The sequence below is a fragment of the Streptomyces sp. NPDC102441 genome (assembly GCF_044765585.1).
Lineage (GTDB): Bacteria > Actinomycetota > Actinomycetes > Streptomycetales > Streptomycetaceae > Streptomyces.
Genome location: NZ_JBIWKH010000008.1, coordinates 404335 through 462005, shown reverse-complemented (window position 1 = coordinate 462005; position 57671 = coordinate 404335). Strand labels below are relative to the sequence as shown.

Here is a 57671-nt window from a genome sequence, read left to right as displayed (position 1 = left end):
GCCATGGAACACCTCATCGGCGTCCGCTGACACCACCCCCGGGGCGCCCCACGGTGACACACCACCACCGGGCACCCCGGGCACATCCCCTCCGTGACACCGCCGGATCCGCGCAGGGACTTGACTAAGAGGCCGTGGGAGCGTTCCCATGGGCCCCGGCCCCCCTCTCACCGCAAGGGCACCACCGTGACAGAACCTTCCCCCGACGGGCGGACCGGACGCCGCAGCCGTCGCAGCAGGCGGATCGTCGTCCCTCTCACCGTCGTCTCCGCGATCGTCGCCGGCACCGTTCTGTCGGGGTGCGGCCAGCAGCGGGACGAGGACGTCTACACCGTCATGAACTCCTCGACCGACGAGTCGTACCACCGCTGGGACGGTGACACCCTCAAGCGATGCAGCAAGGAGCTCGGGGTCACCATCGAGCAGCAGAGCGTGCCGGCCGCGCAGCTGATGACCAAGGCGCTGCGCATGGCGTCCTCGAAGTCCCTGCCGGACGTCCTCCAGCTGGACGCCTCCGAGATGCCGACCTTCGCCGAGGCCGGCGGGCTGATCCCGCTGAAGGACCTCGGGCTGACCACGACGGACATCCCCGAGGGGATCGTCGACTTCGGCTCGTTCGACGGGGAGTACTACGGGGCCGCCCGCACGGTGAACACCCTGGCGCTGTTCTACAACAAGGACACCCTCGACAAGGCCGGCCTGAAGGTGCCCACCACCTGGGCCGAGATGCAGTCGACCGCCAAGAAGCTGACCCAGGGCAAGCGGTACGGCCTGGCGCTGAGCGCGGGGGGTGCGGAGGACGGTGTCTTCCAGTTCACCCCGTTCATGTGGTCCAACGGCGGCGACGAGTCACAGCTCGACACCCCTGAGGTCGCCGGGGCCCTGGACTACTGGAAGGCGCTCCTGAAGGACGGCTCGCTCTCCAAGTCCACGGTCAACTGGACCCAGGCGGACGTGAACGACCAGTTCATGGCCGGCAACGCGGCCATGATGATCAACGGCCCGTGGCAGGTCGAGACCCTGAACTCCAAGAAGGGGCTCAACTGGGGCATCGCCGAGATCCCGGTCCCCGAGGCCGGCGACGACTCGGTCGGACCGCTGGGCGGCGGTGTGCTCACCGTGCCCAACACCGGTGACACCGAGCGCGAGAAGATGTCCGCCAAGATCATCGGCTGCATGTCGGGTGAGCAGGAGGAAGTCTCCTACGCCATCAACAGCTGGATGGTCCCGGCCAACACCAAGGCAGCGGACATCTGGCGGAAGAAGACCCCCGAGCTGGCGGCGCTGGCCGACCAGGTCGCCACGGCCCGGTCCCGTACCGCGAAGGTCGGTGCGCAGTGGTCGTCGGTGTCTCTCGCCCTGCAGAGCGCCTTCCAGTCGGCGCTCACCGGCGAGTCCAGCGAGGCCGCGCTGAAGCGTGCCCAGCAGCAGGTCAAGAGCGGGAACTGAGGTAACGAACCATGTCATCCACCACAGCCTCAGCCGCCGCGCTGCCGGCCGACCCGAAGGCCCCCGCGGCCGGCGCGGCCGCCGAGCCGGTGAACCCGCGGAACGCCAAGCGGCGCAGGACACTCGCCCAGTGGGGGTTCATCGCCCCCGCCGTGATCTTCATGGCGCTTTTCTTCGGCTACCCGCTCGTCCGCAACATCGTGATGAGCTTCCAGGACTACTCGCCGTCCACGTTCTTCACCGGTGAGGCGCCGTTCAACGGCTTCGACAACTGGAGCAACGTCTTCAACGACGGGCTGTTCGGCAAGGCCCTGTGGCAGACGATCCTCTTCACCGTCGGATCGCTCGTCGGCCAGTTCTGCATCGGTCTGGCCCTCGCCGTCTTCTTCACCCGCCGCTTCCCACTGAACGGGATCCTGCGTTCGCTGATCCTGCTGCCGTGGCTGGTCCCGATGGTCGTCTCCGGCATCGTGTGGCGGCGCATCTTCGACCAGGACACCGGTGTCCTCAACTCCTTCCTGGGCACCGTCGGACTCCCGGGCGACACCCCCTGGCTGACCAGCACCAGCATGGCGCTCGTCTCGGTGATCCTGGTGAACATCTGGATCGGCATCCCGTTCAACATGGTGATCCTCTACGGCGGCCTCCAGGAGGTCCCCAAGGAGCTGAACGAGGCCGCCGCGCTCGACGGCGCGTCCGCCTGGCGCACGTTCCGCTCGGTCACCCTGCCCATGCTCAAGCCCGTCATCACCGTGGTGCTGGTGCTCGGCTTCATGTCGACGGTCAAGATCCTCGACCTGGTCCTCGCCCTCACCGACGGCGGGCCCGCCGACTCCACGCAGACGCTCGGCACGCTCACGTACCAGAACTCCTTCGTCCAGATGGACTTCGGGGCCGGTGCCGTGGTCGGCAACATCCTGATCCTGATCTCCGCCGTCTTCGCGGTGTTCTACCTGCGGGTCAACCGCAACGAGGGGAAGTGACCGGCATGGCGACCACCACCCAGATCCCCGCCGCCCCGGCTCCCGCCATTCACCGGCCGAAGCGCCGCTTGGGTGCGACCGTCTTCGGCGTCGTCGTCCTCGCGGTGATGCTGTTCCCGCTGTACTGGATGATCAACACCGCGCTCCAGCCGGACGCGAGCCTGGTCGACGTGGGCCCGGTCCCGACGGGCATCGACTTCTCCGGATTCACCTCCGCCATCACGGAGCAGGGCGGCAACCTGCTGACCTCGCTGGCCGTGGCGCTCGGCGCCGTGGCCATCTGTCTGGCGATCTCCGCGCCGGCGGCGTACGGCCTGGCCCAGTTCAAGCTGCGCGGCAGCAAGACGATCGTCTTCGGCACGCTCATCACCCAGATGGTGCCGGGCATCGTCATCGCCAACGCCCTGTACAGCGCGTACGTGGACCTCGGCCTGGTCAACTCCTACTTCGGCCTGATGCTCGCCGACGCCTCGCTGGGCATCCCCTTCGCGATCGTGCTGATGCGGTCGTTCATGGTGTCGATCCCGCGTGAGGTCATCGAGGCCGCGGAGGTCGACGGCGCGGGCCGCATCCGTACGTTCGTCCAGGTCGTCCTGCCGATGAGCCGTAACTCGCTGATCACCGCCGGGCTGTTCTCGTTCCTCTACGCGTGGAGCGACTTCATGTTCGCGCTCACGCTGAACACCACCGACGACGTCAAGCCGATCACCCTGGGCATCTACCAGTACATCGGCGCGCACGTCGGCGACTGGGGCTCGGTCATGGCCGCGTCCGTGCTCTCGGCGGTGCCCGCCGCGGTCCTCCTCGTCCTGTCCCAGAAGTACATCGCCGCCGGGATCACCGGCGGCTCGGTCAAGTAAAGGTCTTCCATGAGTGAGTTCCCGGTCTTCCCGCCCGGTTTCGTCTTCGGCGCGGCCACGGCCTCGTACCAGATCGAGGGCGCCGTGGATGAAGACGGCCGTGGGCCGTCCATCTGGGACACCTACAGCCATCTGCCCGGCCGCACCGACGGCGGCGACACCGGTGACGTGGCCTGCGACCACTACCACCGCTACCCGGAGGACGTGGAGCTGCTGCGCGACCTGGGTGTGGAGTCGTACCGCTTCTCCATCGCCTGGTCCCGGATCCAGGCCACGGGCAGCGGAGCGGCCAACCCCAAGGGGCTGGACTTCTACTCCCGGCTCGTCGACTCCCTCCTGGAGGCGGGCATCGAGCCGGCCGCCACGCTCTACCACTGGGACCTGCCGCAGGCCCTGGAGGACAAGGGCGGCTGGCGGGTCAGGGAGACGGCGGAGCGCTTCGGCGAGTACACCGCGATCATGGCCGAGCACCTGGGCGACCGGGTGCCGCGCTGGATCACCCTCAACGAGCCCTGGTGCAGCGCCTTCCTCGGCTACTCCGTGGGCCGGCACGCGCCGGGCGCCAAGGAGGGCCGCGGGGCCCTGGCCGCCGCGCACCACCTGCTGGTCGGCCACGGCCACGCGATGACCGCGCTGCGCGCGGCAGGTGTCCGCGAGGCGGGCATCACCCTCAACCTGGACCGCAACGTCCCGGCCACGGAGTCGGACGCCGACCTCGCCGCCGTGGTCCGCGCGGACACCCAGCACAACCTGGTGTGGACGGAGCCGATCCTCGCGGGCCGCTACCCGGCCACCGACGAGGAGACCTGGGGAGAGCTGATCACCGGCCAGGACTTCCGCCGCGAGGGCGACCTGGAGCTGATCTCCCAGCCGATGGACTTCCTCGGCATCAACTACTACCGGCCGATCGTCGTCGCCGCCGCCCCGCACCGCGAGGCGGATCCGGAGCTGCGGGTGGCCACCGACAACCGCTACGCGGAGGGCCAGTACCCGGACGTGCGGCGCACCGCGATGGGCTGGCCGGTCGTCCCTGAGTCGTTCACGGACCTGCTGACCGTGCTGAAGCAGACGTACGGCGACTCCCTGCCTCCGGTGCACATCACGGAGAACGGCTCGGCGGAGTTCGACAGCGTCGAGGCGGACGGAGCCGTCCACGACGCGGACCGGGTGGAGTATCTGCGCACGCACCTGACGGCACTGCGCGCGGCCATGGACGCCGGTGTCGACGTACGCGGGTACTACGTGTGGTCGCTGCTGGACAACTTCGAGTGGGCGCTGGGCTATGCGAAGCGGTTCGGGATCATCCGGGTCGACTACGACACCCTGGAGCGCACCCCGAAGGACAGCTACCGCTGGTATCAGCAGCTGATCGCGGCGCACAAGGCCTGATCACCTGAGCTCGGCCCGGGGGCGTACGCGTGCGGCATCGCGTACGCCCCGTGGCATGTGCCGGGCCCGGGCCCCTCGGCCACCACGCGGCCCGGCCCGATGGTGACGGCCGCGGTGCGGTCACGAGCCACCCGGAATCCGCCATTGGCGCACAGGGCGCGGCTCCGGTGAGGGCACTCACGACCACTCTCCGTATCCGTGCCATGCCACGGCGTTGAACTGCGAGGGAAGCCTCCCGCGCCTTCATGTGAAGGCCCTGCACGAGATCTTCACTACACAGCCACTTTCAGCCGCCCCGTGTGTGTGACGTGCCCATGAGTGCAGACGATGTGTCCAGGTCGTGCCTAATCTCCCGGGCCATGAGACTCACTCGCACGAGACGCTTCGGTCTCGCCACGGTCATCGCTCTCGCCCTCGCCCTCTTCGGCCTGGCGCCCTCCGCGAGCGCCGCCGACCCGGCTTCGGCCGAGCTGTCGTTCAGCACCGACGCCGTGACCACCACGCCCGGCGGTGCGGTGAACCTGTCCATGACGATGAAGAACAACCACACGTACGACATCTGGTTCATCTACCAGACCATCGACCCGACCTGGCTGACCACCCAGCGCCCCGACCTCACGTACAGCTTCACCGGCTGCAGTGTGGCGACGGACACCGGAGCCGTCCCGTGTTCCGGTACCGGGCCGGCGGATCTCGGCGGGAACTACGGCACCACCATCCCGCCCGGCCAGAGCCGCACCGTCACCCTGACCCTGCAGGTCGCCGCCGACTCCGGCTGCAACGGCAACATCGGCTTCTACTCCTACTTCTACGCCGAGTTCAGCGACAGCACCAGCCTCAGCAGCGGTCCGGTCTACACGCCCGAGACCCGCGTGCTGTGCGCGTGAGCGCGCCCCTGTGCGCCCCGAGCGGCGCACGCCCGCGCTGAGCGGGGGCTTCAGGAACGAGGACGGCGGCCGGCCCTGCTCCACGTCGGCCGCCGTCGGCATGCCGCCCCGGGGATGACTTGATCCGGCTGCACGACGGTCGGCACTTTGGTCCAGACCACTGACGCCCCGTCTCTGCGCCGTACGACGGCCCCCGGACCGCCGTACGGCTTCCGCCGCAGCACACGAGCTCGCACCCGGGTTCGCACCCGCCCGTCGAGGGGCTCCGCACCGCTCGCACCGACCATCTTGTCGCATTGCGCTATACATACGCTTTTCCGCCAAGTTCCCGAGCGGGAACACAGAATATCCACATAGCCCTCACTATGTGAGGCGACGTATACGTCGATGACCGGCGTCTCAGGGGGGCGACGGCGTTGTCGTGGGGGCGGGGCAGGCTCCGGAAGGAGCTCGCCCTTCCCTGCCCTGGGGAGGGGTTTCACCGCATGAAGCGGACCATTGGCACCACCGCGCTCGTACTGGGCACACTGATGGCGACGATCGGGTTGCCGGCCGCGTCCGCACGGGCGGACGATCCGCCACCGCGCGTCGATCTGCGCGTGCTGGTCGTGAGCGACGGGGGGCCGTCCACCGCCGCGATCGCCGCCGAACTGGAGAACGCCGGAACGCCCTACACCGAGGTCGACCTGGCGGACTCCGGCCGGGCCGCGATCGACGCGGACTTCCTCGCCGACACGGTCGCCGGCCGACCGCGCGCGAAGTACCAGGCCGTCGTGCTGCCCAACGACAATCCGTTCCCCACGGGATCCGCCGAAATGGCGGCCCTGGCGACCTACGAACAGACGTACTCGATCCCGCAGGTCGACGCCTACACCTACGCCCGTCCCCAGGTGGGGCTCAACGCGGCGGTCGGTACGGGCTATGCCGGCAGCGTCGACGGGGTGCAGGCCGAGGTGACGCAGGCCGGCCAGGCCGGGGCCTTCGGCTACCTGGAGGGCGCTGTCCCCTTCGAGGACAACTCCCCCACCGTGGGCGAGTCCTACGCCTACCTCTCGACGCCGGCGGCGGGCGCCGACTTCGTCCCCTACGTCCAGGCCACCATCCCCGGCAGGACGACGAAGGGGTCCCTGGTGGGCGAGTACCGGCACGACGGGCGGCGCGAACTCGTCGTCACCTTCGTCTACAACCAGTACCAGCAGCAGTACCGGCTGCTGGCCCGGGGCATCGTGGAGTGGATGACCGGCGGGGTGCACCTCGGCGCCGACCGCAACTACTTCACGGTCCACGTCGACGACGTCTTCGCCGCCGACGACCGCTGGGACTCCGCACTCGACTGCACCCCCGGAGACGTGGACTGCCAGCCGGGCGAGGGGACTCCTAACCCGATCCGCATGGTCCCGGCCGACGTCGACCACGCGACCTCCTGGCAGAACAGCCGGGAGTTCACCCTCGACTTCGCCTACAACGCCTCAGGCACCGTGGACCACCGCGAGGACAACGGCGGCCAGGACCCCCTCGCCGACAAGCTGATGACCGACCGCGACCAGTTCCGCTGGATCAACCACACGTACACCCACGCCTTCCTGGGCTGTGTGCAGAACACCTCCGTGGTGCCGTGGCAGTGCGCGACGAACGCGGACGGTTCCACCCGGTGGGTCAGCCGGAACGAGATCATCGATGAGATCGCGGCCAATGAGGCGTGGGGCGTCGCGGCCGGACTCCCCCTGCAGAGCGAGGAGTTGATCACCGGTGAGCACTCCGGTCTGAAGGTGACCCCCCAGCAGCCGGTGGACAACCCCAACCTGGGGCCCGCTCTCTCGGACACGGGCATCGAGTGGCTCGGATCGGACAACTCCCGCGACCCCGTGCAGCGTCAGGTCGGCCCCGCCACGACCGTCTCCCGCTACCCGGTGAACATCTTCTACAACGCGGCGCAGCCGGCCGAACAGGTCGACGAGTACAACTGGATCTACACCAGCCGCGCCCAGGGCGGCAGCGGGATCTGCGAGGACAACCCCGCCACCTCGACCTGTCTTCCCGAGCCGCTGGACACCGCCACCGGCTACGCCGAGCACATCGTGCCGCTGGAGACCCGGATCGCGCTGGGCCACGTCCTCGCCAACGACGTCAAGCCGCACTTCATCCACCAGTCGAACCTCGCCGAGGGCCGCATCGCCTATCCGGTCCTCGACGGTGTACTCGACGCCTACGACGGCCTGTTCACCGATGACACCCCCGTGGTGAACCTGCGGATGAAGGACATCGGCGTCGAGACGCAGCGCCGGGCCGCCTGGCGGGCCGCCGTCGAGGCGGGCCAGGTCACCGCCTACCGGATCGGCGACAGCGTGACCGTACAGGCACCCGACGGTGTGGCGCTCGCGGCCACCATGCCCGCCGGCACCCAGCACACCGGCGCGGCCTTCGGGTCCTCCTACGCCGGCTCGGTCTCCGGCTGGGCCGCTGCCCCTGCCGGAGGCCTGCCGTACACCCTGGACCTGCCCACGGCCGCCGGTACGCCGATCACCGCGGCCGAGCCGGACCTGACGCCCGCCTCGACGCCCGCCGCACCCCGGACCGAGGTGCCCGCAGGCGTCGAGGAACAGGTTCCGTACGCGGCGGAGCGCTGACAGGCACACGCCCTCCTGTCCCGGCCGTTGTACGGCGGCCGGGACGGGCCCGCGACCCCCGGGCCCGACACCCCACCTCCCGGCCGTGGAGCACACCGATGCACTTTCCCCACGGCGCGCGACACCCCGGCGCGTCGCGTGTCACCCTGCTCACCGAAGGCACCTACCCGCACAGTCACGGCGGCGTGAGCGTCTGGTGCGACCAGCTCGTCACCGGCATGCCCGACATCGCCTTCGACGTGATCGCCGTCACCGGCACCGGCCGCGAGCCGGTCGTCTGGGACGTCCCCGCCCACGTCGGCCGCGTCGTCTCCGTCCCGATGTGGGGCCCCGCCCCGGACGGGCGTGCCCCGCGCGGAGGCCACCTGGGGCGGCTCACCGAGGCCTACGAGCGGTTCCTGACCGCGCTGCTCGACCCGCAGGCCGAGGACGGCTTCGGCCCGGCTTTGTACGCGCTCGCACGGGCCGCCCAGGACGGCCGGCTCGGTCCGTTCCTTCGCGGGGACCGGGCCATCGGCGTCCTGACGGCCCTGTGGAACCGCCCCGGCCTCGCGGTATGCGAGGCCCGTCCGACCCTGCAGGACGCGGTGACGGCGACCACTCTGCTGGAGCACGCGCTGCGGCCGCTGGCCGCACCGTTCCCGGAAGCGGGTGTGGCGCACGCGGTCAGCGGAGGCGTGGCGGTCCTTCCGGGCCTCGCCGCGCTTGAACGGCACGGTGTGCCGCTGCTGCTCACCGAGCACGGCGTCTACCTGCGCGAGCGCTATCTCGGATACCGCACCGCCCCCTACCGGTGGCCGGTGAAGGCACTCGTGCTGGGCTTCTTCCGGCTCCTGGCGGAGGAGACGTACCGGCGGGCCGCACTGATCACCCCGGGCAACCGCTACAACCGGCTCTGGGAGGAGCGCGGCGGTGCCGCGCCGGCGTCGATCCGGACGGTCTACAACGGCGTGGACCCCGCCGCGTTCCCGCCCGCCGGCCCCGAGCCGGCCGATCCCGTGCTCAGCTGGGCGGGCCGTGTCGACCCGATCAAGGACCTGGAGACCCTGATCCGCGCCTTCGCGCTCGTACGGGCACGGATACCCGCCGCGCGGCTGCGCCTCTTCGGCGGCACGCCGAGCGGCGGTGAGGGGTACCGGGACCGGTGCGAGGCACTGGCCGCGGAGCTGGGCCACGCCGACGCGGTCACCTTCGAGGGCCGGGTCGAGGACATCAAGGACGCCTACGCGGCGGGGAACGTCGTGATGCTCTCCAGCATCAGCGAGGGCTTCCCCTTCACCCTGATCGAGGCCATGTCCTGCGGGCGGGCGACCGTCTCCACGGACGTGGGCGGTGTCCGGGAGGCCGTCGGCGACACCGGTCTCGTGGTGCCGCCCCGCGATCCGGCCGCGATGGCCGCCGCGGCACTGGAGCTGCTGGCCGACGCGGAGCGGCGCCGCACGATGGGCGAGGCCGCCCGGCTCAGGGTGATCGAGCAGTTCACCCTCCGGCAGACCATCGACACCTTCCGCTCCATCTACCTGGAGCTGTCGGTCTCCGGCGGTGGGGGCGCTCCCGCGGCCTTCGAGGAACAGGCGCCGGCGACGACGGACAGATCACCGGTGAGGAGCGCGGCCGGATGAGCGGGCCCATGTCCCTGGAGCCGGGCGGCGCGGAGCAGGACACCCTGGCCTTACGCCTGGCCGACAACCGTACGCTCGCCCTGCGCCTCGCCGAGGACCGGGGCCCCGCACGGCGCGTCACCGACCAGCACACGCTGGCCCTGGTCCTGCCGGGCCACGGAGCGCGGCGCGACACGGTGGACAGGCTCGCCGCCGAACTGGCCGACCGCGTCGCGCCCGCCGTCCACCCGTACGAGGTCGCCGCGCTGCTGGAGTCCGAGGGGCTCACCGGTGAGGTGATCCAGGAGAAGTACGGGCACACCGACCTGTTCTCGCTGGCGACGGCGTTGTACCGGCGCGTACCGCGGACCTTCCCCGAGCCCCCGCGGCCCGCCGATCCCTGGCGGCCGGACCATCTGCGCTGCGCCTTGCGAGGCCTGCTGTTCGCGCTGCCCGGCCTCGCCTACGCCCTCGCCGGACGGCTGTTGCCCTCCGACGGCACGGTACGGGCGCTGGTGGTGGCCGGACTGATCTCCTGGGCATGGAACCAGGCGCTGGGTCACCGGGCGTACGTGCGCCTGGCGACCGGGCGCCGGGAGGCGGGCCGCACCCTGGCGAAGGGAGCGCCGCTGGGCGCCGTCACGGCGACGGCCGCCGGAGCCGCGCTCTCGGGGTCGAGCGTGACCGTGCTGGCCGTCGCGGCCCAGTCGGCCTATCTCGCGGCGGCCGGTGTGCTGCTCGTACTGGGCCGCGAGCGGCTGCTGCTGGCAGTCCTCGTGCCGGTCACCGCCGGCGGGACGGCGCTGCCGTGGTGGGAGCCCGGTGACGTGCTCCGGGCAGGGCTGCCGTTGCTGTCGCTCCTCGGCGCGGTGGCCGCGGCCGGCTGGGCGTTGCGCGCCACCCGTGCGGCCCCGGCCGCTCCCGGTGCCACACGTCCGGGTCTGTGGCCGTCCCTGCCGTACGGGCTGTTCGGACTGGCCGCCGGGTCGCTGGTGTTCCTGGCGGGCCGGGACCATCCCTGGGCGGTGATCGTGCTGACCCTGAGCATGGGCCCGGCCGAGTGGCTGCTGTACCGCTACCGCGGACTGTCGGTGGCGGCTCTGCGGTCCACGAGGACGCCCGCCGCGTTCCGGGCCCGGTCCGCCGCCGTTCTCGCCGGCTGCCTGCTGGTGTACCTCGGCGCGCTCGCGCCGGCCTCACTGCTCGTGGACGCCGAGCCCGTCACCCTGCTGCTGCTCGCCGCCGCGTTGTGGATCTCCCTGCTGCTCCAGGCATTCGGCGTCGCATGGCCGCCGGCCGCCCTGTGTCTCACCGCGGCCGCCCTCGCCGGCGCGGTGATGCTGACCGGCGCCCCGGCGGTCGCCGCGGTTCTGCCGCTGTGCTGCGGCGGCGCCGCGCTCTGTCTCACCGCGGTGGCCGTGCGGAAGCTGGGCCGCCCGGCAGCCCACGTCTGAAGTCGCCTCACCGGCCGCGCACGTGCCACCGCACCGCCGTACGTCTTCGCGAACCGCCCGCGGCCCGCGACCCGGAACCACTCACCGACCACCGGAAGGATCCACCTTGACCGCCCCACCGCTCGCCGCCGTCACCGGAGCCGAAGGCTTCATCGGTTCCCACCTCACCGAGGCGCTCGTCGCCTCCGGTCACCGGGTGAGGGCCATGGCGCAGTACAACTCCTTCTCCTCGTACGGATGGCTGGAGACCCTCTCGCCCGATGTCCTGGGTGAGGTCGAGATCGTCCTCGGCGACGTCCGGGACCCGGGCTCGGTCCGCCATCTCACCGAAGGGGCCGAAAGCGTCTACCACCTGGCCGCCCTCATCGCCATCCCGTACTCCTACCGGGCGCCCCACAGCTATGTGGACACCAACGTCACCGGCACGCTGAACGTGCTGGAGGCGGTACGGGCGGCAGGCACACCGCGGCTGGTGCACACCTCCACCAGCGAGACCTACGGCACCGCACAGACCGTGCCCATCACCGAGGACCACCCCATCAACACCCAGTCCCCCTATGCGGCTTCGAAGGCGGGCGGGGACAGGCTGGCCGACAGCTACCAAGCCAGTTTCGACACCCCGGTGGTGACACTGCGGCCGTTCAACACCTTCGGGCCGCGGCAGTCCATGCGGGCGGTGATCCCGACCGTCATCGGCCAGGTCGCGGCCGGGGAGCGGACCATCACCCTCGGCGACCTGCGTCCCACCCGCGACTTCACCTTCGTCAAGGACACCGCGCAGGCGTTCCTGGCCGTGGGCACCGCGCCCGCCGAGCAGGTCGTGGGCCGCACCTTCAACGCCGGGACGGGCGGCGAGATCTCCGTCGGTGACCTGGTCACCCTCATCGGCAAGGTGATGGACACGGCGCTCGACGTCCGCGAGGACACGCAGCGGCTGCGGCCCGCGAACTCCGAGGTCATGCGGCTGGTCGCCGACGCCGGCCGGCTGCGCGCGGCGACCGGCTGGAGCCCGGCGCACGGCCTGGAGGAAGGCCTCGCGCGGACGGTGGAGTTCTTCCGCGAGCCGGAGAACCTCGCCCGCTACAAGACCGGCATCTACAACATCTGACCACGTCCCGCACGTCGAGCAAGGGGGAAGACCATGTACGCAGTGATCATGGCCGGAGGCAAGGGTGTCCGGCTGCGTCCTTACACCACGGCCCTGCCCAAGCCGCTGGTGCCCATCGGCGACCAGCACGCCATCCTCGAGATCGTCCTGCGCCAGCTCGCCTCGGCCGGATTCACCGGATGCACCATCGCCATAGGTCATCTCGGCGAGATCATCCGGGCCTACGTCGGCGACGGCTCCCAGTGGGGGCTGAGAGTCGACTACTCCACCGAGGAGTCCCCGTTGGGGACCATGGGGCCCCTGCTGACCATGCGTGAGCGGCTGCCGGAACACTTCCTGGTGATGAACGGGGACATCCTCACCGATCTCGACTACGCCGACGTCCTCCACCGCCACGAGCTCTCCGGGGGACCTCTGACGATCGCCACGTACGCACGCCAGGTGCTCATCGACTTCGGTGTGCTGACCACCGACGCGAGCAAGGTCGTCGGTTTCACCGAGAAACCGAGCATGGACTACCGCGTTTCCATGGGGGTGTACGGGCTGACCCGGTCCACACTCGACGGGTACACCGCCGGGCTGCCGCTGGGCTTCGACGAGTTGGTGCTGGACCTGCTGGCCTCCGGCAACCCGCCGCACGCCTACGACTTCGACGGCTACTGGCTGGACATCGGCCGTCCCGACGACTACGACCGTGCCAACGCCGAGTTCACCAGCCGCAAGTCCCTCCTGCTCAAGGGAGCCTGAACACCGTATGCGCATTCTTGTTCTGGGCTCCACCGGCTATCTGGGGACCCACGTCGTCGAGCGGCTCGGCGCCCTCCGGGGCGCGCGGGTCCTCGCCGGCGGCAGGTCCCCGGCCGCCGACGTCCCCGTCGACCTCGCCACCGACTCCGCCGGCCGGCTCGCGGAGCGCCTGGCGTCGGTGGCGCCGGACGCCGTGGTCAACTGCGCCGGCGCGACCGGGGGCGACCCGGTGACGCTGGCGGAGGCCAACGCCCGAGGGCCGGCCGTCCTGTGCTCGGCGATGGCCCTGGCCTGCCCCTCGGCCCGGCTGGTCCACCTCGGTTCGGCGGCCGAGTACGGTCCGGGGGCCGGCCGGGTCCCGGTGCCGGAGTCGGCGGCCACCCGCCCTCTCAGCGTCTACGGCGCCACGAAGCTGGCCGGCACCGTCGCCGTCTCGACCTCCGGCCTGGACGCGCTCGTCCTCCGGGTCGGCAACCCGGTGGGGGCCGGGGCACCGCCCGCCGGGCTGCCCGGCAGGGTCACCCGGATGTTGCGTGAGGCGGGCGCGGCCCGGGACGCGGTGCTCCGCCTCGGGGATCTCTCGGCGTACCGCGACTTCGTCGACGCGCGCGACGTGGCACGGGCGGTGGAGCGGGCCGTCACGGCGCCCGGGCCACTGCCGCGCGTGCTCAACATCAGCGGCGGCGAGGCCGTACCGGTGCGCGACCTGGTGCGCACGCTCGCGGACATCGCGGTCTTCGGGGGACACATCGAGGAGCAGGGCGCCGGCTCCGTCCGCTCGGAGCAGGTGTCCTGGCAGTGTTCCGACATCTCCACCGCCCGGACGGCTCTCGACTGGCGGCCCTCGTACACGCTCCGGGAGTCGCTGACGGCGCTGTGGTCGGACGGCACCCCCTCCCCGTCCTCCCGTGAGAGAAGCGAACTGCCGTCATGAGCCTGCTGATCCCGCTGTACGTCCACCCGGCCGTGGACCCGGCCGCCTGGCACCGGCTCACCACGGCGGCCGACCTCACCTACGCCGTCGTGCTCAACCCCGCCGACGGGCCGGGCGGCGGTCCCGATGCCGCCTTCGTCTCCGCCGCGGGCGCGCTGCGCTCAGCGGGCGTCCGGCTGCTCGGCTACGTGGACACCGACTACGGCGCCCGGCCCGCCGCGGAGGTCACCGCCGATGCCGCCCGGCACCGGGAGTGGTACGCGACCGACGGCTGTTTCCTGGACCGGGTGAGCGCGGCAGGGAGCGCGCTGCCCGCCTACCGCAAGCTGGTGCGTGCGCTACGCCGGCAGGGCGCGTCGCCCGTGGTCCTCAATCCGGGCGTGCATCCGGCCCCCGGTTACGCCCGGATCGCCGATCTCGTCGTCACCTTCGAGGGCCCCTGGTCCGTCTATGTGTCGGCGTTCAGCAGAGCTGCCTGGACAGCGCGTCATCCGCCCGACCGTTTCTGCCATCTGGTGTACGGCGTGCCCGCTGCGCTGGCACCTCTGGCTGTGCGCACTGCTCGCGAGCGTGGCGCCGCCGTGTCCGGTCCGGTGACCGGGGGACCACCCAACCCGTGGTCCCGGCTGACACCGGTGCTGACCGGAGCGGAGCGGTGAGGCGCGGAGCCCGGGCGTGGGCGGCCCTGCTCACCGTGCTGGCGGTCTCGGTGACGGCCGCGCCAGCCGGTTGCTCCGCTCCGGGCGGCAGCCGGGGGGCGGCGCCGGTCGAGCCGCCGCAGAGCCGGTGGCAGCCCCGGCCGGGGCTGGCCTGGCAGTGGCAGCTCGACGGGAAGGTCGACGCCGCGGCAGCCGATGTGCCGGTCTACGACATCGACGGCTTCGAGAACGACGCCGCGGACGTCGCCCGGCTCCACCGCGGCGGCCGCAAGGTGATCTGTTACATCAACGTGGGCGCCTGGGAGGACTACCGGCCGGACAAGGACGCCTTCCCCGCTTCGGTACTGGGCGGGCCGAACGGCTGGCAGGGTGAGCGCTGGCTCGACATCCGGCGGATCTCCCTGCTGCGGCCGGTCATGGAACGGCGCTTCGACATGTGCCGGGAGAAGGGCTTCGACGCGGTGGAACCCGACCTGGTGGAGGGGTACGCCGACGACACCGGTTTCCCGCTCACCGCGCGGGACCAGCTGAGGTACAACCGTATGATCGCCTCGATCGCCCATGAACGCGGCCTGGCGGTGGGTCTGAAGAACGATCTGGCGCAGATCCCGCACCTGGTGGACGCCTTCGACTTCGCGGTCAACGAACAGTGCGCCCAGTACGGCGAGTGCGCGCGGCTCACACCGTTCATCGAGGCCGGCAAGGCGGTCTTCCACGTGGAGTACACCGAGCCGACCCATCGCTTCTGCCCCGAGTCCCGCAGGCTGGGGCTCTCCTCCATGCGTAAGAAGTGGGAGCTGGGGGCCTGGCGCAGGGCCTGCTGAACAGGTGGCGCTGTGCGGCGGTCTCCGTCCCGGCGGCCCGGCGCCGCCCGCCGCCGTCCCCATCCGCCGGTGGCCGCACCCGTCACCGCGCCGCGTACGCCCCCGGGTTCTCCAGCACCTCGTACATCACCCGGGCCGCCGCGCCCCGCGCCGCGTCGCCGGAGACGGACGAGGCTCGCAGCCGGCTGCCGTTCTCGTGCCAGCGGCCCGACACCACCCGTGCGGTCAGCTGGGCGTCCGCGGACTTCTCCAGCCAGGGCATGAGGCTGCGGTAGATCCCGCCGAGGACGACGGCCTCCGGGTCGAAGAGGTTCACGGCGCCGGCCAGCACCACGCCCATCCGGTCCCCCGCCTCGCTCAGGGCCGTGACTGCCCTCTCGTCGCCGGCCGCGGCCCGCTGCTCCAGCTCCCCGATCCCGCGCACACCGGTGTCCGGGTCGATTCCGGCCGCCCGGAGAAGGGCCGCCCGGCCGGCGTACTGCTCCAGACAGCCGTGTGCGCCGCACCGGCAGAGGGGTCCCGCCGGATCGACGACGACATGCCCGATCTCGCCGGCGAACCCGTGGGCGCCCCGCAGCATTTCGCCGTTCACGACGAGCGCGCCGCCCACGCCGATCTCACCGGTGAGATAGAGGAAGGTGCGTACGCCGCCGAGTCCGCCGAACCACAGCTCGGCCAGGGCCGCCAGGTTGGCCTCGTTGTCGGAGCCGACAGCCAGCGCCCGCCCTGCCGGGCGCAGTGTGCTCAGCGCCTGTCCGAAGATGCCCTCGGCCGCGACCCTGATCCAGCCGAGGTTGGGGGCCTGCCGGACGACACCGCCGGAGACGAGCCCGGGCAGCGCCAGCTCGACGCCGACCACCCTCAGCTCCTGTTCCCGGGTGGATGCGATGACCCGGTCGGTGAGCCGGGCGGCGTGGGCCAGGACCTCGGCGGGCGGGACGTTGCGGTGATCGGTGTGCTCGGTGACCCGGACCCGGTCGGTGCCGGTGAGGTCGACGGCGCACACGGAGACGTAATCGATGTTGATCTCCACGCCGAGCCCGGCCGGGCCCGTGCGGGAGAGCTTCAGCACGGTGCCGGGCCGGCCGGCGCCTCCCCCGGACGTCTTCCCGGACTCGCTGAGGCAGTCCAGGGAGAGCAGCTCCTCGACGAGCGAGGAGACGGCGGCCCTGGTCAGCCCCACGAGGGTCGCCACCCGGGCCCGGGTGACCTCGCCCTCGTCACGGACGGTCCGCAGGACCAGGCTCAGGTTGTGACGGCGCACGGACTCGTGTCCGGCCTTGGCCGCCGGCGAGGTGAGGTTGTTCTTCATCAGGCTTCGAGCCTAGGCGATGTCCGCTCCCACCAGGAGCGGAGCCGGTTGACGGCCCTGGCGGCACGGATGCCGCGCGACCGTGTCGCCCGGCCTACCCCCTCCTCGCACGGCCCTGGGCGCGGGCCGTGCGAGGGTGAAGGCATGACAGAACGCTTCGAGGTACAGCGAGACATGGCGGCCGCGCCCGACACGGTGTTCGCGCTGCTCTGCCGCCCGCAGGGTCACGTGACGATCGACAGCTCGGGGATGCTCCAGTCCGCCGACGGGGAGCCGGTGCGCGAGGTGGGCGACGAGTTCGTCGTGCACATGGACCGGGAGTCGCTCAACGACATCCCGATGGGAAAGTACGACGTCACGGTGATCATCACTCGGTTCGAGCAGGACGCGCACATCGAGTGGACGATCTCCGGCACGATCCAGCCGCCGATCAAGCACCTGTACGGCTATCGCCTGGAACCCAGCGAGCGCGGGACGCTGGTGACCTCGTACTACGACTGGAGCCAGATCGAGGAGAGGTACCGGGACAAGGGGGTCTTCCCGGTCATCCCCGAGGCCGGGCTGCGCGCGACGCTCGGCATCCTCGCGCGGAACGTCGAGTGATCGACGCTGCCGGCCCGGTCGTCGCGGGCCACGGCGAAGGGCCGCACCCCGGGGGGTGCGGCCCTCGCTCACTTCGCGGTGCCTCTACTTGCGGATCAGGCTGCGGAGCACGTACTGCAGGATGCCGCCGTTGCGGTAGTAGTCCGCCTCACCGGGGGTGTCGATGCGGACGACGCCGTCGAACTCCACTCCGGTGTCGGTGGTGACCTTGACCGTGGTCGGCGTGGTGCCGTTGTTCAGCTCGGTCACGCCGGTGAAGGAGAAGGCCTCCTCGCCGGTCAGGCCGAGGGTCTCGGCGGTGTGGCCCTCCGGGAACTGGAGCGGGAGGACGCCCATGCCGATGAGGTTCGAGCGGTGGATGCGCTCGTACGACTCGGCGATGACGGCCCTGACGCCCAGGAGCGCGGTGCCCTTGGCCGCCCAGTCACGGGACGAGCCGGAGCCGTACTCCTTGCCCGCCAGGATGACGAGCGGGGTGCCCGCGGCCTGGTAGTTCTGCGAGGCGTCGTAGATGAACGACACGGGGCCGTCCGCCTGGGTGAAGTCGCGGGTGAACCCGCCCTCGGTGCCCGGCGCGATCTGGTTGCGCAGGCGGATGTTGGCGAAGGTGCCGCGGATCATGACCTCGTGGTTACCACGGCGCGAGCCGTAGGAGTTGAAGTCACGGCGCTCGATGCCGTGCTCCGTGAGGTACTTGCCGGCCGGGGTGTCGGCCTTGATCGCACCGGCCGGGGAGATGTGGTCGGTGGTGACCGAGTCGCCCAGCTTGGCGAGCACCCGGGCGCCGGTGATGTCCGCGACCGGGGTCGTCTCCATCGTCATGCCCTCGAAGTACGGGGGCTTGCGCACGTAGGTGGACTCGGAGTCCCACTCGAAGGTGTTGCCGGTCGGGATCGACAGCGCCTGCCACTGGGCGTCGCCCGCGAAGACGTCCTGGTAGGACTTGTTGAACATGTCCTCGCCGATGGAGTTGGCGACGACGTCGTTCACCTCGGCCTCGGAGGGCCAGATGTCCTGGAGGAAGACGGGCTTGCCGTCCTGGTCGACGCCGAGGGCGTCCTTGGTGATGTCGACCTTCATCGAACCGGCGATGGCGTACGCGACGACCAGCGGCGGGGACGCCAGGTAGTTCATCTTGACGTCGGGGTTGATCCGGCCCTCGAAGTTACGGTTTCCGGAGAGCACCGAGGTGACGGCCAGGTCGTGGTCGTTGACCGCCTTGGAGACCTCTTCCGGCAGCGGGCCGGAGTTGCCGATGCAGGTGGTGCAGCCGTAGCCGACGAGGTTGAAGCCGACCTTGTCGAGGTACGGGGTCAGGCCCGCCTTGTCGAAGTAGTCGGTGACGACCTTCGAGCCCGGGGCGAGGGTGGTCTTGACCCACGGCTTGCGGGTCAGGCCCTTCTCGACGGCCTTCTTCGCCACGAGCGCCGCGGCGACCATGACGTACGGGTTCGAGGTGTTGGTGCAGGAGGTGATCGCGGCGACGGTGACGGCGCCGTGGTCCAGCTCGTACGTCGTGCCGTCGGGGGCGGTGACGGTGACCGGGTTCGACGGGACACCGTTGGTGGCCGCCGGGGAGTCGGAGGCCGGGAAGGACTCCTTGCCCGCCTCCTCGTCGTCCGAGACGTAGTTGCGCACGTCCTGGGCGAACTGCGCCTTGGCGTTCGCGAGGACGATGCGGTCCTGCGGGCGCTTCGGGCCGGCGATGGAGGGGACGACCGTGGAGAGGTCGAGCTCCAGCTTCTCGGAGAAGTCCGGCTCGGCGGCCGGGTCGAGCCAGAGGCCCTGCTCCTTGGCGTACGCCTCGACGAGCGCGACCTGCTGCGCGTCGCGGCCGGTCAGGCGGAGGTACTTCAGCGTCTCGTCGTCGATCGGGAAGATCGCGGCGGTGGAGCCGAACTCCGGCGACATGTTGCCGATGGTGGCGCGGTTCGCGAGGGAGGTGGCGGCGACGCCCTCACCGTAGAACTCGACGAACTTGCCGACGACGCCGTGCTTGCGGAGCATCTCGGTGATGGTCAGCACGAGGTCGGTGGCGGTGGTGCCGGCCGGGAGCTCGCCGGTCAGCTTGAAGCCGACGACGCGCGGAATGAGCATGGAGACCGGCTGGCCGAGCATCGCGGCCTCGGCCTCGATGCCGCCGACGCCCCAGCCCAGCACGCCGAGGCCGTTGACCATGGTGGTGTGCGAGTCGGTGCCGACGAGGGTGTCGGGGTACGCCTGGCCGTTACGGACCATGACCGTGCGCGCCAGGTGCTCGATGTTGACCTGGTGGACGATGCCGGTGCCCGGGGGGACGACCTTGAACTCGTCGAAGGCGGTCTGGCCCCAGCGCAGGAACTGGTAGCGCTCCTTGTTGCGTCCGTACTCCAGCTCGACGTTCTGCGCGAACGCGTCGTTGGTACCGAACTTGTCGGCGATGACGGAGTGGTCGATGACCAGCTCGGCCGGCGCCAGCGGGTTGATCTTCGTCGCGTCGCCGCCGAGCTCCTTGACGGCCTCACGCATGGTGGCGAGGTCCACGACACACGGGACACCCGTGAAGTCCTGCATGATCACGCGGGCCGGCGTGAACTGGATCTCGCGGCTGGGCTGGGCGTGCGGCTCCCAGCCGCCCAGGGCGCGGATGTGGTCGGCGGTGATGTTCGCGCCGTCCTCGGTGCGGAGCAGGTTCTCCAGCAGCACCTTCAGGCTGTAAGGGAGGCGCGCGGAGCCCTCGACCTTGTCCAGCCTGAAGATCTCGTACGACTCGTCGCCCACCTGCAGTGTGCTGCGGGCGTCGAAGCTGTTCGCCGACACGACAGTCTCCTTCTTCAATGTGCGCGTTCAACCGCGCCGCGCCTCATGTGCGGCCGGCGCCGCCTGCGGCCCCCACCATCCGCTAAGGTAAGGATTAGTTAGGTAACCCTTACCGAGCGGCAGCTGCGGTGCGCCTCGGCAGATATCTCGATGTCGAGATAACTCTAGTACATCGCCGCCGCGCGGTCATGCCCGGGAGCCCGTGTTCTGCGCCGCACCGCGATGGCGCGCGCGACGGGACCGGTACATTTCGATGCCGACCGGCCCCACCCGGGAAGGCGCCGTACCCTTCGACCACTCACTGGTCTCGCACTTGCACGCTGGTGACGGCGACCGCGCAGGCGGCGCACGCCCACACCGCGTAGACCATCCAGGCTCCGCCGACGGTCCACGGGAAGGCCGGCGGGGAGTAGCCGACATCGACGAGCCGGAGCCACGCACGGTAGGGAAGGGCGTGCCCGGCCACCGCCGACCAGTGGCGGCCGTCGGCCAGGAACAGCGGCAGCACCAGGAGGACCACTACCGAGGTGACCATGGTGGAGGCGGTGTGCCGGATGACGGCGCCGAGCGCGAGACCGGCGAGCCCGCACACGGGCGCGAGGAGTGCGGAGGCCAGGACGACACGGAATGCTCCCGGGTCACCGATGGAGACGCCCGCGTCCCGGAGATCGAGAACGGCCTGCGTCACAGCAAATGAGACACCGGCGACGACCGTGCCGAAGACCGTCGTGACCACGGTGACGACGACCGCCTTGGCCGCCATCACCGAGCGGCGGGCCGGAACGGCCGCGAATGTCATCCGGTTGGTGCCTGTGCTGTACTCCCCGACGATCACCAGGGCGCCGATGGCGCTGAGGGCGAGGGCCATGAGCACGGCGGCGTTCGAGGTGAACGCCTCCTGCAACGAGATCCCGTCCCTCACAAAGGAAACGCGGTCCCCCGGCACCCAGTGGCTGTATGTGTCGTAGGCGACGCCCGCGTTGAAGCCGACGACCGCCAGGGCGGTGGCCCCGTAAGCGATCCAGGTCGAGCGCAGCGAACGGTGTTTGATCCACTCGGCGGCGACCAGGTCGCGGAACCGGGCGAGGCGGCCGGGGGTGGACTGTTCGCCGCCGGGAACGTTCGTTGTCGTGGTGGTCGCGGTCATCGGGGCTCTCCTCCGGAGAACTGGACACGGTCGGCGGTGAGCTCCATGAATGCCTCTTCGAGCGAGGCGGAGCGGGTACTGAGCTCGTGCAGCGGCAGAGCGTGCTGTCGGGCGACCTCGCCGATGCGCGCCGCGGTCAGGCCTGTCACGGTGAGCTGCTCGCCCTCCACGTGCACGGCCGCGCTCTCGGCCGTCAGCAGGTCCCTCAGGGCGATCGCGGCGGGCGTGCTCACGGTGACGCTCCGCCGGGTGCCGCGGGCCGAGAACTCCGCAAGGCTCTCCGCCGCGAGCAGTTCGCCCCGGCCGATCACGACCAACCGGTCGGCTGTGTGCTCCATCTCCGACATCAGATGGCTGGAGACGAACACGGTACGACCCTCGGCGGCGAGCCGCCTGAACAGCTCACGGACCCACTTCACTCCCTCAGGGTCCAGGCCGTTGAGCGGCTCGTCGAAGAGCAGCACCGGTGGGTCGCCGAGCAGGGCGGACGCGATGCCGAGCCGTTGTTTCATGCCGAGCGAGAACCCGCCGATGCGGCGCCGGGCGACCTCGGCGAGACCGACCTCCCGCAGCACCTCCTCCACCCGGCGCCGCGGGATGCGGTTGCTGCGGGCCAGCGCCCACAGATGCGCCGCCGCGCTGCGCCCGCCGTGTACGTCGTGCGCGTCGAGGAGGGAGCCGACATGACGCAGGCCGCGAGGGCGGTCACGGAAGGGCCGGCCCTCGATGGTGACCGTGCCGCTGGTGGGCTCGTGCAGGCCGATGATCATCCGGAGCGTGGTGCTCTTTCCGGAGCCGTTCGGCCCGAGGAAACCGGTCACCTGACCGGGACGCACGGTGAAGGTGAGGTCGTTGACGGCTGTCGTGCCGTCGTATCGCTTCGTGAGTTCGCTGACTTCGATCACGGCGCCCATGCTGCCGCTCGCCGCCCCCACTTGCCGTCGGACCGGGGCTGACAATCGCCGGGCGTGGTGTCGACCCTGGTTGTACGACCGCAGGCCGACGCCCCACAGCGTGTACGCGCTTACGATCTGCGCATGCCCGCCTCAGAACCTCCGCCCCTGCCGCTGCTCAAGCGCATACCACCGGGCCTGTGGACGGCGCTGGTGTGGGTGGTGGCAGCAGTGCAGCCCATCGTGGAGTACGTCCTGATGCCGCCGCGGAATGAGTACTCCCTCAGCTACCCCCGGGACGGCCTTGACTCGCTCACGGCCCAGGCGCTGCTCGCCGTTGCCTTCCTGGCGGTCCTGACCGGCAGCGCGCTGCTGCGCCGCCGGACCGCGGTGGCGTACGGTCTGGTGATCGTCGGCACGGTCGTCTCGTCGCTGGCCTGGCGGCAGGACGAGATTCTGCCCCTGCAGTTTCTGGGGGTGGATGTCGCCCTCTGCTATGTCGCGGCCGCCCGGCCCCGGCGCACCGCGATCACCGCGACCGCCGGAACACTGGGCGTGCTCGCCGGATACCTCGTCCTGCGGTGGGCCGCGGGAGGAGAGGAATCCGGCACCGCCTCCGAACCGTTCGTCGCCCTGACGGCCATCATCGCCTGGCTCATCGGCAACTCGGTGCACCAGGCCCGTACCCACACCGCAGAGCTGCACGCCCGGGCCGCCGCCCAGGCGATCACCGCCGAACGGCTTCGCATCGCCCGCGAGATGCACGACACGGTCGCCCACAGCATCGGCATCATCGCGCTGCAAGCCGGAGCCGCGGCCCGAGTGGTGGAGACACAGCCGGCCAGGGCCCGCGAGGCGATGACGGCCGTGGAACACGTAGGGCGCGAGACGCTGGCGGGACTGCGGCGGATGCTGGGCGCACTGCGCCAGGCTGACCAGGAGCAGGAGCCCGCCACCCGGGATCAGGAACCGGCCGGCCACGACCAGGGGTATGCACAGGCTCCTCTGCGGCCGGCCGTCGGTCTGGCGGATCTGGAACCGCTCGCCGCGACGACGACGGCCGCCGGTGTCCGCGTGGAGGTGTGGTGGCAGGGCAAGCGACGCTCGCTCCCCGCGGACATCGACCTCGCGGCGTTCCGCATCGTCCAGGAGGCGGTGACCAACGTCGTACGACACGCGGCTGCCGGTCACTGCCAGGTGAAAGTCGAGTACCGCGAGGACGAACTCGTCGTCGAGGTCGTCGACCGGGGAAAGGGCTGCGGCGCGAACCCGAAGAACACGGACACCGGATTCGGCCTGCTCGGCATGCGCGAGCGGATCGCCTTGCTGAACGGCCGATTCACCGCAGGGCCGCGTCCGGGGGGCGGCTTCCGGGTAGCCGCCCGGCTACCGCTGCCGAGAGCGGCAGGCGCCGAACCCGAAGCGAAGGCTGGGGCCAGATGACCATCCGCGTGGTACTCGCCGACGACCAGCCGCTGATCCGCGCCGCTCTGCAGATGGTCATCACCGACACCGCGGACGTCCAGGTCGTGGGCGAGGCCGGAGACGGCGCCGAAGCGGTCCGGCTGACCGGGGAACTCACCCCCGACGTCGTGGTGATGGACATCCGGATGCCCGGCATGGACGGCATCGAAGCCACCCGTCTGATCACCACCGGCACCAGCACCGCACGCGTTGTCGTCCTGACGACCTTCGATGACGACGACTGCGTCTACGGAGCGCTGCGCGCCGGCGCATCCGGGTTCCTGGTCAAGGACATGGCCCTGGACGACATCCTCGCCGCAGTCCGTATCGTCGCCGCCGGGGACGCCCTCATCGCACCGAGCGTCACCCGCAGACTGATAAGGGAGTTCGCCGACCGTCCTACAGCGACGCCGCCACGGCAGACGGAAATCGAACGCATCACGGACCGGGAACGTGAGGTGCTCACCCTCGTCGGCAAGGGCCTGTCCAACGCCGAAATCGCCGACCAGCTCTCCATCACCGTTGCCACCGCCAAGACCTATCTGACCCGGCTGCTCGCCAAGCTCGACGCACGTGACCGGGTGCAACTCGTGATCCTCGCTTACGAGGCGGGGCTGGTGGCACCGTCCCACTGAGCGAACTCCGTCGCAGCCCTTCGACGGTACCCAGGCGGCTCGGCCGAGGCCGGCGACGGTCAGGGCGGGTCCTCACGCATGACCCGGCGGCGTCGGGATACCCGTACTCCTGACAGAGGAGGCACAGATGCCGCTCACCTTCCGAAAGAGCTTCCACATCCTCCCGGGCGTCCGGCTGAACATCAACCGCCGCTCGTGGTCCCTCACGACCGGCGGAGGGCACGGACCGAGGCGCACCACGAGCAGCACCGGCCGGCGCACCACATCCATGGACCTGCCGGGCCCGTTCGGCTGGCGGAGGACGACGCGCCGCCGTCGCGGCTGACCTCACAGCGGCGGTCCCGGCCGACCTCACCCGTTCGGCCGATCTCCGCACGCCGGGCCGCCGGGCGCACCCCACCCTTCAAACAGGCGGCCGCCCACGGCCCGGCACTCGACCGTCACCCGAACCCCACACCCCCGGCACGGCCTTCATCTCATATCTGAGATAGCGTTCAGCCATGGAAGACGACTACCTCGCACGTATCGGCAAGCTCATCCGTGACGCCCGCCAGCACCGGGGCTGGACACAGAGCCAGCTCGCCGAGGCGCTGGCCACGAGCCAGAGCGCCGTCAACCGCATCGAGCGCGGCAACCAGAACATCAGCCTTGAGATGATCGCCCGCATCGGCGAGGCCCTCGACAGCGAGATCGTGTCGCTCGGCTACTCCGGACCCATGCATCTGCGTGTGGTCGGCGGCCGGCGGCTCTCCGGCTCCATCGACGTCAAGACCAGCAAGAACGCGTGCGTCGCACTGCTCTGCGGTTCCCTGCTCAACAAGGGCCGCACCGTGCTGCGCCGGGTGGCCCGAATCGAGGAGGTCTTCCGGCTGCTGGAGGTCCTCAACTCCATCGGCGTGCGCACCCGCTGGATCAACGACGGTGTCGACCTGGAGATCCTGCCGCCCGACCGGCTGGAGCTGGAGGCCATCGACGCGGACGCCGCGCGCCGGACCCGCTCCATCATCATGTTCCTCGGCCCGCTGCTGCACCGCGTGGACAGCTTCACCCTCCCGTACGCCGGCGGCTGCGACCTCGGCACGCGCACGATCGAGCCGCACATGATCGCGCTGCGCCGCTTCGGCCTGGAGATCGCGGCCACCGACGGGCTCTACCACGCACAGGTGGACCGCGCGATCAGGCCCGGCCGTCCCATCGTGCTGACCGAGCGCGGCGACACGGTGACCGAGAACGCGCTGCTGGCCGCCGCCCGGCACGACGGCACGACGGTCATCCGTAACGCGTCCTCCAACTACATGGTCCAGGACCTGTGCTTCTTCCTGGAGGCGCTCGGCGTGCGCGTCGACGGTGTCGGGACCACGACCCTCACGGTGCACGGGGTGCCGGAGATCGACGTGGACGTCGACTACTCCCCCTCCGAGGACCCGGTCGAGGCGATGAGCCTGCTGGCCGCCGCCGTGGTGACGGAGTCCGAGCTGACGATCCGTCGCGTGCCGATCGAGTTCATGGAGATCGAGCTCGCGGTCCTGGAGGAGATGGGCGTCGACTGCGACCGCACGCCGGAGTACGCCGCCGACAACGGCCGCACCCGGCTGGTGGACCTGACGGTCCGGCCCTCCAAGCTGGAGGCGCCCATCGACAAGATCCACCCGATGCCCTTCCCCGGGCTGAACATCGACAACGTGCCGTTCTTCGCGGCGATCGCCGCGTCCGCGCACGGCAAGACCCTGATCCACGACTGGGTCTACGACAACCGCGCGATCTACCTCACCGACCTCAACCGCCTCGGCGGCAGGCTCCAGCTCCTGGACCCGCACCGCGTCCTGGTCGAGGGCCCGACGCGCTGGCGCGCCGCCGAGATGATGTGCCCGCCCGCGCTGCGGCCGGCGGTGGTGGTGCTGCTGGCGATGATGGCGGCCGAGGGCACGTCGGTGCTCCGCAACGTGTACGTCATCAACCGCGGTTACGAGGAACTGGCGGAGCGGCTGAACTCGGTGGGCGCGCAGATCGAGATCTTCCGGGACATCTAGATCTCTTGCGCTCTGTCCTACCGTCTGACCTGCACTGATGTTGGGTGTTGGCTCTGCTCACAGAGGCGGAGTCAACATTCCTTCAACATCATCTTCTCTGACCCTCAAGCGCTCAACGTGAACGCATCATCGATGACGCTCCTGGTCTTCTCTTCCGACTCGGGGAAGAGGTGACCGTACGTGTTGAACGTGATCCGGATGTCCGAGTGACCCATACGCTTCTCACCTCACGAGTGGTCGTGTCGTCTGTGCGGTTTGTGTGAACTGTCCTGTGTGGGCTGTCCATTGGGGCTTGCCGATGTCGTTGGCGTGCGGTGTCTGGCGGGCCGAGGGCCCGGATGCTCCACGGGCCCGGGGCTTTGCCCCGGGTGCGGCGCTCGTCCCGGTCGGTCTCGGGGGTGGGGCGGGTGCGGTGATCGCGCGTCGACGGGACGGCAGGGATCGCGGAGCAGGCCATCGCTGATGCGTTCGCCCAGGTCCAGGCCCGTGACCCGCCGCAGATCCGCGCCCACATCAGAATCACAGGCGGGGCGTGCAGCCAATGAGTAGGTGGACGGAGAGCGCGTCGAAAGCGCGGCGGGCTGGGTCATTGCGCTCTGTATGACCGCTTCGCCCGTTGGACGGGGCGGGTGCTTCGGAGCTGGGACCCAGCTTCCGAAAGCACCCGCGACCGTTTCTTTTCAGGGGGTTGCCTGGTTACCGCCCTTGTTGAGCCAGGCGCGGGTAGCGCCGTTCCTCGGGTCGACGACGAGGTAGTCGTCCAGACCATCACCGTTGAGGTCGGCAAGGTGGTTGTCGACAGGGAAGCTCATCGCGACGCCGAAGGCGATCTTCTTCTTGCCGGACCATTCGTTGGTGAAGCCGCCGAGGTTCCGCCAGCCGTAGAGGGCGTTGTGCTGGGCGGAGTCGCGCAGGACGTAGTCGGCGCGCCGGTCACAGTTGATGTTGGCGAAGAGGGTCGTCTGGGTGGCCGTGATGGGGTCCTTGGGGCTGGCGATGAGTGTTTTGAGGCCCCAGCCGCCTCCCCCGGGGGCGTCGGTGCCCTTGTTCTTCCAGGCGTGGGCGGAGTGGCCGGAGGTCACGACGAGGTAGTCGTCGCGGCCGTCGCCGTCGATGTCGGCGAACTGTACGTGCCCCTCGGCGGCCAGGGTGGGGCCGCGGGCGATGACCCCCAGATTGGTCCAGGCGGTGACGCCCTTGGTGAAGACGCCGTCGTTGCGCCAGCCCCGTACACGGCCGTTAGTGTCGTCCACGACGAGGTAGTCATCCCTCCCGTCGCCGTTGAAGTCGGCGAACACCACTCGCTGCTTCTTGCCGGGGGAGACGCCTTCGGCGACCCGGCCGACCTTGATCCAGGCGTTCGTCCCGCGCGTGGCGACGTCGTCGTTGCGCCAGGCTTCGATCTCGCCCTTGGGGCCGACGAGGATGTAGTCGTCGTCTCCGTCGCCGTCGAGGTCTGCGAAGTCCACGGTGCGCGCGTTGTTCGCGGCGTCGAGTTTGTGGTCGCCGTAGACCCCTTTCTTTTTGAAGCCGTTCTCCTTGTCGTTCCGTGTGGCGACCTTGTCATTGGCCCACCAGGTCGCAGTACCGGCCGAGCCCACCACGAAGTAGTCGGCGTCACCGTCCGCGTTGGCCTCGGCGAACTGCACCGTGCCGTCGATGCCCGTTCCTGTGGCGATCTTCCCGATGGACTTCCACTTGCCTGCCGCCTTCACGGCGACATCGTTGTTGAGCCACGCTTCGGTCGCCCCGTTGCTGTGCACGATCAGATAGTCGGCGTCCTTGTCGCCGTCCAGATCGGCCAGGCGGACCTTCGAGCCGGGGTTGCCGGTGCCCTCCGCCACCTGACCCAGCTTCTTCCAGGCGCTTTTGCCCTTCACGGCCACATCGTTGTTGACCCACGCCTCGAGCGACCCGTTGTCGTGGACGACCAGGTAGTCGTCGTAGGCGTCGCCGTCGATGTCGGCGAAGCGGACCTGGTCACCCTCGTCACCGGTGCCTGCGGCGATCACCCCGATCGATTGCCAGCCCTGATTGCCGTTAACCGGCACATCGTTGTTGAGGAACGCCTGGACCGAGCCGTCCTCGTGGACCACCAGGTAGTCGTCGTCGTGATCTCCGTTGACATCGGCGAAGCGCACCTGCGCGCCCCGGCCCTTGACTCCGTTGCCGTTGGCTACCTTGCCCCGGTTCACCCAGCCGCCCGCAGAGGTTCTGGTCCACAGGTAGAGGGCTCCGGTGTCGGTGACAATGCTGTAGTCGGCGCGGCCGTCGCCGTCGAAGTCCGCCAGGTGGACGTCGCCCTTCACGCCGGCGCTGGCACTGTCGCTGTTGATCGGTCCCTGCGCGATCCGGCCCAGTTCTGCCCAGCCGCCTCCGGGCTGCACCTGGCAGGCGTCGGGGAGATGCGGGGCATTCGCGGGCTGGATGACCCAGCGCTTGTCCACCATCGCCGTGATGGCCTCGAACCAGCGTTCGGCCATGTAGGTATAGCCACGGTCGTTGGGGTGCAGGGTGTCGTGCAGCATGTCCTCGCTCATCGGCCCAAAGTCGGCGAGCATGATTTTCTGCCCCTCGGCTTGCCGGTCTTTCACCAGCGCCCGCACCGCTTCGTTGTAGGCGTTGCGCCGCTGCATCGCCGACGGGTCGTTCTTCACCGGCACCAGCGTCGCCACCACGATGGAGATGCCCGGTGAGCCCTTTTGAACCCGGTCGATCAGCCGGCCCAGCCGGGCCGGAGCATCCGCTACGGCCCCGCCCTTTTGGTAGTAGACGTCGTTCGTGCCCGCCATCAACGTCATGACGTTGGGGCGCATCGACGCCGCGTCCTGCACCGCCGGTTCTGCGATCTGGTCGATCACCCAGCCCCGGTTCCCGTCATGCTGGGGATCCGACATGCTTCCCGAGGCGTTCGAGCCGACGAAGTCGGGGTGGAGCTGCGCCGCCTCCAGGTCGTCGTACAGCTGTTTCCGGTAGCCGTTGCCGTCCGACGACCCGACACCGTACGTGATCGAATCACCCGCGGACATCAGACGAATGTCCGGCTGCGACGGCCCGGTGCCGGGGTTGCCGGGGCCCGGGCCTCCGGTGCCGGGGTTGCCGGGGTCATCGGGGTTTCCTGTTCCCGGGTTGCCGGGCGTTCCCGCCCAGCCCTTGGCCTCCGCGCCCATGACTGCCTGGAAAAATCTCTGCGCCACGAATTCGTAGCCCAGGTCGTTGGGATGAAAGTCATCGTGCATCATGTCCTCGGGCAATGAGCCGGCTTCCACGAGCTCGATTCTTTCCCCTCGGTGCTGCCGGCCGTTCATCAGCGACCGCACTTTCGCGTTGAAGGCGTCGCGGAACTCTTCGGTTGCGGAGTCGCCTCGCATGGGCACGGTTGCCACCGCGATCGCCGCATCGGGGGCCTTCGCCTGCAGCGTGTCGATCAACTCATCGAGGTCATCGGCCATCTCCGTCCCTGTGTCTGCCGCGCTCCTGGCCCCTATTGCGTTTGTGCCGCGCAGCACCTTCTGGGCGTCGTCCGCGCCCGCCCACAGCGTGATTATGTGGGGCTTGCTCTCGCTGATGTCCCGCTCCACAACGCCCGAGATGTCGCCGATGCCGTATCCGTTGTAACCATCGTGCTGCGGATCCGGCATATTGCCCGAGGAGTTCTGCCCGAAGAAATCGGGCTCCAGTCCCATGAATTCCAGTCCGTCGAAGAGTTCGTCGCGGAATCCGTTTCCGTCCGTGGCTCCCTCGCCTGAGGTGAGGGAGTCGCCCACGGGTGCCAGGCGGACTTCTTCCCCATCCTCGGGGAGGTCCGGGAGCGGTGTGAACTCCACTGGCCAGTGATCTGAGCCGGCCAGATTCGGCAGCAACTGCGCTGTCATACCGGCGGCAAGATCGATCGATCCGATGCCGTAGTCCAGCTCCCTGCCGGTTACGTGGGTGGCTTGTCCGGTTGATTCGATGTACGCGATGCGGAGGTTGTTGTCGCCTCCCCTGGGAATGATGGGCAGCTGGTCCTCAGGCGTTCGGTTCCAGTCCCCCAGCGCCATCCAGCTGTAGTTGCTTCCGGCTTGATCGTGGAAGTTCTGGATGTAGGCTCGGCCGTCATTGCCATTGCCTGACAGGGCATGGACCGTCCAGAAGATGTTCGTGCCGATCCGGATCCCGAAGGATGGCCTGCTTCTGTTGATCGAATCAGAACCGGGTGCGATGTAGACCGCATCCGGCTCACGATCCGCCACGATCGAGAGGTTGACACGATTGCCGTTCACGTCCGTCTGCATGTGGTACACGTGCAGACGGACGCCCCGCGTATCCCAGAGGGAATGAAAGACCTCATACAATTGCCCGTTGATCGTCCGATGCGCCACGGCCTGCGGAGCAGGCGCACCAGTTGGCTGCGCGGGCGGAGAACCAGCTTCTTGCAGCGCGACCACATTGTGCGCGCCTACCCCATTGTTGGCGCTTCCCAGGACGACTCTCTGGACTCCGTCCGTCCACTTCGACTCTCCTTGGAGAGTGGCGCCCTGCAGGTTCCAGGTGGCGAAGTTCAGCCCCGCCAGGTCATCGGGGTGAGCCTCCGCCGGAGCCGTCACCCCCATCGATATCAGCAGGACCGACAGAAGGGCGGTAGTTATCCGCCCGAGGTATCTCATTTTCAACGACCTCGCACTTAGGCAGCGGAAAGGTGAACTGAGTGGGGCAGCCGGGACAGCCCGGATGCGTGATCGCGCTCGGTCCGGGTTGGCACGGAGGATGTGTCCGGCGGGGCATACCCGCCGGCTTGGGCGGTCCGAGCAGTGCGCGGGCATTGCCGCGTGCCTCGGCCGCAAGACGCCGGCGCACCGGGTCGTCGGACATCACATGGCTGTTCGCCGCCAGCAGGGCCTGTGCGTCGGACTCACTCGGACCACCGGCGAACTGACCAGGCTGATCGCTCAAATTGCTCAGTACGCCGGTTTTTCCTGCGACCTGCTGGGGCCGGGCACCGAAGACCATTGCGCCCGGTTCACACCCGACGCGCCGGGCGAGGAATGTCAGTGGTTTCAGTGCTGTCTCATCCAGCCACTGGCCGTTATCGAAGAGGCACCGCAGCGAGCGTGGGCGGGCTGCGCAGGACAGCGGCTCCAAGGCCGCGAGGCCAGTGCTGGGCAGGGCCCGCGCTTCAGCGGCGGGGCTGAACGCGGTCCGCACAACCGCACAGTGCGGGGCGGACAGTTCGTCGAGGGGCGATGCCATGGCCAAACGGAGCTGGTGACGGCCGACGAACGGCAACTCCGCTTCACAGGACGCGCCGTATGCCCGTACCGTCCGGTAGCCGGCGGTGGCCCGTTCGGCATGGTCCAGCAGGATGCTCTTGCCGATACCCGACTCACCGCGCAGGACGAAGGCTCCACCCCGGCCGGCGTGCGCGGCTCCGGTCAGTTCATCGAGGCGCACCATCTCGGCTCGCCTGCCGACGGGTCGGCCAGGTAAGTGCGTTGCTGACATGCCGCTCTCTGTTGCGTCGTGCCCGTTGCCCATTTGACCTGCTGGTACGGTCCGGATGGGGTCAGGCGGGGTGGCTCGTGCGATGCGTGCGGCTGCTCGTTCGGCAATCATGATGGTGGAGGGCCTGGGTGTTCCCCTAGTGATGGTCGGCAATGACCGAGGCGCCGGCGACGAGCAGTGCGTGTGTCCCAAGCACGGCCATGGTGGTGGGGTCGGTCACCACGGTGGTGTCGGTGCCCATACGACATGTGACGACCGGGTGCATTTTGCCCACGTTGCCGTCGATTCAGACGTCGAGGCCGTCGCCGGCCCAGCTGTGCGAGGTGAGAGCTGCACCGCCGGTCGCCTCGGCCAGAGGTGAGGTTCGCAACAGTTCGCGCCCGCCGCAGACCGGAGCGCAGCCGGTCCCGGTCGCGTCCGTCAGTGAGACAGCCGGGGCCGACGAGTGGCTGCTGCGTCGGATCAGTGTCGGCCAGTTGCACGGTGCCGCGGCTGTCGGCTACTCCGGCTGTCTCACCCTTACCGAGGACAACGGCTGGCCGCTGCCGAAAGCGGAACAGTGGCTGCTGACCCACGTGCGGGCATGCCCTCCTGCGCTGACACCGAATCGCTCCACGCCGGACTTGCAGCCCTCGGCTTGCACCGTGAGCTTCTCTTCAGCGCCCCAGGGCGGGGTTCTGGGGAGCGAGGCGGGCGCCGGGCTCCGTCACGTGGTCGCCTGTGCGTCCAGGGCCATGGCGGAGTCCAGCGCGACCTGGCGCGCGTTCAGCAACGTCGCGATCTCCCAGCGGTCGTGCCGGCGGGCCATCGTGAACAACTGCAGGAAGTACCGGGTCGGCAGGGGTTCCGTTTCGCCGGCCATCGTCATGCCGAAGCGGTGGTGGATGACGGCGGCATCCGGCGCGACGAGCCGGACGAACTCCACCTCGCTCCGCACGAGCCGGGAACCCTTCAGCACCGTGTCGAAGGCCGGCTGCTGAGCTGCGATCACCGCGTCACGTCCCTGATGGACCGTGCCGTCGAAGTCGATGAGCTCGGCGTCCTGCGCGAAGTCCGCGGCGAACGCGGCCGCGTCACCACGGTTCCACCCCTCGATCATGCGGGCCGGGACAGCATGCAGAGTGTCGAGCGACGCATCCATTTCATAGCCCTTTCCTCATTCGTTCTCTCCGCAGCCATGCTTGCCCGGCTCGGCGAGAGGGTCATTGACGATCAGCGCACCGTTGTTGGACACGCGTGCCCCCGGGCTGTGTCCGTAGGTGGCCTTGAACAGGCGGCTGAAGTGTGCCGGGTCCGCGAAACCCCATGAGGCGGCCACCGCGGCGACCGTGGTGTTCCTGCGTGCCAGGTCCGCGCGGCACCGCTCCAGGCGCCGCCGGCGGATGAGGGCGGCCACGGTCAGCGGCTGGTCCTGGAAGAGCTTGTGCAGTCGGCGCTCCGACACATGGTGCGCCGCGGCCACCTTGGCCGGGGTGAGATCCCGGTCGGACAGTCTCGCCTCGATGAAACCGACGACTCTCGTGCGCAGTACGTCGTCATCGACCGGACGGATGTCCCCCAGGCGGGACGCCAGCGCCACTGCCGTCAGTTCGATCACCGCGGCCGCCGACCGCTGCGCCTCGTGGGCGCGGAACCCGTCCAGGGACCGCGTCATGTCCCGTACGAGCGAGGAGACCAGTGAGCTGCCCTGGGTTTCGTAGCGGCCGGTTTCTGTGGTTTCAGGCGGTGTTCGTGGTCGCCTGGGATCGGTGGTGTCTGGCCTCGAATTCTTCGGGTGGGAGATATTCGAGGGCGGAGTGTAGGCGTTCGGTGTTGTACCAGCCGACCCACTGGACGACTGAGCGTTCGACCTGGTCAGCGTCTCGCCAGGGGCCGTGGTGTTCGATCAGTTCGGCTTTGAAGTAGCCATTGAGGGCCTCGGCCATCGCGTTGTCGTAACTGTCGGCGACGGAGCCGACGGACGCGGTCGCGCCGGCCTCGATCAGGCGCTCGCCGTAGCGGATGGACACGTATTGCGAGCCTCTGTCGCTGTGGTGAATCAGGCCGGACCCCTTCTTGATCCCGCGCCGCCACAAGGCCATTTCCAGGGCGTCGAGTGGGAGATCGGTGCGCATGTGGGTGGCGAGCTGCCATCCGACGATCATTCGCGAATAGACGTCGAGGACAAAGGCGACGTAGACCCAGCCGGACCAGGTGCGGATGTAGGTCAGGTCCGCGACCCATAGCTGATTCGGCCGGTGGGCGCGGAAGAGCCGGTTGACCAGGTCGGGTGGCCTTGGGGCGGAGGGTTCGGGGATCGTCGTGCGGCGGCGTTGCCCGCGGATGACGCCTTCCAGGCCGTCCTCGCGCATCAGTCGCTCGACGGTGCAGCGGGCTACTGTGATGCCTTCGCGTCGCAGCTGTCGGTGGATTCGTCGGGCTCCGTAGGTCTCGCCGGAGTGGGTGTGGATGCGGCGGATGTCCGCGACGAGGTGTTCATCGCGGAGTCGGCGTGCGGACTTCGGGCGCTTGCGGCGTGTGTTGTATGCGGAGGTCGACAGGGCCAGTTCCCGGCAGACGGGCTCGACCCCGAAGTCGTCACGGAGGTGGTTGATCACCGCGTCGGCCTCGTGCGGGGCTGGTCGAGCTCCTTCGCGAAAAACACGCTGGCGGCCTTCAGGATCTCGTTCGCCCGCCGCAACTCGGCCGCCTCCTTGCGGAGTTGTACAAGTTCGGCTCGCTCGCCCGTGGTGAGCAGGTCGGGCCGGCTGCCGCCATCGGCCTCGGCCTGGCGGACCCACAGCCGCAGGGCTTCCTTGTGGATTCCGAGATCTCGAGCTACGTGGGCGACCGGACGGCCAGAGCTCTGTACTTCACGGACGGCTCGCTCGCGAAGCTCGTCAGGATACTTCCGGGGTGCAGGCATCAGACCTGTGCTTCCCATCTGCCGGATCAATCATGCCCGGCTTCAGGGCCGCTACGAAATCCGGTTCAGCTCACGGTTGGTATGTTCGCGGCACCAGGGACACTCACATGCCCAGTGGCACGTGGGGCTACTTCTACGTGGAAGACGGCATAGGTCTTCGCCAGTCAGTCGGTCTCGCAATCGAGCAAGGGAAAAAGATCAAGCCCACAGAGATCGTCGGACCTGGCAAGTCACTCCCCGACTACACCGTAGCGCCCGGGAGCGACCTCAGAATGGTGAGCGGATCGATCACGGGGAGCAAGGACACCTTGCTCAGCGAGATCCTTAAACCCAATATGGGCCCGGTTCATCTGGCAATTTGCCGGAAACACTGCGACCCACGGCGCTGAGGAACACCACATGACCCATTACACAGATTTGTCACCATACTCCTACGACGAGTCGTCCCGTGACATGCTCAACGTCGGATGGCTAGGCCCCGAACATGAGTACACCACTGGGGTCGTGGATCAGCGTGTGGTACAGGCGCTGGTGACCCTCAGCACCGCCTACGAGAACCAGATGCGCGGCTTCCATCACTGCGCATTCTGTGATGCCGACCGGCTCTGGGTCTCCGACAGTCCGGGCGGAGGCACCCGTACATGGCTGGGCTCGGCGGAGATCAGAGTAGAAGGAGAGGACGGCATCCTCTACGCCTCACCGAACCTGATCATCCACTACATCACCGAGCACCAGTACTTTCCACCCGAGGATTTCTGCCGCGCGGCGGTTAGAACGGCGGGCATCGAAACAACTGGTCCGCTGACCCTGGTCGATTAGCGGCCACCGGCGAAGCACCCAAATCAACATGGCGGCATGGCGCTCGGACGGGATCCTCCATCTCAGTGTGAGGAATCTCGTTCGAGCGCTGCCAGAGACCACGAGAGTCCGCTGGGCTTCGACGGCCGGCTCTCCGCAGCACGTCAGTAGCCCTCAACAACCCGAGTTACACCGCTCGTTTGACCCCGGTCCCGCCCCGACGCGCTTTCCCTACGTCGAGTAGAGCCGAAAGGGCGTCCGTCAGCCGTGGGAGTCCTCTGGGACTTTTCTGGGACTTCCGGCTTCAGTAACGGGCACGAGCATGAAACAACTGAAAGACCATTCGCGCAGGTCAGCGGCCGAATCCCTCTCATCGTTGCAGGTCACCGCGCTGGCTGGTCTCTTCCGCGACATCTGAGGGGTGAAGGCCGCCGCCCCTCCCGGACCAGATGAAACGCTGGTGCGGAAGAGGGCAGCGGCATCTGAGGGACTTCTCCGGGACTTCGCGCCAGGGAGAGGGGATCGATGAGCCGCCGGCCGGGCTCCGTCAGAGGCGCGTCTGGCCCCTCTCGAAGTACGCCGCCAGTCCCGCATCGAGGGCCGGTACCCGCTGCGGCCTACCCCCGTCCCGCAGCGACGTGGTGGCGCGCACCCCCGCCGCGACCGCCATCCGGGCCGCCACCGGTGAGGTATCGGTCCGTCCGCCCTCCCGTACGAAGCGCAGGAACTCGTCGATGAGCAGCGGATCGGCGCCGCCGTGTCCCGCGTCGTCCTCAGCGGCCGGGATCTCGTGGATCTGGTCCGCCTCCGGACGGTAGCCGGAACGCCTGGTGTTCCACACCTTGACGCAGCCGCCGGGCCCGTCCCCGAAGTTCTCCAGGCGTCCGGCGTCCCCGATGACGGTGTAGTTGCGCCAGTAGTCGGGCGTGAAGTGGCACTGCTGATAGGCGGCCAGCACACCGTTGTCCAGGCGCATGTTGAGGAGCGAGACGTCCTCGATGTCGATGACGGGGTTGAGCGCGCGCTGGGTGCCCGGCGGCCAGTGGCCGTCCTTGGTGTACCAGTCGTCGGCCTTGGGCTCACCGGGAGCGCGGCGGTGCGGGTTGTCGCCGTACACCATCAAATCACCCAGTGCCTGGACATCTCTCGCGTAGCCGTCGGCCAGCCAGTGCAGTACGTCGATGTCATGGGCGGCCTTCTGCAGCAACAGCCCGGTGGTGTACTGCCGCTCCGCATGCCAGTCCTTGAAGTAGAAGTCACCCCCGTAACCCACGAAGTGCCGGATCCAGACGGTCTTGACCTCGCCGATGGCGCCCTTCCCGATGAGGTCCCGCATCAGCCGGACCACGGGCATGTGCCGCATGTTGTGCCCGATGTAGAGGCGGGTGCCCGTCTCATGAGCGGTGCGCAGGATCGTGTCACAGCGCTCGACGCTGATGTCGAGCGGCTTCTCGACGAAGACCGGCTTGCCCGCTCGGAGCGCTTCGCAGGCCAGGTCGGCGTGCGTGTGGTCGGGGGTGAGGACCAGGATCGCGTCGATGTCCGGGCTCTCGATCACCTCCTGGTGGCCGGTGGACAGGCGGACTCCGGGGAAGACCGTGGCCGCCTCCGCACGGGCGCGCGGGTCCGGGTCCGCGAGCGCGGTGACGCTGGCGCCGGAACCGGGCCGGTGTGCGGTGCGGGCGAGTGAACCGCGCAGGCCGTAGCCGAGCACGCCGATGCGGAGGTCGGTCATGGATCTTCCTTACTGGATCGGTGCTTGCTTCTGCGGGTTCTGCGTCCTGTGCGTCACGGGTGGACGAGGACGTGGGAGAGGGCGACGGGCCCGGCCCCGGTCGCCATGATCCTCAGGGTGCGCGTGGTGCTGTCCACGTCGAGAACCGTCGGGCGCCTGGCCTTGCCGCTGACGTGGAGGGTGCCGTCGTCCGTGATGACGTCGAAGTCGGCGGTCGCGGAGGAGGAGTTGTTCCAGATCTCGATCTGCCGGACACGCTGGGCGGAACCGAGGTCGACCTGCCACCAGGCACCCGGCTCGGCCGGCGTGCGGGTGTCCGTGTTGGTGTCGCCGTCGAGGGCGAGCGCCGCCTCGGCCGTACCCTCGGTGGAGGACTGGGTGGGGACGCCGGTGCGGGCCAGGTCTGTCCGCAGCTGCTCGACGGGGCCACCCCGGGCGCCCGCCCCCGCAGCGACGGCGAGCGCGTCGGCCGGCAGCCGGTCCAGGCCGGTGAGGTTGTCCGTCATGACGGAACCACGCCCGCCGAGGGCAGGAGCGGCGGTGTCGGTCCAGTTGTCGCGGGCTGTGTTCTCGATGCCGTAGCCGGCCCAGTTGGACACCCACTTGTAGCCGATGCGGGTGATCACGTTCTTCTCGACGGTGATGTGGGAGGACTGCTCGTCCAGGTAGATGCCGTTGCCGTCACGCTCGGTGTTACCGAAGGCGGAACGGTTGATGTAGTTGCCGGACAGGACGGTGCCGGGCTGTGCGCCCTGGGTATAGATCGCGCCGCCGTCGTGCTGCTTCTGGGCGACCTCCATGACGTTGGTGATGCGGTTGTCCGTCACCTTGTTGTCGCGCAGGACGGACGTCTGGACCTCGGGCTGGTTCCAGCCCCAGCCGACCGAGATCCCGGAGTACGGGAGGTGGTCCAGGGTGTTGTGGTCAACGGTCAACTCGGCCTCGTACCCGGCCCAGATACCCACCGCGTCGGTGTACTCGACGCCGGAGTGGCTGATGGTGTTGTACGCGACCGTGTTCCGCTCGCCCGCCAGGGGCGATTCCGGGAGCGGCTCGGTGTCGCCCACGTACACCGCGCCGGAGGACAGGTCCGAGAAGGCGGACCGGGTCAGTGAGCTGTCCTTGGTGCCGGCTTCCAGGACCGCTCCGGCTCCGCCGAGGTGGCTGAATCGCGACGCCTCGATGCTGACGCGCTGTCCGCCTCGCACGGTGACGGCCGCTGCCGGCTTGGTGTAGTAGCGGCCCGCGTGATCGACGGGGCCGGTGGCACCGGTCAGGGTGAGGCCGGCCTGCGTACCGGCGTAGCCCTCGTCGGTGCCGGGCTGCCCGTACGCGGCGTACTGGAAGCCGAGTCCGGTGACGGTGAGATCACGCACGCCGTCCAGGACGAGGAGCTGCTCGGTGTGTGGGGTGATCGTGCGGGCGTGGCGCATGTCCTCTCCCTTGCGCGGGAGGTAGGTGACGGTGCGCGTTTCGGAGTTCCAGGTGAACTCGCCTGGATCGTCGAGGAGTTCGGGAGCGTTCTCGAAGAAGGCGACGCCGGCGTAGCGGTCCGAGTCGACGGTGGTGCTGTCCCAGGAGGGGCCGGTGCGGCCCGTGCCGCTCGCGGAGTTGGTCCAGCAGGGCTGAGCGAAGGTGAGGAGGTCGCCGGCGACCCCTGCGATCCGGCAGTGGTAGTTGCGCCAGCGGACCCGGATGACGGCTTCGGCGTCGGTGGGGCGTTCCCACTGCGCTATGCCGGTGGCGCCGGCCCCGGTCATGCCGGTCCCGGTCGCGTCGCAGACAGTCGACGCGCAGGCCTCGCCCCTGGCCCGGACGGCCCGCTCGCCGTCGACGAACAGCTGCCGCGGGGTGACGCCCGCGGGCACCTCGGCGGTCCAGGTGCGGTCGGGGTTCCGCTTCCAGCCGGTGATGTCACGGCCGCCGGAGAGGACGGGACGGGCGCCGGGCGCCGCCGCCCAGGTGACGGTGCGGCCTTCGCCTCCGGAGTCGGCGGCCCCCAGGCGCAGGGGGCCGTCGAGCCGGTACGTGCCGCCCTTGAGCAGCACGCGTACGTCGCGCACGGTCTCCGTCCTGGCCTTGTCCCTGGCGCCCTCGGGTGTACAGGGGCGGGCGAGCGTGCACGCGGAGCCGGAGCCGCCGGGGGCAGCGTAGTAGGTGCGCGGGGACGCCGCCTGGGCGGCCGGGGCGGCGAGCAGAGCGGCCAGCAGGCCGGCGGTGACCGCCGCCGCCGAGGTGCGGATGGTAGTTCCGAGGTGCTTCACGCGGTGGCCTTCCAGTCGGGGTGTCCGGGCATGGGAGGGTTCACGGCTCCGAAGAGCCAGTCGCGCAGGAAGGGGTCCAGGGACCGGTCCCCCGTGACGTCGACGGTGTGCCGGATGAAGTCTTCGCTGGTGACGTTGCGGTCCTTGAAGCGCTCGGGCCACAGCCGCATCACGCGGTCGAAGCGGCGGTCGCCGGTCTGCCGGCGCAGGGCGTACAGCACGAGGGCGCCGCCGTCGTAGATGTTGGTGCCGCCGAGTGCCTTGGGCAGGCCGGGCGGCCCGTCCTCGGCGCGGATCGCGTCGAGCTTGCCGTAGGTGGTCCGCATCTTGTCGGCGAAGACGGACCAGCCGCGTTCCTCGCCGTACACACCCGCGTAGTAGACGGCGGGGCCCTCGTTGAGCCAGGCCTGTTGCCAGTCGGCGGGGGTGACCGAGTCGCCGTACCACTGGTGGACCAGCTCATGGATCATCGTGGTCTCGTAGCCGGGCCGGCCCTCGGCGTTCGGCTTGAACCAGTTGGTTCCGAAGAGGGACAGGGTCTGGTTCTCCAGGGCGTCACCGTAGCCGTCGTAGATGTGGAGGCCGTAGACGGAGTACGGGTAGCGGCCGAAGCGTGCCTCCGTCCACGCCAGGTGGTCGGCGGTGCGGGCGACGATCGGGCCGTAGGTGTCCTCCTGGCCCTGCGGGACGATGTGGCGCAGGGGCAGTCCGCGGTGGCTGGTGCCGTACAGGTAGGTTCCCTTGACCACGGCGATACCGAGCAGCTCGGTCGGCATGCGCTCGCGCAGGGCGAAGTGCCAGACGGTGAAGCCGTCGGCACGAGGCGTCGTCTGGAGCAGTTCGCCGTTGGCCGTGGCGACGAAGCCCTGCGGGGCGCTGATGTGGAAGGTCCAGGTGGCCTTGTCGGACGGTGTGTCGTTGCAGGGCAGAAACGTATCGGCACGGGAGGACTGGGCCGCGGAGGCGAAGCCGCCGTCGGCGCCGAAGTTCCACCCGGTGAGGCCGAGACGGGGAGCCTTGCCGTTGCCCCGGTAGCGGATCTCGATGGTGAAGGGCTGCCCCGTGTGGAGCGGCCGGCCGGGGGTGACGGTGAGTTCCTGGCCGCTGCTGCCCGCCGAGAGGGCCCACCCGGCGTCGCGGCCGGCGATCGTGACGGATTCGATGGTGTGTCCGTCGGTGTCCAGGTTGAACGCGGAGAGGTCCTGGGTGGCCTTGGCGTTCATCTTCACCACGGCGCTGAAGTCGTACGTCACCGGGGTGAAGTCGAAGGTCAGGTCGTAGTGGACGACCTGGTACCCGCCGTTGCCGAGGGTCGGGAAGAGCGGGTCGCCGACGCCGTCGGAGCCGGGCTCCGGCTCGAAGCCGGCAGCGGCGGCGGGCGGGCCGAGTACGGGTACGGCGATGGCTGCCGCGACCGCCGCACCACCGAACCGGAGGGCCGAGCGTCGTGAGGTCATCACTTCTTCCCCTTCTGGAATGCCTCTTCGAATTCGCCGCGTGCCTGCTCTCCGCCCTTGGCCAGGTAGTCCTTGACCAACTGGTCATAGGCCGACATGGGCTTGCGGCCCGCGATGATGTCCTTGAGGGCGTCCAGCTTCAGCGTGAGGAGGCTGCCGGATCCCTTGGAGTCCCACGTGGGCGAGGAGTACTGGAGCGTGGGGCTCTGCTCCAGCATCGGGATCATCTTCGCGAACGCGTCGTGGACATGGCGTACGCCGTCCTCCGAGTCGGCGCTGAAGACGGCCGGGACTGCGGAGGCCATGAACTTCCACGGCACGGTGACGTCCTGGGTGCCCTGCTTGGTGAGGGTCGGGTTGCCCTTGGCGTCGCGGGTGAAGTCGGTGCCTTCCACGCCGTAGTTGATCAGCGTGTACTCCTGGCTGCCGAACGGCGACGCGGCGAAGTCGGCGAGGGCGAGGATCTGCCGGACGCGCTCGCCCGACGCCTTCTTGAGGTGGGTGTTCTCCAGTAGGACGTTGTCCGTCCAGGCGATGGCGTCCTTGCCGAACGGGACGAAGGGGCGCGGGTCGAACTTCTTGTCGATCGCCTTCATGGCGGCGACGTAACCGACGCCCGGGGCCAGGTAGGTCGGCATGCCGTCGTAGACGTAGGCGCCCTTGCCGTTCTTGAACATGTCCGTGTACTGGGCTTTCTGCGCCCCGGACATCTGGAGGGTGCCGGGATAGAAACAGCCCGCTTCGTACAGCTCCCGTGCCGTCTCCACGGCCTGTCGGTATTCGGGGGTCTCCAGATCGGTGGTGAACTTGCCGCTCTTGGCGTCGAGCCGCCAGAAGTAGGGCGCCCCCGCGGACATCGCGAGAACGTTGGTCACTCCCGCGAGGATCGCGTACCGGTCCTGCTTCGGGCGGGTCAGCTCCTTGCAGAGCTCGACGAACCTGTCCAGGCCGGTGATCTGGCCGAGGTCCGTGACCCCGGCTTCGGCGAACAGATCGTGCCGGTAGACACCGGCGCCGCCGGTGCCGGTACGGGCGATCGGGATCCCGTAGAGCTTTCCGCCGAAGATCGCGGACTGCCAGGCGGACTTCGGAATCGCGGCCAGGTTCGGAAAGTCCTTGGCCTTGTCCCCGGCGAGGAACGGAGTCAGATCGGCGCACGTCGCCTGGAGAAAGCCGGCCTTGTTGTCGACGCCACCGATCTCGGGATACATGAAGAGGTCGGGCAGGCTGTCGCTGGCGACCATCGTGGAGAACTTGGTGCCGTAGTCGTCGGCCGGGACTGCGGTGATGTCGACCTCGGCACCGAGGAGCTTCTCGATCTCGCGCCAGGCGGCGTTGCGACCGCGGGCCGGCGGGGGCGGGGAGAAGGTCTCCATCGTCGCCCTGATGGTCTCTGCCCCCTTCAGCGGAAGCGGTTTCGTGGCCCGCAGCGGTTTGGCCGGATAGCTGAAGAAGCCCTGCGGGACTCCGGCGGCGGTACCTGCCAGGTCGGGCCGGAGGCCGATGTTCCGGACAGCGGTGCTGGGCAGCAGGGAGGCGCTCTTGGCCTCCGCCTTCGCGGTGGTGCCGCCGTCGCCGCAGGCGGCGAGCATCGGAGCGGCGGCCACACCGATACCGATGCCGGCAGCCCTGCGGAACATCGCTCTGCGGCTGATGGGGATGGAGCTCGACACCTGGAATCTCCTTGGGTGAAGGGAGTGAAGACCGGGGTGGCTGTGCTCAGCCCTTGATGGCGCCGGTGAGCACACCCTTGGTGAAGTACCGCTGGAGGAAGGGGTAGACGAGCAGGATCGGTACGACGGCGATCACGAGGACAGCCATCTGAACCGCCTGCTGCGGAGCCAGTACCTCACCGGCCGAGGCACTGTCGAGGCTCTGCCCCTGGAGTACGTAGGTGCGCAGCACCATGGGCAGCGGCCACTTGGCCGAGTCGTTCAGGTACAGGAGTGAGTTGAAGAAGGCGTTCCAGTACGTCACCGCGTAGAAGAGGCTGATGACGGCGAGCACGGCCTTGGAGAGCGGCAGGACGATCCGGAGGAGGATGCGGAAGTCACCCGCGCCGTCGACCTTCGCGGCGTCGTACAGCTCCTCGGGGAGGTTCATGAAGAAGGACCGCAGGACGATCAGGTTGAAGGCGCTGACCAGGGTGGGCATGACCAGTGCCGCGTAGGTGTCGTACAGCCCGAGGCCCTTGACGAGAAGGAAGTTGGGGATGATGCCCGCGTTGAACAGCATGGTGAACAGAGCGGTCATCAGGATGAAGCGCGAGCCCGTGACATCGCGGCGGGACAGCCCGTACGCCATGCCGACGGTGACGAGCAGGCTCATGAGGGTGCCGACGAGTGTGATGCCGATACTGACGATCAGTGCCCGGGTGACGACTCCTCCGGTGAAGATCGTGCGGTAGGCGTCCAGCGTGGGGTGGTCGGGCCACAGGACGAGTCCCGTGGAACGGATGATGTCGCTCTGCGAGGCGAAGCTGGTGCCGATGACACCGAGCAGCGGGTAGGCGACCGCGGTCACCACGACGACGATCGCGACGGCCTTGGCGGCCTGGCCCAGGCGGGTCGGCCTCTCCATCCACGGCGGGCGGCCGTGGGACTTCCCGGCCCGGGGGGTGCGGGTGCTCTTGTCCGCCGGCGTCCTGGGTGCGGACGTGGCGCGGGTCTTCTCAGCGGTCAGCACCGCGGTACACCCCTTCATGGCCGAGGCGGTGGGCGAACTTGTTCGCGCCCAGGACGAGTACGGCGCCGATGGCCGCCTTGACGAGCCCGACCGCGGCCGAGACACCCCAGTCGTTGTCCTTGATGCCGTGGTAGTAGACGTAGGTGTCCAGGACCTCACCGGCGTCCGGGCCCACCGCGTCGCGCTGGAGCAGGATCTGCTCGAAGCCGACGGAGAGGATCTGCCCGAGGTTGAGGATGAGCAGGAGGATGAGAACAGGTGCGATGCCCGGCAGGGTGACGTGCCAGAAGCGACGGCGGGGGCCTGCCCCGTCGATCGCGGCCGCCTCGTACTGCTGCTTGTCGATGTTGAGCAGCGCGGCGAGCACGATGATCGTGCCCCAGCCGGCGTCCTTCCAGGCCACCTGCAGGGTGAGCAGCCAGGGGAAGGCGTCCGGGTCGCTCATCATGTCGTAACGCGGCAGGCCCATCTGCCCGAGGAGGTCGGGAACGACTCCGGCGCCGCCGAGGATCTGCTGGAAGATCGAGACGATGATGACCCAGCCGATGAAGTGCGGCAGGTAGACCACGCTCTGCACGAAGCGGCGGAGCCGGTCGCTCACGATGCTGTTGAGCAGCAGGGCCAGGGCGATCGGGACCGGGAAGAAGAACACCAGCTGGACGAGGGCGATTTCCAGGGTGTTGAAGGTCGCGGACCAGAAGGCCGCCTCGCCGAACGCCGCTGTGAAGTTGGCGAAGCCCACCCAGACGCTGTGCATGTACCCGAGGTAGGGCTGGTAGTCCTGGAAGGCCACGACGTAACCGAGCAGCGGGACGTAGTGGAAGACGACGAAGTACAGCAGACCGGGCAGGGTGAGCAGCAGCATCACCCTGTCCCGCTTGAGCCGCTGGCGGAGCGTCAGGCGGTTTCGTACGTGTGCGGCCTGAGCGGCTCGCGGGGTCGGCGGCGGTGAGGGGTCCTCGGCCTGCTGCCGCCGTTTCGACCGCTTCTCCTGCGGCAACGGGGGTGCTGTGTCCGCCATGGTGGTCCTGTTCGACTGGGTGGCGCGTGGTGGGTCTTCTGCCGCCGCAAGTTAGTAAGCGGTTAACCCAAGCGTCAAGGGATCTGAGAAAAAGGCTGTGTTACGGCAGGGTTCCGGAGTCGGATCCTGGTGCACAGACCGCCAAATCACCTACAAAATAGGCCGATTGACTTGGCCTTCACTTGACGCTCGGTGGTCGGGATCCTTAGCGTGCCGGTCATTCCATAGAACGCGATTACTGTCCGGAGGCAGGGTGCGAACCACCGAAGAGGTGCCGGCTCCGTCCGGGGCCGATGCCGCTCCACCGCCCCCCAGGCGGCCGCGCACGGTCCTGGTCATGAGCCCTGGACTGCTGGACGACGTCTTTCCGCCTCCTGTACGGGCCCGGCTCGAAGACAACGCCGCCCTGGGCGATCCGGCGGTGATCCATGAGTTCGACTCGTCCGGCGCGGTGACGGCGCTGGCCGGGGCGGAGGTCCTGCTGACGGGCTGGGGCTGCCCGCCCGTCGGGCCGGAGCTGCTGGAGCGCGCTCCCGCGCTGCGCGCCGTGATCCACGCGGCGGGCACCGTGAAGACGTTTCTGTCCCCGGCGGCCTTCGACCGCGGCATCGTCGTCTCGTCGGCGGCGGCGGCGAACGCCGTACCGGTCGCCGAGTACACGCTGGCCGCGATCATCATGGGCGCGAAGCGGGTGTTCCCGCTGGCCGGGCTGTTCCGCGCCCGGCGCACCCACCGCACCGGCGCCGATCTCGCCCGGCAGCACTGGATCGGTACGCACGGACTGACCATCGGTGTCGTCGGTGCCTCACGGATCGGCCGCCGGGTCATCGAGCTGCTGCGGGTCATCGAGGCCGAAGTGCTCCTGTACGACCCGTACGTCAGCCGCGCGGAAGCGGACCTGCTCGGCGTCACCCCGGTCGATCTGGACACCCTGGTGGCGACGAGCGACGTGGTCACCATCCACGCCCCGGACACACCGGAGACCTGCGGAATGATCGACGCCCGCCGGATCGGCCTCATGCGCCCCGGCACACTGCTGGTCAACACGGCGCGAGGCCCGCTCGTGGACACCGAGGCGCTGACGGAACACCTGGTCGACGGACGGCTGGACGCCGTTCTGGACGTCACCTCGCCCGAGCCGCTGCCCGCCGGCCACCCCCTGTGGGACCTGCCGAACGTCTTCATCACCCCGCACCTGGCAGGCGCGCAGGGCAACGAGGTCGGGCGCCTCGGCGCGCTCGCCGTCGACGAACTGGTGCGGTACGCACACGGGTCGCCCTTCGCGCACCCGGTTCGCCTGGCCGACCTGGGGAGAATCGCGTGAACCCCGTCACCCCGCAGGCTCTAGGCTCGGCCTCACACAACAGCCAGCAGGGGGTGGGCCGGATGCGTCGGCAAAGCGCGGCCGGGGACGGACAGCGGCGGGCGACGGTGACCGATGTGGCACGGCACGCGGGCGTCTCCACCGCGACCGTCTCCCGGGTCCTCAACCGCAACTACCCGGTCGCGGACGCCACTCGGGAGCGGGTCGAGTCCGCCATGCGGGAGCTCGGCTATGTGGTCAACGCCCACGCCCGCGCACTGGCCGGGGTGTCCAACAGGACGGTCGGCATCATCGTCAGCGAGGTCATCGACCCGTTCTACGCGTACATCGCCCGCGGCGTGGAACGGGAGGCGGCGCTGGGCGGACGGCTCTGTCTGGTCTGCTGCACCCAGGGGGACCCGGAGCGTGAGCTCGCCTTCATCGATCTGATGCATGAGCGGCGGGCGGACGCGGTGGTGGTGGTCGGCGGCAGCATCGCCGATCGTGGCTACACCTCCGAGCTGGCCCGCCGGGCCCGGGAACTGGACGCGGGCGGATCGAAGCTCGTGCTCTGCGGGAGGCCGCCGCTCGACGAACCGGCCCCGACCGCCGCCGTCGAGTACGACAACGAGGGCGGTGCCTTCGCCATCACGGACCATCTGCTGACGCGTGGTCACGAACGGATCCTCTATCTGGGCGGGCAGCCCAAGCTCTCCACCACCCGCGACCGGCTGGCCGGGCACCGGCGGGCCCTGGAGCTGCGCGGTGCGGTCCAGGACCCGGACCTGCTGCAACCCGGCGCCTTCAGCCGGAACTTCGGCTACCGGCGCATGACGGAACTCCTGCGGGACGGCCTGGACTTCACAGCGGTCTTCGCGGCCAACGACGTGGTAGCCGCCGGCGCCGCGCAGGCGCTGGAGGAGGCCGGGCTACGGATCCCCAGGGACATCTCCCTGGTGGGGTACGACGACATCCCGGTCGCCCAGGAGCTTCGGCCGCGCCTGACCACGGTGCATATTCCCCTTGAGGAGATGGGCCGGCAAGCCGTACGGCTTGCCGTCTCCGGCGGCGACGAGGACGACTGGCGTGAGCCGACGACGGGCGCCCTGCTCCTCGGCACCCACATCGTGGTACGCGATTCCGTGGGACCTCCGCCCAAGAGGAACGGTCGGGCGTGACCGGTTACTGCCTCCCTGTCCACAGTTGGCCATAGAAAATATCAGTAACTTACCGACTTCCCTTGCGGCTTGGTAGCAACCGCTTACATGCTGGCGCCGAGTTCAATCCAGCTCCGCACGCTTCCGCCCCTCACTCGTTTCCGCAGGGAGAGTTCCGCATGCGTATTTCCACACCCCTGGGCCGTCGCTCCTTCCTCGCCGCCACAGCAGCTGCCGGAGCGGTCACGGCACTCGGCTCGGCCGCCGCGCCCTCCCAGGCCGCCACCACCCGGCCGGCCGGCCCCCGGACCACCGTCACCGTGACCGCCCGCCGTGCGGCCGAGGCCGAACGGCTCCGGCTGACCCAGGCACTGCGTGGCAGCGAGTTCCAGCCGACCGGCCTGTACGTTCCGGCGGCCACCCCCCTCTCGCTGACCGTCCAGCCGCACGACGGCCTCGTGCCCACGCTCTGGATCGGCGCCTGGGATTACTTCGGGGACATCAAGGAGCCGCGCCGGTACACACTGACCCCCGGCGCGAACACCGTGACCGACCCGCACGGCGGGCCGGCCTATCTGACCCTGGAGGGCAACGGGGAGCGGGCCGGTGTGCTGTTCCGGTCCGGCACGGAGCCCATGCCCGTCTTCACCCTGGACCGGACGTCCGAGGCCGGGTACCAGCACCAGCTGGATACCCTGACCACCTCCCCCTACGTCGAGCTCCACGCCCCGAACACCATCGTGACCCTGACCCGCGACGGCGCCCTTCTGTACCGCGACGAGGACCACGCCGCACTGCTGCGGCTGATGGAGCAGCTGATCGACTCGCACGCACGGATCAGTGGCCTGGACGGTTCGAAGCGGGTGCACCGCCGCAAGGCGGGCCCGTACCACTTCTGCGAGGTCAGCAAGGTGCCGGCGGGCGTCGGCGCCTTCGCCACCCACGGCTACAACGGCTTCCCCCGGGCCTACCTCGACCGCGCGACCACCGTGGAGGGGCTGCGCACCCGCGGCTGGGGCTTCTACCACGAGCTCGGCCACCTGCACCAGCAGTCGGTGTACAAGCCCGAGGCCCTCACCGAGGTGACCGTGAACATCTACTCGCTGGCCGCGCAGCGCACGCTGGGTGAGAAGTCCAACCTCCTCACGGTCGACACGGCGACCGGACTCACCTACTTCCAGTCCGCGCGGCAGAAGTTCGGCACGGCCGGCCTCTCGTACGAGAAGTCGTTCGGCGCCTACGAGCAGCTCGTCCCGCTGCGTCAGCTGGAGCTCGCGTTCGGGGACGACTTCTGGCCCCGGCTCCACAAGCTGGTGCGCGAGGAGAACCAGGGGGCCGTCAATACCGGGGACGTCGAGCGCTACAGGGCGCTGGCCACCTACGCGAGCCGTGTCGCCGGGTACGACCTCACCGGCTTCTTCCTGGACACCTGGGCGTTCCCCGTCGACGGCACCGGCCGGGCGGAGCTTGCCGCGCTCGGTCTGCCGCAGCCGCCCGTCGACCCGAGCACCCTCACCGACTGACAGCGGCGGAAGGAGACCTGCATGGCACCGAGCAGAAGGGCCCTTCTCGCAGCGACCGGCGCGACAACGGCCGCGGCGTTCGTCACGGCTGCCGGCACCGCGTACGCCCGACCGTCAGCGGTTGCCGCTGTGGATTTCGGGTCCCTCCTGGAGCGGGCACAAACTCTTCTTACCGGAGGGGTGTTCGATCCGGCCGATCCCGACTTCGCCGCCGCCCTCAACGCGCTGGACAGCACGGCACAGGAGCTGTGGTCCACCCTCGACCGCGGAGCCGGACGGACCGCGCTCTGGCCCGATCTCGCTCCGGTCACGGACCCCGGCAACTTCGGCCAGTCCTACACCCGGTTGAGCACGCTCGCGACCGCCTGGGCCACGCCGGGCACCTCACTCGCCGGCGATGCCGAGGTGGCCGCCGCCGTGATCGCCGCGCTGCGGTTCACGTACGACACCGCGTACAACCCCACGAAGCCCGAGAAGGGCAACTGGTGGTTCTGGGAGATCGGCGCGCCACGCGCACTCATGGACACCTGTGTGCTGCTGCGGAGCCGGCTGCCGGCCGACGACCTGACGGACTATCTGGCCGTCGTCGACCGGTTCTGCCCGAACGCGGACCGTCGTACGAATGCCCCCACGCTCTCCGAGACCGGCGCCAACCGCACCGACAAGGCGGTGATCGTCGCGCTGCGCGGGCTGCTCGGGAGGGATGAGGCCCCACTGGTCTCGGCACGGGACGCACTCTCCGACGTACGGGACAACGGCCGCAACAGCCTGTTCCGGTACGCCTCCTCGGGCGACGGTTTCTACGAGGACGGCTCGTTCGTCCAGCACGGTGCGGTGGCGTACACCGGTTCCTACGGCACGGTTCTGCTGAGCGGGTCCGCGTATCTGCTCTCTCTGCTGGCCGGTTCACCCTGGGCGGTCACCGATCCGCAGGTGTCGGTGATGTACGAGGCGGTCGAGCGGTCGTTCGCACCGGTGATCTTCGACGGGCTGATGATGGACGCGGTGCGTGGCCGGGCCATCTCCCGGGAACGGGCCGGTGACCATCGGGACGGCGCCGCGGCCGTCGCCGCGATTCTGCTGCTGGCGGCCGGCGCGCCGGCCGCGTACGCCGCTCGCTGGCGCGCGCTCGTCAAAGGCTGGCTGACCCGCAACCCCACCATCCCCTTCGCCGCTCTCCCCCAGCTGGTCCTGGCCAGAGAGGTGCTGCGCGACGGGAGTGTTCCGGCCGGACCACCCACGACGGGCCACTTCGTCTTCGCGGACATGGACCGCGTCGTGCACCGGCAGCCGCGCTGGGCGTGCACGCTCTCGCTGTCGTCCAGACGGATCTCGGCGTACGAGGCGGGGAACAACGAGAACTTCCACGGCTGGTACACGGGCGACGGCATGACGTACCTGTACGACGACGATGACCTGGGCCAGTTCCACGACGGGTTCTGGCCGACCGTCGATCCGTACCGGCTGCCCGGCACCACCGTCGACACCCGGCCGCGTACCGACCTCGGAACCGGCGGCGGTACCTCCACCTACCTGCCGGGCAACGCGGTAGCGGGCGGGGCGGTACTCGACAGCCGGTACGGCGCCGCCGCGATGGAACTGACCGGGGCGCCGGACACGACGCTGCGGGCGAAGAAGTCGTGGTTCATGCTCGACAACGCGGTCGTCGCCCTCGGCGCGGGCGTCGCGTCGAGCGACGGGCACAGGGTCGAAACGGTGGTGGAGAACCGGAACCTCGGTGCGGGAGGCATCCACCGTCTCGTCGTCGACGGGGCCGCCCGGCCGGTCGAGCTCGGCCGGACCGAGGATTTCGCGGGCGCGCGATGGGCCCATATCGAGGGGGTGGGCGGCTACGTCTTCCCCGGGGCGACCGCTCTGCACACCCTGCGGGAAGAGCGCACCGGGACGTGGCGGGAGCTCAACACCGGCGCCGACACCGGAGGCTCCGCCGCTCCGGTCACCCGCCGCTATCTGACGCTCTGGACCGACCATGGTGTCTCTCCCACCGGAGCGGGGTACGCCTATGTGCTGCTGCCCGGTGCCTCCGTGGCCGCGACCCATGCCTGGTCGCGTGCGAACCCGGTGCGGATCGTCGCCAACGGCGCCGTCTCGCAGGCTGTGGAGGCGCGCAGGGAAGGGCTGACCGCCGTGCACTTCTGGGCGCCCGGCACCGCTGCCGGCATCTCGTCGTCCGGTCCGGCCTCCGTCCTGGTCCGGCGCCGGGGCTCCCGCATATCCGTGGCGGTCGCGGACCCCGGCCGGACCGGCACGACCCTCACCGTGGAGCTGCCGTTCCATGTGCGCTCGGTCGTCGGTTCCGACAGCACGGTCACCGTCCGTCCGGGCCGCCGCACCGTGCTCACCGTCGCGGTCGGCGGCTCTCGCGGCCACACCCACCACGCCGAGCTCGTCCAGTAACCACTCCCGAGGAGCAGCGCCACCATGTCCGTCGCACCGCATCTGCATCTGCCGCCGACCGACCGGATCCTGTCGTCGCGCACCGGCTGGACCCGCGCCCACTGGGAGGCGATGGCGGACAGGATGCTGACTGCTCTGATTCCGTACGCGACACCCGGCTTCGCCCAGTACCGGCTGCCCGGCCGGTCGAGCTGGTCGGGTGTCGTGTCGGACGGACTCGAAGGATTCGCCCGGTCGTTCCTGCTCGCCGCCTGCCGCATCGCGGGCGCCGGCGGGTCGGTCGACCCGGCACTGATCGAGCGGTATGCGGCGGGTCTGGCGGCGGGTACGGACCGCGACAGCGGGGAGTCCTGGCCGCAGCTGACGGACTGTTCACAGCAAATGGTGGAAGCAGCCTCGATCGCGGTCGCACTGCACGAGACCCGCGCGTGGATCTGGGACCGTCTCGACGCCCGGGTACAGGAACGGGTCGTCGACTGGCTCTCCGGATTCACCGGCGGCCGCACGTGGGACAACAACTGGCGGCTCTTCCAGGTGGTCTCCGAACAGTTCCTCGCCTCGGTCGGCGCTCCGTACAACCGCACCGACATCGAGTCCGGGCTCGACAGGATCGAGGACTGGTACGTCGGCGACGGCTGGTACACAGACGGCGACGGCCGCAATTTCGACTACTACAACGGCTGGGCCATGCATCTCTATCCCCTGCTGTGGTCGCGCATCGCCGGCCCGGACCGCGACGGCGGCCGGACCAAGGTCTACCGGGAACGGCTCGGCCTGTTCCTGGAGAGCTACCAGCACTTCTTCGGGGCGGACGGCGCCCCCGTCCACCAGGGGCGCTCCCTGACATATCGCTTCGCCGCTCTGGCTCCGGTGTGGATGGGGGCACTGGCCGACTGCACACCGCTCGCACCGGGTCTGACCCGCCGGCTCGCCTCGGGCACCATGCGGCACTTCGCGGAGCGTGGGGTACCCGACGAACGAGGGCTGCTGACCCTCGGCTGGTACGAGACGTTCCTGCCGGTCACCCAGCCGTACTCAGGGCCCGCTTCCCCGTACTGGGCGAGCAAGGGATTCCTGGGCCTGCTGCTGACGCCCGACCACCCGGTCTGGACCGAGCGTGAACTGCCGCTGCCCATCGAGGAATCGGACCGCTACACGGCTCTGCCCGCACCCGGCTGGCTGCTGCACGGCACCCGGCACGACGGGATCGTCCGGCTGGTCAACCACGGCAGTGACCACAATCCGCCCTACGATGCCGGGTCCGATCCGTCCGTGGGCGAGGAGGATCCGCATTACGCGAAGTTCGCGTATTCGACCGCGACAGCGCCCGAGACCGCCCCGCACGCGGTCGCGCGCTCCATCGACAACCACATGGCGCTCCTCGCACCGGACGGCACGCCCACGCGCCGCACCCGTATCCATCCGCTGAGGTGCGCGGACAGGGTCGCCTCCTCCTGGTATGCGGCCCGTCGGCCGGGTGACGACCGTGCGTACCGCATCGAGACGACGAGTGTGCTGTACGGCCCGTGGGAGATTCGCGTCCACCGGGTCGAGGCGCCCGCGGGAGCGGTGCTCCGGGAAGGCGGGTACGCGGTCGCCGACGCGACGAGCCCGGCCGCAGCGTCCGGGCATGGCTGGGCTCTGTCCCGTACGGCCGATGGGCTGAGCAGCGCCGTGATCGCGCTGTACGGCTGGGACGACGGCGCGGGGACGGCGGAGGTGGCCCGGGATGTGCAGTCCAACGCGCACGGCCCGCATACCGCGATCCCGTATCTGCGGCTCGACGGGCACCCGGGCGGTCAGAGCGTCCATGTGTCACTGATCGCGCTTTCGCGGGACACCATCCATCCGCAGGCGCTGCGGACATCCGTGTCGGTACGGGCCGGTGCCGGTGGCGCCCCGGTGCATCTGACGTTCACGGACGGTACGACGGTCGAGGTATGAGGGGGCGGCGGCGCGAGGTCCGGGCCGGCCTCGGCAGTGCGGCATCTCCGGCGCCGTGGACCGCGACCGCTTCAGCGGCAGCGCCGCACGCCTGCCGGCCCTGACGGACAACACGCCCTGACGGCCCGCGGGAAGCGGTCAGGGTCCGTGGCCCGGCCGGGCCACGGACCCGTCACGCGTACGCCTACGCCCGGTCCGTCAGCTCCTCCGCGAAGACCTGTGACAGCGGCTGCGGGCCCACGTACTGCTGGCAGTTGCACTGCCCGGCCTCGTAGCGCAGGGGCTTCTTGTCCTCGTCCCAGGCCGTCGGCACCTCGACGCGCTCATGGCAGCGGCCGGCCTTGTCGTGCTTGGCGAGGTGGTGCGTGCAGCCGCAGACGGGCTCCGGCATCCTGTTCGCCGCCTCGACCGCCAGGCGGTCCTGCTTCGCCTCCCGCAACAGCTCCATCCTGCGCTCGTGCCGGTTGCGCAGCGCGGTACGGACGTTGTCCGCCCCCCATGCGAAGCCCCCGGTCCAGAACAGGATGAGCAGTACCCAGATCCAGTTCATCGCTTCCCCTCCCAGCTCCCCCAGCGGGTGTGGCCAGGATAGTACGCCGGAGTCCTCGTCCAACTCCCGTACGGCGCGGTGGTCAGACCGTCGGCAAACCCAGGGCGACGACGCGGTAGAGCGGGTCCGGGAGGGGCGCCTCCTGGTCCGGCAAGGCCTTCAGGTCCCGGCGCAGCGCGGCGACTTGCCCGGGGGCCCCGGCCTTCGCCCAGGGGATACGGTCCGCCACGATCGCGTCGTGCCACTTGCGCGGGCCGCGGCCCTGGCCGAGCCGGGGAACGTGGTCTCGCCGACGAGGCCGAGGCCGTGACGGCCGGCCAGGCGCAGGACCCGGCCGCTCCGGTCGGTGACCCGGGGGTCGTACGCACGCCTGAGCGGTTCGGTCAGCTCGGCGATGTCGCTGGGAGCGCCGAAGTACGCCTCCTCCTTGTCGACCGTGGTGATCAGGACGCCACCGGGACGCAGCACCCGGGCGGCCTCGGAGAGGACGGGGCCGCTTCGGGCAGCAGATGGAGCAGCCGGACGAGGGCGACCGCGTCCAGTGACCGGGAGGCGAAGGGAAGCCGGGTGGCGTCACCGGTGACCACATGGCCCGGCAGGCGCCCGGACGCGAGGGAGAGCATGCCGGGCGACCGGTCGGTGCCGAGGACCGTACGCCCCGGGCGGCGCAGCAGCCGGGTGACGATGCCGGTGCCGCAGGCGATGTCCAGGAGGGTGCGGGTCCCCTCCGGCAGGAGCCGCTCGACGGCTTCGGCGGCCACCTCCGCGCGCGGCTCACCGCCGCGTGAGGCGTCGTACTTCTCGGCCTCGGCGCTGTAGTCGATCACTTCGGACACGGTACTCGCCGCGAGGCCGAGCACCGCCGCGAGAGCGGAGGTCGTCGTGGGCGCGGCAGCGGCAGGCCGGGCCCGGAAAGTTGTGTTCCACCTCTTGACCCGCGTTCCCGACGCGCGCACAGTACTCGTTAATGCGCATCACTAATACGCATTAATGAGCTGGAGGAGCAGTGGTGGAGGAACCCACGAAGCGGGTCAGGCGAGGCCGGGCGCCCGCACCCGCCGGGCGGACCGGGAGGCCGCGCCAGGCTGAGGTGGCCCGGCTCGCGGGGGTCTCGCAGGCGACGGTCTCCCTGGTTCTGGGCGGGAAGCCACAGGGCGCCGCCATCTCCCAGGAGACCCGGCAGAACGTGCTCGACGCCGCGGGCCGCCTCGGTTACGTACCGGACCCCGCGGCCCGTCGCCTGGCCGCCGCGCGCAACGACCTTCTCGGGGTCTTCAGTTTCACGGCCACCTTCCCGACCGACGTCCAGCACTCGTACTACCCGTTCCTGGTCGGCGTGGAGCGGGAAGCCGCCGCGCGCGGCTACGACCTGGTGCTCTTCACCGGGTCCAGCAGCGGCGGCGCGGGAGCCGCCGGTCCCCACGCGCTGAACCGGGCACGGCTCGCCGACGGCTGTCTCCTGCTCGGACGCCACGCGCCGGTGGACGAACTGCGCAGGCTCGTGGACGACGGGTTCCCCGTGGTCCACCTGGGCCGCAGGGACGAACCGGAGGGACTGGCCTGGGTCGGCGCCGACTACGTCAGCGCCAGCCGCGAGGTCGTCCAGCAGCTCGCGTCGCTGGGACACCGCCGTATCGTCCTGGTGCGCGAGGACGACGAGGCGCCCGCCTCCACCGACCGTGAACAGGGGTTCCTGGAGGGGCTCAGGGCGGCCGGACTGCCGGGCGGGCCCGACGCGGTGTTCCGTAGCGCCGACCCCTCGCTCGGTCTCACGCCGGAGCGCCTGCGGAAGTGGCTGGCCGAAGGTGTCACCGCGTTCGTGGCCGAGGAGACCGACAGCGGCGCCGCCTGGCGCGCGCTGAGCACGGCCGTCCGTGACGCCGGCCTGGAGTGCCCCCGCGATGTCTCCCTGGCGCTGCTCGGCAGCCCCCCACCGGACCTCGCCGACGCGCCGGAGCCCACGGGATTCGACATCCCCAGGGCCCAGTTGGGCGCGGAGGCCGTGCGCCTGCTCGCCACGCTGGTCGCCGGGGAGGACCTCCCGGAACGGCTGGTGGCCCTGGTGGCCTGCGCATACCGGCCCGGCGCGACGGCGGGACCACCGCCCGGCGAACGACCGGGCCCCGGCTGATCCCCCGCCACCCGACTCCCCCGCACGACCCGTACCGCACAGCACGACCCGCACAGCACCACCCGTACCGCACAAGGAGAACTGTGATCCCCGAACCGGACATCCTCATCGTCGGCGGCGGCCTGGGCGGCGTGGCCGCCGCGCTCGCCGCCTGCCGGGCCGGCCGGACCGTCGTCCTCACCGAGGAGACCGACTGGATCGGTGGCCAGCTCACCAGCCAGGCCGTCCCGCCGGACGAGCACCCCTGGGTGGAGCAGTTCGGCACGACCGCCACCTACCGCGCGCTGCGCGAGGGCATCCGGGACTACTACCGCCAGTGGTACCCGATGCGTTCCGAGGCGCTCGCGCTGACCGACCTCAACCCGGGCGCCGGCCGGGTCAGCAAGCTCTGCCACGAACCGCGGGTCGCCCTCGCCGTCCTGGAGGGCATGATCGCCCCCCACCGGGCGTCGGGCCGGCTGACGCTCCTCACCGAGCACCGGGCGGTCGCCGCGGAGTCGGACAACGATGTCATCGGCCCCGTCACCCTGGAGAACCTGCGCGACGGGACCCGCACCACGATCCGGGCCCGGTACGTCATCGACGCCACGGAGACCGGTGAGCTCCTCGAACTCGGCGGTGTGGAGCACGCCCTCGGCGCCGAGTCGCGCGCCGAGTTCGGTGAGCCGCACGCCCCCGAGGAGGCGCAGCCACTCAACCAGCAGGGCATCACCGTCTGCTTCGCGGTCTCCCACCACGAGGGCGAGAACCACGTCATCGACCGGCCCGCCGACTACGACTTCTGGCGCTCCTACCGGCCGGACTTCTGGCCGGGCCCGCTCCTCGGCTTCCTCGCCCCTGACCCGCGGTCGCTGGAGGCCGTTCCCCGTACGTTCGTGCCGAACCCGGAGATCGACCCGCTCGCCGTCAACGCCGACCAGAGCGCCGACGCGGGCGACAAGGAGCTGTGGGGCTTCCGCCGGATCCTGGCCCGGAAGATGCACCGGCCCGGTTCCTTCGACTCCGACATCACCCTGGCCAACTGGCCGCTCAACGACTACTGGCTGAAGCCGCTGATCGGCGGCGGCCCGGAGATCTCGGCCCAGGCGGTCGAGGAGGCCCGGCAGTTGTCGCTCTCGGTCCTCTACTGGCTCCAGACCGAGGCGCCCCGCGAGGACGGCGGGACCGGCTTCCCGGGTCTGCGGCCGCGCCCCGACGTCACGGGTACGGCCGACGGTCTCGCCAAGGCGCCCTACGTCCGGGAGTCGCGGCGGATCAAGGCCGTCACCACCGTCACCGAGCAGGACGTCGCGATCGACGTCGTCGGCCCCTACGGGCGGACTGCGTACCGGGACTCGGTGGGTGTCGGCAACTACCGAATCGACCTGCACCCTTCCACTGGCGGCGACAACTACGTCGACGTCGGTTCGGTGCCCTTCGAGATCCCGCTCGGCGCTCTCGTGCCGCGCCGGGTCCGCAATCTCCTGCCCGCGGGCAAGAACATCGGCACCACACACATCACCAACGGCTGCTACCGGCTCCACCCGGTGGAGTGGAACATCGGCGAGGTCGCCGGCGCACTGGCCGCGCACTGTGTCTCCGAGGGCGTCGAACCCCACGCCGTCCAGGCCGACGACAAGCGGTTCGAGGAGTTCGCCCAGCTGCTCGACTCGAACGGGGTACAGCGCCACTGGCCCGACGTACGCGGTTACTGAGAACGGTCCGCCGGGGGGCGACGACGCCCCTCACCACCCCTGAACGACGCCCCACACACGGAAATGCCGGGTGGGACAGCTCCACCTGTGCCCCCCCGCCCCCCCCCCCCCCCCCCCCCCCCCCCAACCCCCCCCCCCCCCCCCACCACCCCCGCCTCCCCCGGCGGCAACCAGTGGGGGGGCACCTAAACCACACC

The 57671-nt window shown here is 69.7% G+C and carries 44 protein-coding genes and 2 pseudogenes; 27 read left to right on the top strand and 19 right to left on the bottom strand.

Annotation, left to right across the window (positions count from 1 at the left end):
- The first annotated feature begins 186 nt into the window (after positions 1 to 186).
- From ACIREO_RS20470 to ACIREO_RS20410, 13 genes are all read left to right on the top strand, one after another.
- Entirely contained in the window at positions 187 to 1449 is a 1263-nt protein-coding gene (locus ACIREO_RS20470) for an ABC transporter substrate-binding protein (RefSeq protein WP_404111968.1), read from the top strand.
- A gap of 11 nt (positions 1450 to 1460) precedes the next feature.
- Positions 1461 to 2432 (top strand): carbohydrate ABC transporter permease, encoded by a 972-nt coding sequence (locus ACIREO_RS20465; protein WP_404111965.1) that lies wholly within the window; start codon positions 1461 to 1463, stop codon positions 2430 to 2432.
- Between the two features lie 5 nt (positions 2433 to 2437).
- A complete protein-coding gene (locus ACIREO_RS20460) occupies positions 2438 to 3292 on the top strand; it encodes a carbohydrate ABC transporter permease (protein ID WP_404111962.1) in 855 nt (284 codons plus the stop codon).
- Positions 3293 to 3301: 9 nt separating this feature from the next.
- A complete protein-coding gene (locus tag ACIREO_RS20455) occupies positions 3302 to 4681 on the top strand; it encodes a GH1 family beta-glucosidase (protein WP_404111959.1) in 1380 nt (459 codons plus the stop codon).
- Between the two features lie 359 nt (positions 4682 to 5040).
- Positions 5041 to 5568 carry a hypothetical protein gene (locus ACIREO_RS20450; protein ID WP_404111956.1) on the top strand — a complete coding sequence of 176 codons (528 nt, stop codon included), beginning with the start codon at positions 5041 to 5043 and terminating at the stop codon, positions 5566 to 5568.
- 485 nt (positions 5569 to 6053) lie between these two features.
- Entirely contained in the window at positions 6054 to 8195 is a 2142-nt protein-coding gene (locus ACIREO_RS20445; protein WP_404111953.1) for a hypothetical protein, read from the top strand.
- Positions 8196 to 8293: 98 nt separating this feature from the next.
- Entirely contained in the window at positions 8294 to 9817 is a 1524-nt protein-coding gene (gene pelF, locus ACIREO_RS20440; RefSeq protein WP_404111950.1) for a GT4 family glycosyltransferase PelF, read from the top strand.
- Complete coding sequence (locus ACIREO_RS20435; RefSeq protein WP_404111947.1) at positions 9814 to 11250, top strand: hypothetical protein; 1437 nt, start codon at positions 9814 to 9816, stop codon at positions 11248 to 11250. The genes pelF and ACIREO_RS20435 overlap by 4 nt, the downstream gene beginning before the upstream one ends.
- A gap of 106 nt (positions 11251 to 11356) precedes the next feature.
- Positions 11357 to 12358: a GDP-mannose 4,6-dehydratase gene (locus tag ACIREO_RS20430; protein ID WP_404111945.1), complete on the top strand. Its 1002-nt coding sequence runs from the start codon at positions 11357 to 11359 to the stop codon at positions 12356 to 12358.
- A gap of 33 nt (positions 12359 to 12391) precedes the next feature.
- The gene (locus ACIREO_RS20425; RefSeq protein ID WP_404111942.1) at positions 12392 to 13105 is read left to right on the top strand and encodes an NDP-sugar synthase; all 714 of its coding nucleotides are present in this window, start codon (positions 12392 to 12394) and stop codon (positions 13103 to 13105) included.
- Positions 13106 to 13112: 7 nt separating this feature from the next.
- Positions 13113 to 14039: an NAD-dependent epimerase/dehydratase family protein gene (locus ACIREO_RS20420; protein ID WP_404111939.1), complete on the top strand. Its 927-nt coding sequence runs from the start codon at positions 13113 to 13115 to the stop codon at positions 14037 to 14039.
- Positions 14036 to 14698, top strand: coding sequence for a spherulation-specific family 4 protein (locus tag ACIREO_RS20415; RefSeq protein WP_404111936.1), 663 nt, complete (start codon positions 14036 to 14038; stop codon positions 14696 to 14698). The genes ACIREO_RS20420 and ACIREO_RS20415 overlap by 4 nt, the downstream gene beginning before the upstream one ends.
- Positions 14695 to 15522, top strand: coding sequence for an endo alpha-1,4 polygalactosaminidase (locus tag ACIREO_RS20410; protein ID WP_404111933.1), 828 nt, complete (start codon positions 14695 to 14697; stop codon positions 15520 to 15522). Before ACIREO_RS20415 ends, ACIREO_RS20410 begins: the two co-directional genes overlap by 4 nt.
- A gap of 82 nt (positions 15523 to 15604) precedes the next feature.
- On the opposite strand, the gene ACIREO_RS20405 is transcribed toward ACIREO_RS20410, so the two are convergent.
- Positions 15605 to 16834 carry an ROK family protein gene (locus tag ACIREO_RS20405; protein ID WP_404111930.1) on the bottom strand — a complete coding sequence of 410 codons (1230 nt, stop codon included), beginning with the start codon at positions 16832 to 16834 and terminating at the stop codon, positions 15605 to 15607.
- Between the two features lie 144 nt (positions 16835 to 16978).
- Between ACIREO_RS20405 and ACIREO_RS20400 the strand changes: the two genes are divergently transcribed.
- Positions 16979 to 17437 (top strand): polyketide cyclase, encoded by a 459-nt coding sequence (locus ACIREO_RS20400; RefSeq protein WP_404111927.1) that lies wholly within the window; start codon positions 16979 to 16981, stop codon positions 17435 to 17437.
- 84 nt (positions 17438 to 17521) lie between these two features.
- Here the strand turns inward: ACIREO_RS20400 and acnA are convergent, their stop codons facing one another.
- The 3 genes from acnA to ACIREO_RS20385 all read right to left on the bottom strand — a co-directional run bounded on the left by acnA (position 17522) and on the right by ACIREO_RS20385 (position 22297).
- Positions 17522 to 20236, bottom strand: a complete 2715-nt coding sequence (gene acnA / locus ACIREO_RS20395; protein ID WP_404111924.1) for an aconitate hydratase AcnA — start codon at positions 20234 to 20236, stop codon at positions 17522 to 17524.
- Positions 20237 to 20534: 298 nt separating this feature from the next.
- The gene (locus tag ACIREO_RS20390) at positions 20535 to 21383 is read right to left on the bottom strand and encodes an ABC transporter permease subunit (RefSeq protein ID WP_404111921.1); all 849 of its coding nucleotides are present in this window, start codon (positions 21381 to 21383) and stop codon (positions 20535 to 20537) included.
- Entirely contained in the window at positions 21380 to 22297 is a 918-nt protein-coding gene (locus tag ACIREO_RS20385) for an ABC transporter ATP-binding protein (RefSeq protein ID WP_404111918.1), read from the bottom strand. The genes ACIREO_RS20390 and ACIREO_RS20385 overlap by 4 nt, the downstream gene beginning before the upstream one ends.
- Before the next feature lie 123 nt (positions 22298 to 22420).
- Between ACIREO_RS20385 and ACIREO_RS20380 the strand changes: the two genes are divergently transcribed.
- The 4 genes from ACIREO_RS20380 to ACIREO_RS20365 all read left to right on the top strand — a co-directional run bounded on the left by ACIREO_RS20380 (position 22421) and on the right by ACIREO_RS20365 (position 26405).
- Positions 22421 to 23719, top strand: coding sequence for a sensor histidine kinase (locus ACIREO_RS20380; RefSeq protein ID WP_404111915.1), 1299 nt, complete (start codon positions 22421 to 22423; stop codon positions 23717 to 23719).
- Positions 23716 to 24375, top strand: a complete 660-nt coding sequence (locus tag ACIREO_RS20375; RefSeq protein ID WP_404111912.1) for a response regulator — start codon at positions 23716 to 23718, stop codon at positions 24373 to 24375. Before ACIREO_RS20380 ends, ACIREO_RS20375 begins: the two co-directional genes overlap by 4 nt.
- 127 nt (positions 24376 to 24502) lie before the next feature.
- Complete coding sequence (locus ACIREO_RS20370) at positions 24503 to 24700, top strand: DUF4236 domain-containing protein (RefSeq protein ID WP_404111909.1); 198 nt, start codon at positions 24503 to 24505, stop codon at positions 24698 to 24700.
- Positions 24701 to 24875: 175 nt separating this feature from the next.
- Positions 24876 to 26405, top strand: coding sequence for a helix-turn-helix domain-containing protein (locus tag ACIREO_RS20365; RefSeq protein ID WP_404111906.1), 1530 nt, complete (start codon positions 24876 to 24878; stop codon positions 26403 to 26405).
- 680 nt (positions 26406 to 27085) lie between these two features.
- Here ACIREO_RS20365 and ACIREO_RS20360 read toward each other — a convergent pair.
- The 7 genes and pseudogenes from ACIREO_RS20360 to ACIREO_RS20330 all read right to left on the bottom strand — a co-directional run bounded on the left by ACIREO_RS20360 (position 27086) and on the right by ACIREO_RS20330 (position 34794).
- A complete protein-coding gene (locus ACIREO_RS20360; protein WP_404111903.1) occupies positions 27086 to 31054 on the bottom strand; it encodes a GDSL-type esterase/lipase family protein in 3969 nt (1322 codons plus the stop codon).
- Complete coding sequence (locus tag ACIREO_RS20355) at positions 30963 to 31841, bottom strand: ATP-binding protein (RefSeq protein ID WP_404111900.1); 879 nt, start codon at positions 31839 to 31841, stop codon at positions 30963 to 30965. The genes ACIREO_RS20360 and ACIREO_RS20355 overlap by 92 nt, the downstream gene beginning before the upstream one ends.
- A gap of 184 nt (positions 31842 to 32025) precedes the next feature.
- The gene (locus ACIREO_RS20350; protein ID WP_404111897.1) at positions 32026 to 32154 is read right to left on the bottom strand and encodes a GMC oxidoreductase; all 129 of its coding nucleotides are present in this window, start codon (positions 32152 to 32154) and stop codon (positions 32026 to 32028) included.
- 73 nt (positions 32155 to 32227) lie between these two features.
- Positions 32228 to 32464: pseudogene (locus ACIREO_RS20345) on the bottom strand (GMC oxidoreductase); the annotation flags it as partial.
- Between the two features lie 131 nt (positions 32465 to 32595).
- Positions 32596 to 33030 (bottom strand): SgcJ/EcaC family oxidoreductase, encoded by a 435-nt coding sequence (locus ACIREO_RS20340; protein ID WP_404111894.1) that lies wholly within the window; start codon positions 33028 to 33030, stop codon positions 32596 to 32598.
- A 15-nt stretch (positions 33031 to 33045) separates the two neighbouring features.
- Positions 33046 to 33543 (bottom strand): helix-turn-helix transcriptional regulator, encoded by a 498-nt coding sequence (locus ACIREO_RS20335; RefSeq protein WP_404111891.1) that lies wholly within the window; start codon positions 33541 to 33543, stop codon positions 33046 to 33048.
- A 64-nt stretch (positions 33544 to 33607) separates the two neighbouring features.
- Positions 33608 to 34794, bottom strand: a protein-coding gene (locus ACIREO_RS20330) for an IS3 family transposase (RefSeq protein WP_404111888.1) whose coding sequence is annotated in 2 segments (ribosomal slippage) — positions 33608 to 34527 and positions 34527 to 34794 — 1188 coding nt in all. Because the reading frame shifts where the segments join, the coding sequence is not laid out codon by codon here.
- A gap of 32 nt (positions 34795 to 34826) precedes the next feature.
- On the opposite strand from ACIREO_RS20330, the gene ACIREO_RS20325 reads away from it, so the two are divergent.
- Both ACIREO_RS20325 and ACIREO_RS20320 read left to right on the top strand, forming a co-directional pair.
- Positions 34827 to 35183 carry a putative adhesin gene (locus tag ACIREO_RS20325; RefSeq protein WP_404112013.1) on the top strand — a complete coding sequence of 119 codons (357 nt, stop codon included), beginning with the start codon at positions 34827 to 34829 and terminating at the stop codon, positions 35181 to 35183.
- Between the two features lie 10 nt (positions 35184 to 35193).
- Positions 35194 to 35613, top strand: a complete 420-nt coding sequence (locus ACIREO_RS20320) for a hypothetical protein (RefSeq protein ID WP_404111884.1) — start codon at positions 35194 to 35196, stop codon at positions 35611 to 35613.
- A 526-nt stretch (positions 35614 to 36139) separates the two neighbouring features.
- On the opposite strand, the gene ACIREO_RS20315 is transcribed toward ACIREO_RS20320, so the two are convergent.
- The 6 genes from ACIREO_RS20315 to ACIREO_RS20290 all read right to left on the bottom strand — a co-directional run bounded on the left by ACIREO_RS20315 (position 36140) and on the right by ACIREO_RS20290 (position 44754).
- Positions 36140 to 37327 carry a Gfo/Idh/MocA family protein gene (locus ACIREO_RS20315; protein WP_404111881.1) on the bottom strand — a complete coding sequence of 396 codons (1188 nt, stop codon included), beginning with the start codon at positions 37325 to 37327 and terminating at the stop codon, positions 36140 to 36142.
- A gap of 53 nt (positions 37328 to 37380) precedes the next feature.
- Positions 37381 to 39591, bottom strand: a complete 2211-nt coding sequence (locus ACIREO_RS20310; protein ID WP_404111878.1) for a right-handed parallel beta-helix repeat-containing protein — start codon at positions 39589 to 39591, stop codon at positions 37381 to 37383.
- The gene (locus ACIREO_RS20305) at positions 39588 to 41048 is read right to left on the bottom strand and encodes a M1 family metallopeptidase (protein WP_404111875.1); all 1461 of its coding nucleotides are present in this window, start codon (positions 41046 to 41048) and stop codon (positions 39588 to 39590) included. The genes ACIREO_RS20310 and ACIREO_RS20305 overlap by 4 nt, the downstream gene beginning before the upstream one ends.
- Positions 41048 to 42721, bottom strand: a complete 1674-nt coding sequence (locus ACIREO_RS20300; protein WP_404111872.1) for an extracellular solute-binding protein — start codon at positions 42719 to 42721, stop codon at positions 41048 to 41050. The genes ACIREO_RS20305 and ACIREO_RS20300 overlap by 1 nt, the downstream gene beginning before the upstream one ends.
- A 46-nt stretch (positions 42722 to 42767) precedes the next feature.
- A complete protein-coding gene (locus ACIREO_RS20295; protein WP_404112011.1) occupies positions 42768 to 43628 on the bottom strand; it encodes a carbohydrate ABC transporter permease in 861 nt (286 codons plus the stop codon).
- A gap of 91 nt (positions 43629 to 43719) precedes the next feature.
- Positions 43720 to 44754, bottom strand: a complete 1035-nt coding sequence (locus ACIREO_RS20290) for an ABC transporter permease (protein ID WP_404111869.1) — start codon at positions 44752 to 44754, stop codon at positions 43720 to 43722.
- Between the two features lie 337 nt (positions 44755 to 45091).
- On the opposite strand from ACIREO_RS20290, the gene ACIREO_RS20285 reads away from it, so the two are divergent.
- The 5 genes from ACIREO_RS20285 (at position 45092) to ACIREO_RS20265 (ending at position 53099) form a co-directional block, all read left to right on the top strand.
- The gene (locus tag ACIREO_RS20285) at positions 45092 to 46078 is read left to right on the top strand and encodes a hydroxyacid dehydrogenase (RefSeq protein WP_404111866.1); all 987 of its coding nucleotides are present in this window, start codon (positions 45092 to 45094) and stop codon (positions 46076 to 46078) included.
- Between the two features lie 62 nt (positions 46079 to 46140).
- Positions 46141 to 47235 (top strand): LacI family DNA-binding transcriptional regulator, encoded by a 1095-nt coding sequence (locus ACIREO_RS20280; protein WP_404112008.1) that lies wholly within the window; start codon positions 46141 to 46143, stop codon positions 47233 to 47235.
- A 158-nt stretch (positions 47236 to 47393) separates the two neighbouring features.
- Positions 47394 to 48737: a M60 family metallopeptidase gene (locus tag ACIREO_RS20275; protein ID WP_404111863.1), complete on the top strand. Its 1344-nt coding sequence runs from the start codon at positions 47394 to 47396 to the stop codon at positions 48735 to 48737.
- A gap of 21 nt (positions 48738 to 48758) precedes the next feature.
- Positions 48759 to 51155 carry a polysaccharide lyase 8 family protein gene (locus ACIREO_RS20270; RefSeq protein WP_404111860.1) on the top strand — a complete coding sequence of 799 codons (2397 nt, stop codon included), beginning with the start codon at positions 48759 to 48761 and terminating at the stop codon, positions 51153 to 51155.
- A gap of 24 nt (positions 51156 to 51179) precedes the next feature.
- Positions 51180 to 53099, top strand: coding sequence for a DUF2264 domain-containing protein (locus ACIREO_RS20265; RefSeq protein ID WP_404111858.1), 1920 nt, complete (start codon positions 51180 to 51182; stop codon positions 53097 to 53099).
- 184 nt (positions 53100 to 53283) lie between these two features.
- On the opposite strand, the gene ACIREO_RS20260 is transcribed toward ACIREO_RS20265, so the two are convergent.
- Together ACIREO_RS20260 and ACIREO_RS20255 are read right to left on the bottom strand one after the other, a co-directional pair.
- Entirely contained in the window at positions 53284 to 53649 is a 366-nt protein-coding gene (locus ACIREO_RS20260) for a hypothetical protein (protein WP_404111855.1), read from the bottom strand.
- Between the two features lie 82 nt (positions 53650 to 53731).
- Positions 53732 to 54476 (bottom strand): annotated as a pseudogene (locus tag ACIREO_RS20255) (class I SAM-dependent methyltransferase).
- 182 nt (positions 54477 to 54658) lie between these two features.
- Here ACIREO_RS20255 and ACIREO_RS20250 point away from each other — a divergent pair.
- Both ACIREO_RS20250 and ACIREO_RS20245 read left to right on the top strand, forming a co-directional pair.
- Positions 54659 to 55780 (top strand): LacI family DNA-binding transcriptional regulator, encoded by a 1122-nt coding sequence (locus tag ACIREO_RS20250; RefSeq protein ID WP_404111852.1) that lies wholly within the window; start codon positions 54659 to 54661, stop codon positions 55778 to 55780.
- Between the two features lie 83 nt (positions 55781 to 55863).
- Positions 55864 to 57474 carry an FAD-dependent oxidoreductase gene (locus tag ACIREO_RS20245; protein ID WP_404111849.1) on the top strand — a complete coding sequence of 537 codons (1611 nt, stop codon included), beginning with the start codon at positions 55864 to 55866 and terminating at the stop codon, positions 57472 to 57474.
- Positions 57475 to 57671: the final 197 nt, after the last annotated feature.

Coding starts and splice junctions, on each gene's coding strand:
- ACIREO_RS20465 (WP_404111965.1), top strand. CDS start 1,461: ATGTCATCCACCACAGCCTCAGCCGCCGCGCTGCCGGCCGACCCGAAG.
- ACIREO_RS20460 (WP_404111962.1), top strand. CDS start 2,438: ATGGCGACCACCACCCAGATCCCCGCCGCCCCGGCTCCCGCCATTCAC.
- ACIREO_RS20455 (WP_404111959.1), top strand. CDS start 3,302: ATGAGTGAGTTCCCGGTCTTCCCGCCCGGTTTCGTCTTCGGCGCGGCC.
- ACIREO_RS20450 (WP_404111956.1), top strand. CDS start 5,041: ATGAGACTCACTCGCACGAGACGCTTCGGTCTCGCCACGGTCATCGCT.
- ACIREO_RS20445 (WP_404111953.1), top strand. CDS start 6,054: ATGAAGCGGACCATTGGCACCACCGCGCTCGTACTGGGCACACTGATG.
- pelF (WP_404111950.1), top strand. CDS start 8,294: ATGCACTTTCCCCACGGCGCGCGACACCCCGGCGCGTCGCGTGTCACC.
- ACIREO_RS20435 (WP_404111947.1), top strand. CDS start 9,814: ATGAGCGGGCCCATGTCCCTGGAGCCGGGCGGCGCGGAGCAGGACACC.
- ACIREO_RS20425 (WP_404111942.1), top strand. CDS start 12,392: ATGTACGCAGTGATCATGGCCGGAGGCAAGGGTGTCCGGCTGCGTCCT.
- ACIREO_RS20420 (WP_404111939.1), top strand. CDS start 13,113: ATGCGCATTCTTGTTCTGGGCTCCACCGGCTATCTGGGGACCCACGTC.
- ACIREO_RS20415 (WP_404111936.1), top strand. CDS start 14,036: ATGAGCCTGCTGATCCCGCTGTACGTCCACCCGGCCGTGGACCCGGCC.
- ACIREO_RS20405 (WP_404111930.1), bottom strand. CDS start 16,834: ATGAAGAACAACCTCACCTCGCCGGCGGCCAAGGCCGGACACGAGTCC.
- ACIREO_RS20400 (WP_404111927.1), top strand. CDS start 16,979: ATGACAGAACGCTTCGAGGTACAGCGAGACATGGCGGCCGCGCCCGAC.
- ACIREO_RS20390 (WP_404111921.1), bottom strand. CDS start 21,383: ATGACCGCGACCACCACGACAACGAACGTTCCCGGCGGCGAACAGTCC.
- ACIREO_RS20385 (WP_404111918.1), bottom strand. CDS start 22,297: ATGGGCGCCGTGATCGAAGTCAGCGAACTCACGAAGCGATACGACGGC.
- ACIREO_RS20380 (WP_404111915.1), top strand. CDS start 22,421: ATGCCCGCCTCAGAACCTCCGCCCCTGCCGCTGCTCAAGCGCATACCA.
- ACIREO_RS20375 (WP_404111912.1), top strand. CDS start 23,716: ATGACCATCCGCGTGGTACTCGCCGACGACCAGCCGCTGATCCGCGCC.
- ACIREO_RS20370 (WP_404111909.1), top strand. CDS start 24,503: ATGCCGCTCACCTTCCGAAAGAGCTTCCACATCCTCCCGGGCGTCCGG.
- ACIREO_RS20365 (WP_404111906.1), top strand. CDS start 24,876: ATGGAAGACGACTACCTCGCACGTATCGGCAAGCTCATCCGTGACGCC.
- ACIREO_RS20360 (WP_404111903.1), bottom strand. CDS start 31,054: ATGAGATACCTCGGGCGGATAACTACCGCCCTTCTGTCGGTCCTGCTG.
- ACIREO_RS20355 (WP_404111900.1), bottom strand. CDS start 31,841: ATGGTGCGCCTCGATGAACTGACCGGAGCCGCGCACGCCGGCCGGGGT.
- ACIREO_RS20350 (WP_404111897.1), bottom strand. CDS start 32,154: ATGCACCCGGTCGTCACATGTCGTATGGGCACCGACACCACCGTGGTG.
- ACIREO_RS20340 (WP_404111894.1), bottom strand. CDS start 33,030: ATGGATGCGTCGCTCGACACTCTGCATGCTGTCCCGGCCCGCATGATC.
- ACIREO_RS20335 (WP_404111891.1), bottom strand. CDS start 33,543: ATGACGCGGTCCCTGGACGGGTTCCGCGCCCACGAGGCGCAGCGGTCG.
- ACIREO_RS20325 (WP_404112013.1), top strand. CDS start 34,827: ATGCCCGGCTTCAGGGCCGCTACGAAATCCGGTTCAGCTCACGGTTGG.
- ACIREO_RS20320 (WP_404111884.1), top strand. CDS start 35,194: ATGACCCATTACACAGATTTGTCACCATACTCCTACGACGAGTCGTCC.
- ACIREO_RS20315 (WP_404111881.1), bottom strand. CDS start 37,327: ATGACCGACCTCCGCATCGGCGTGCTCGGCTACGGCCTGCGCGGTTCA.
- ACIREO_RS20305 (WP_404111875.1), bottom strand. CDS start 41,048: ATGACCTCACGACGCTCGGCCCTCCGGTTCGGTGGTGCGGCGGTCGCG.
- ACIREO_RS20295 (WP_404112011.1), bottom strand. CDS start 43,628: ATGGAGAGGCCGACCCGCCTGGGCCAGGCCGCCAAGGCCGTCGCGATC.
- ACIREO_RS20290 (WP_404111869.1), bottom strand. CDS start 44,754: ATGGCGGACACAGCACCCCCGTTGCCGCAGGAGAAGCGGTCGAAACGG.
- ACIREO_RS20285 (WP_404111866.1), top strand. CDS start 45,092: ATGAGCCCTGGACTGCTGGACGACGTCTTTCCGCCTCCTGTACGGGCC.
- ACIREO_RS20280 (WP_404112008.1), top strand. CDS start 46,141: ATGCGTCGGCAAAGCGCGGCCGGGGACGGACAGCGGCGGGCGACGGTG.
- ACIREO_RS20275 (WP_404111863.1), top strand. CDS start 47,394: ATGCGTATTTCCACACCCCTGGGCCGTCGCTCCTTCCTCGCCGCCACA.
- ACIREO_RS20270 (WP_404111860.1), top strand. CDS start 48,759: ATGGCACCGAGCAGAAGGGCCCTTCTCGCAGCGACCGGCGCGACAACG.
- ACIREO_RS20265 (WP_404111858.1), top strand. CDS start 51,180: ATGTCCGTCGCACCGCATCTGCATCTGCCGCCGACCGACCGGATCCTG.
- ACIREO_RS20260 (WP_404111855.1), bottom strand. CDS start 53,649: ATGAACTGGATCTGGGTACTGCTCATCCTGTTCTGGACCGGGGGCTTC.